Raw genomic sequence first — 54,848 nt, 5'->3', positions numbered from 1 at the left:
AACACGTAGTTGCCGGCGCCCACTTCCCGGTCGAGGAACTGGAAGAAGGCCTGCAGGTGGCGGTCCAGGTGCAGCAGGTGGTCGTGCGACAGCCGCGATTCCGGGCCGAAGGCGTGGTTGATGTAGTCGTGGCTGGACAGGCTGACCGACAGCAGATCCTGTACGCCGCGCTGGCCCAGCTTCTCGTTCTTCACGGCGGCGCGGGCGAAGGCCAGCGTCAGCTCGTCGCCGAACGGCGAGGCCAGCAGGCTGCCGTAGAAGCGGGGGCCGGGGGCGTCCATCTTGTCGCCGATGACGGCCGGCAGGCGGTTGCCGTTGCCGCTGGCGACCTGCCAGGACTGGCCGTCCGGCACCGAGCGGGCATAGGCGGCCTCGGGCAGCAGCGGCGCCCAGGCCTTCTGGAAGAAGGCGTCGGCCGGCTTGGCGGCGTTGAAATCCGTCACCCATTGCGGGTGCTGCTGCATGTAGTAGGTGCTGGACGCGAAGCGACCCGTCTCCGACATGTACATGTAGGCCTGCCCCAGGTGGCCGGCCGGCAGGATGGCGCCGCGGTCCTTGCCCGAGATGCCGATGACCTTGGATTGCGGCGAGCGCGTGCGCAGCACGTCACCCAGCGTCTCGGCCTTGAGGTTGCGCGGGCTGGTGCCGGCCAGAGGCGCCGTCGGGCTGTCGATGTAGCGATAGTCCGGGTCGCCGGTGTTGTAGACCTGCTCCCCCGTGACCGGGTCACGCCACTCGTTGCTGATGATGCCGGTGCGCTGCGGATAGGCGCCGGTCAGCATGACCGAGTGGCCTGCCGCCGTGACCGTGTGGCCGTGGCCATAGTGGGCGTCGGCGAACCAGCGGCCGTGCTCCAGGAAGCGGGCGAAGCCGTCGGGCGCGAGCTGCTCGCGGTAGCCGGTGACCTGGCGCATGGGCAGCCCGTCGATGACGACCAGGACCAGCAGCTTGGGGGGCTGGGGCGCAGCGATGGGCGACGGCGTCGTCGTGCAGGCGGTGAGGGCGCTGGCGATGGCCAGGCCCAGCAGGCGGCGGCGGGTGTGCAACATGACGTTCGTGTGACAGTGGGGGTGCGAGCTTACGTCGTCACAATGTCTGATTTGTAAAGCCATGGCCCAGTCCGACCACTTCCATCCCGGCCGAATCACCGGGCGGCGCCCGTGAGCGGCGGCCAGGCCCCGCTGCTGGAGACGGCCGGTGGCGTGGCGCGCATCACGCTGCGTCGGCCGCGCCAGGCCAACCGCCTCGCCGTGGACGACCTCGCCACGCTGCGCGACCTGCTCGACGCCGTCAATGCGGACGAGGCCGTGCGCGTCCTCGTGCTGGCCGGCGAAGGCCGGCATTTCTGCAGCGGCTTCGACCTCGGCGCCCTGGGCGCCGTCGACGCCGGCGCGCGCTTCGGCGAGCTGGCCGATGCATTGGAAGCCGCCCGACCCATCACCGTGGCGCGCCTGCATGGCGGCGTCTACGGCGGTGCGGCCGACCTCGCGCTGGCCTGCGACTTCCGTCTCGGCGCGCCCGCGGTCGAGATGTTCGTGCCGGCGGCGCGCATAGGCCTGCATTTCTACGCCGGGGGGCTCAGGCGCTTCGTCGACCGTCTCGGCCTCGCGATCGCCAAGCAGGTGCTGCTGGCCGGGCGCACGCTGGAAGCGCCGGCCCTGCTGGGCTGCGGCTATCTGGACCAGCTGCTGCCCGACGTCGAAACGCTGGACGCTGCGCTGCAGGCGCTGGTCGACGAGTTGCTGGGCATGGCGCCGCTGGCCCTGCTGCCGATGAAGCAGCACCTGAACGCGATCGCCGCCGGCCGGCTCGACGCGGCCCGGCTCGCGGCCGACGTCGTCCGAGCCCGCGATTCGGCCGATCTCGTCGAGGGCCAGGCCGCCTGGGCGGGCAAAAGACCGGCTCGTTTCCAGGGGGGTTGAAAGCCCTAGGCGGGGGTATTCGCTACATCGTGGAAAATATGGGGCCTGCGCCTTTGCCTGGCGCCCCTTTAAACACTCTTCGACAGGACCAGCGTGGCCAAAGAAACCACCAAGACCACCATCGAAGCGGATGGTCTGCGCTACCGCTCCAAAGCTCCCGGTTCGCCCTTCGCGGCGACCTCCTCCTTCGGCGCGGCGACGATGTCGTGCTTCCTCTGTGGCAAGCACCGCCCGCGGGCGATGCTCAAGTCCAAGAAGCTGCTGGGCAAGTCGCAGCCCGTCTGCTCGCCGTCCTGCAAGGAACTGGACGCGCAGATTGCCGCGAAGTGAGTGAGCCCCCGGCCCGCGGGTACGCGGGCTGACCCCCCGTGGGGGTCGATTCATTGAGGGGTGTTTGCCCCTCAATGAATCGAGCAATGCCGCCGTGGTAGCGGCCGACGTCATCGCTATCAGCGCGCCACGCCTGGCCAGCAGCACCCATGGGCGGCCGGTGGCCGCCTAGCCTTGGTGGAAGCACCTGCCGCAGACGGAGCGGTAGCGCGCGTTGCCGCCGATCTCCACCTGGGCGCCCTCGGTGACCTTGCGGTTGCTGGCGTCGACGCGCATGTTCATCGTCGCCTTGCGTCCGCAGTCGCAGATGGTCTTCATCTCGTCCATCTCGTCGGCCAGCGCGAGCAGCGCGGCCGAGCCGGGGAAGAGTTCGCCCTGGAAGTCGGTGCGCAGGCCATAGCAGATGGCCGGCAGATGGTGCAGATGCGCCATCTCGTGCAGGGTCTGGACCTGGTGCTTGCTCAGGAACTGCGCCTCGTCGACGAGGATGCAGGCGATGCCGGGATCCGCAGCAATCAGCGCCTGGAAGTCGGTGTCGGCGTCGAACTGCTCCACCTCGCGCTGCGGCCCCAGTCGCGATGTGACGAAGCCGTGGCCGTAGCGGTCGTCCAGCCGTGCCGTGAAGATGCGCACGCGGTGACCGCGCTCCTCGTAGTTGTGCGCCACCTGCAGCAGGGCGGTGGATTTGCCGGCATTCATCGCGGCGTAACGGAAAAAGAGCTTGGCCATGGGGTCGTTCGAAGCGGGCTGCATTGTCCCCGCAGGCCGACCCCGTGGATTGGGGCAGGGAAAGCCCGCGGTTTCGTCCTTTTTGGGCCAAGACTGCGGGCTTGCGAGATGGCGCTGTCATCTCGGCCGTGAGTCAATTTGCCTTTCCCTGACCTGTCTGAAGAATGAGCAAAGACACCGTCACCGCGGTCCGCCAGGATGGCTTGCGCTACCAGTCGAAAGTGGGTGGTTCGCCCTTCCTCGGCAGCGGCCACACCCGCTCCTGCTTCAAATGCGGCAAGCACCGCGCGCCGGCCAGCCTGCAGTCCATCCGGCTGCTGGGCCGCAACGAGGTGGTCTGCAAGCCCAACTGCAAGACGCTGCCCTAGACGTTCCCCGTCGGCGGGATGCAATGAGCGCGGCTCTCCAGACCCGCCATTTGACGCGGCCTGACCTATTGCATAGCATGATATGCATATCGGTAGGAAAGGAGTCGTCGTGGTCGAGGATGTTGTCAAGGAGCTGGGTCATCTGAGCCTGGGCACGCGGCTCAAGCGCATCGGCGAGACGCTGCAGGCGCAGACGCAGGCCGTGCTGGCCGCGCATGGTTTCGAGCAGCCGGCGGCCTGGTTCCCGCTGCTGGCGGCGCTGGACCGGCTGGGCGCCCTCAGCATCGGCGAGCTGAGCCAGGCGGTGGGCGTCAGCCAGCCCGTCGTCACGCGCTCGCTGCGTGGGCTGGAGGACGAAGGCCTGGTGGCGTCGGAGGCCGCACAGGAGGACCGCCGCGTGCGCCGCGTGGGGCTGAGCCGCAAGGGCCACGGCCTGGTGCAGCGCGCCCGGGGCGAGGCCTGGCCGGCCATCGAGGCCGCCGTGGCCGCGGCTTGCGCGGGCTTGAGAGGGGATCTGCTCGCGCAGCTGGCGGCGCTGGAAGACGCGCTCGCGGAAGTGCCGCTGCCGCAGCGGGTGAAGCCATGAGCGAGCTTGACCGACCCGTCTGGGCCAGCCTGCGGCACCAGCCCCACTGGGCGATCGGCGACGAGCGCGCGCGGCGCTTCAGGGCCGACATCAATCGCTTCGCCGCGACGCCCGACGAGAGCGCCGCGAGCCTGACCGCGCTGGCCGATCTCGTGCAAGCGGGTGACGACGCGGTCTTCCTGGCCCAGGTGCCGCCCATCGCCGTGCCGCCAGGCCTGATGGTCGCGAAGCAGGCACTGGGCGTGCAGATGGTGGCGGAGCGACGGCTGGCGCCCGACGACGAGGTGCAGCTGCTGGGCGATGCCGATGCGGCCGAGATGCTGGCGCTGGCGACGCTGACCGAGCCGGGACCCTTTCTGCCGCGTACGCACACCATGGGCCGCTTCATTGGCATCCGCATCGCCGGCCGCCTCGCCGCGATGGCCGGCGAGCGCATGCGCTTTCCCGGCCATGTCGAGGTCAGCGGCGTCTGCACCCACCCCGACTTCCGCGGCCTGGGCCTCGCGAGAAGGCTGTCGGCTGCCGTGACGGCCGACATCCAGCGCCGCGGCGAGCAGGCATTCCTGCACGCCTGGGCAACCAACACCGCCGCCATCGCGCTCTATGACAGCCTGGGCTTTGTGCAGCGCGCGACGGTGAACATCGCCGTGCTCAAACGCTCGGGCTAGGCCAGCCGCCACCCAGCGCGCGGATCAGGCCGACGGTGGCCTGGTATTGCGCCGAGCGCACTTGCAGGGCCGCACGCCGGTTCGCCAGCTCGCTGCGGCGTGCGTCCAGCAGCTCCAGCTGGCTGACCAGGCCGTTGCGGTAGCGCGTGTCGGACAGCTTCAGTGCCTGCCCCGCCGCGCTGACCGCGCGGGCGCTGGCGGCGTCCTGCGCCTGCAGCAGCGACAGCGCACCGAGCTGGTCCTCCACGTCCTTGAGCGCCAGCAGGAACTGCTCGCGGAAGGCGATCGCCTCGGCGTCCATCTGCGACTTCGCTGCGTTGACGCCGGCCTCGCGGCGGCCGCCGTCGAAGAGGGGCAGCGCGCCCAGCAGGCCCACGCCCCAGGTGCTGGCGCCGCTCTTCAGCAGGTTGGACAGCTCGCTGGAGACGCCACCGCCCTGTGCCGTCAGCGACAGGCTGGGCCACCAGGCCGCTTGCGCGGCGCCGACGCGGGCCTGCGCGGCCTGCAGCTGGCTGCGCGCGGCGGCCAGGTCGGGGCGCCGTTGCAGCAGCTCGCTCGGCAGGCCGGCCGGCACGGCGGGCAGGGCCGTCGTCCACGCCGTGGGCTTCAGGACGAAGCTGGAGGCCGGCTCGCCGACCAGCACGGCCAGCGCCGTCTCCAGCTCGACGCGGCGGCGATCCAGCGCCAGCGCCTCGGCCTCGTTGGCGGCCAGCTCGGCGCGCACGCGCGCCAGGTCCAGGTCGGCCACGTCGCCGGCGCGGGCGCGCTTCTCCGTCAGCGACAGCGTCTCGCCGTAGGCTGCCACCGTGTCGCGGACCAGGCCGCGCTCGGTGTCCAGCGCCCGCAGCGCCAGGTAGCCGCGCGCCACGTTGGCCTGCACCAGCAAGCGCGCGTCGGCGAGCAACTGCTCGCGGGCCTGCACGTCGAGCGCGGCCGCATTGCGCTCGTGCAGCAGGCGGCCGCCCAGGTCCAGCTCGTAGGCCAGGTTCAGGCCGGCGCTGTACTGCGTCGCGGGCTGGGGCACCAGCTGGCCCGGCGCGGACGAACGGCCGGCGCCGGCCGACACGCCGACCTGCGGCAGCCGGCCGGCCTGCGCCGAGCCCAGCGCCGCGCGGGCCTGTGCCAGCCGGTTGGCGGCGGACTGCACCGTGGTGTTGGCGTTCATCGCGCGGGCGACGAGGTCGTCCAGCACCGGGTCGGCGAAGGGCTGCCACCAGCTGGCGGTCAGCGCGGGCGCGCCGTCCGCGGCCTGCGTCCTGTAGGCGGCCGGCGCCTGCGGCAGTTGCGACGGGTCGACGGTGCCGACCGAGGCGCAGCCGGCCAGCAGCAGCGCGGCGAAGAGTGACGTCAGTTGAAGCTTCATGATTACTTTCCTCGTTGCTGCAGCGCGTCGATCACGGGAGACACGGGCTGCGCGTGGGATGCAGGTGTGGCGGGCGCGGCCACCTGGCCGCCGTGGTGGCGTAGCGGCGCGTTGCCGGCCAGGCGGCGCACGATGACGTAGAACAGCGGCGTCAGGAACAGGCCGAACAGCGTCACGCCTATCATTCCGGCGAACACGGCCACGCCCATGGCCTGGCGCATCTCGGCGCCGGCGCCGACGGACAGCACCAGCGGCAGCACCCCCATGACGAACGCCATCGACGTCATCAGGATGGGGCGCAGCCTCAGACGCGCCGCCTCCAGCGCCGCCTGCATGGGCGTGCGGCCGGCGAACTCCAGCTCGCGGGCGAACTCGACGATCAGGATGGCGTTCTTCGCGCTCAGGCCCACCAGCACGATGAGGCCGATCTGCGTGAACACGTTGTTGTCGCCGTGGCTCAGCCAGACGCCGGTCATCGCGGCGAGCAGGCCCATGGGCACGATGAGCAGGATGGCGATGGGCAGCGTCAGGCTCTCGTACTGCGCCGCCAGCACCAGGAACACCAGCAGGATGGCCAGCGGAAACACCCAGACGGCCGAGTTGCCGGCGATCTTCTCCTGGTAGGTCAGGTCGGTCCACTCGTAGCCGATGCCGGGCGGCAGCGTCTCGGCGGCGATGCGCTCCACGGCGGCCTGCGCCTGGCCCGACGAGAAGCCGGGCGCGGCACCACCGTTGATGTCGGCGGCCAGGAAGCCGTTGTAGCGCAGCGCGCGCTCGGGGCCGAAGCTGGGCGTGACCTTCATCAGCGCGGACAGCGGCACCATCTCGCCGGTGGACGAGCGCACCTTCAGCGCGCCGATGTCCTCGGCGCGGGCGCGGTAGGCGGCATCCGCCTGCACGCGGACCGAGTAGGTGCGGCCGAACTTGTTGAAGTCGTTCACGTACAGGCTGCCGAGGTAGATCTGCATGGTGTCGAACACGTCCGTCACGGCCACGCCGAGCTGGCGCGCCTTGGTGCGGTCGAGGTCGGCGAACAGCTGCGGCACGTTGACCTGGTAGCTGGAGAACAGGCCCGCGAGTTCCGGCGCCTGGCCGGCCTTGGCCATGAAGGCCTTGACCGCCTGGTCCATCGCCTCGTAGCCCACGCCGCCGCGGTCCTCCAGCTGCAGCTTGAAGCCGCCGGTGGTGCCAAGGCCCTGCACGGGAGGCGGCGGGAACATGACGATGAAGGCGTCCTCGATCTGGCCGTACTGCGCGTTCAGCGAGCCCGCGATGGCGCCGGCGGACAGGGCCTTCGTCTTGCGCTCCTCGAAGGGCTTCAGCGTCGCGAACACGATGCCGGAGCTGGCGCTGTTCGTGAAGCCGTTGATGGACAGGCCGGGGAAGGCCACTGCGTGCTCCACGCCCGGCGTCTTCAGCGTGATCTCCGTCATGCGGCGGATCACGTCCTCGGTGCGGTCCAGCGTGGCGCCGTCGGGCAGCTGCGCGAAGCCGATCAGGTACTGCTTGTCCTGCCCCGGCACGAAGCCGCCGGGCACGGCCTTGAACAGGCCGGCCGTGGCCGCGACCAGCGCGAGGTAGACGACCATCATCACGGCCTTGCGCGACATCAGCGTCTTCACGCCGCCGCCGTACTTCTCGGAGCTGCGCGAGAACAGCCGGTTGAAGCGCGCGAAGAAGCCGCCCAGCACGCGGTCCATGCCGCGCGTCAGCGCGTCCTTGGGTGCGTGGTGGTCCTTCAGCAGCATCGCGGCCAGCGCAGGCGACAGCGTCAGCGAATTGATCGCCGAGATCACCGTGGAGATCGCGATGGTCAGCGCGAACTGCTTGTAGAACTGGCCCGTCAGGCCGGTGATGAAGGCCAGCGGCACGAACACCGAGATCAGCGTCAGCGCGATGGCGATGATGGGGCCCGACACCTCGCGCATCGCTCGGTAGGTCGCGTCGCGTGGCGACAGGCCCGACGCGATGTTGCGCTCCACGTTCTCCACCACGACGATGGCGTCGTCCACGACGATGCCGATGGCCAGCACCAGGCCGAACAGGCTCAGTGCGTTGATGGAGAAGCCGAAGCCGTGCATCACCGCGAAGGTGCCGATGATGGACACCGGCACGGCCAGCAACGGGATGATGGATGCGCGCCAGGTCTGCAGGAACAGGATGACGACCAGCACGACCAGCGCGACCGCTTCCAGCAGCGTGTGGATGACGGACTCGATGGACGCGCGCACGAACTGCGTCGGGTCGTAGACGATGGTGTAGTCCACACCCTCGGGCATGCCGGCCTTCAACTCGGCCATCGTGGCGCGCACGTTGGACGAGATGTCCAGCGCATTGCCGCCGGGGGCCTGGAAGATGGGCACGGCCACGGCGGACTTGTTGTCCAGCAGCGAGCGCAGCGCGTACTCGCTGGCGCCCAGCTCGATACGGCCCAGGTCGCGCAGGCGCGTCACCGCACCGTTGGCGCCGCTCTTCACGATGATGTCGCCGAACTCCTCGGCCGACTGCAGGCGGCCCTGCGCGTTGACGGACAGCTGCAGGTCGATGCCCTGCAGGCCCGGCGATGCGCCGACCACGCCGGCCGCGGCCTGCACGTTCTGGCCGCGGATCGCGGTCACCACGTCGCTGGCGGACAGCCCGTGTTCGGCGACCTTCTGCGGGTCCAGCCAGATGCGCATGGAGTAGTCGCCCGATCCGAACAGCTGCACCTGGCCCACGCCGGGGATGCGCGCGAGGCGGTCCTTGACGTTGAGCAGCGCGTAGTTGCGCAGGTAGGTCATGTCGTAGCGGTCGTTGGGCGACGTCAGGTGCACGACCATGGTCAGGTCGGGGCTGCTCTTGACGGTCGTCACGCCCAGGCGCTTGACCTCCTCGGGCAGCCGGGCCTCGGCCTGCGCGACGCGGTTCTGCACCTGCTGCTGCGCCTTGTCGGGGTCGGTGCCGAGCTTGAAGCTGACGGTCAGCGTCATCAGGCCGTCGGTGGTGGCCTGGCTGCTCATGTAGAGCATGTCCTCGACGCCGTTGATGGCTTCTTCCAGCGGCGTGGCCACCGTCTCGGCAATGACCTTGGGGTTGGCGCCGGGGTACTGGGCGCGCACGACGACCGACGGCGGCACGACGTCGGGGTATTCCGAGATCGGCAGCGCGCGTATCGACAGCAGGCCGCCGATGAAGATCAGCAGCGACAGCACGCCCGCGAAGATCGGGCGGTCGATGAAGAATTTGGAGAGATTCATGTTGTTCTTTCTTTCCGGAGGCAAAGCCGCCCCCCGCGGGCCGGCTGAACCGGCCCGCTGACGGGGCGCTCTGGTGGGAAGGGCGGCCTAGATCAGGACGTCTTGGCGGCCGCCTGCTGCGCCGCCAGTTCGGGCTTGGCGTCCATCGCGACGTCCTTGGGTGCGAGGACCGCGCCCGGCCGCACGCGCTGCACGCCGCCGACGACGATGCGCTCGCCGCCCTTCAGGCCGCTGGTCACGACGCGCAGGCCGTTCACGCTGGCGCCCAGCGTCACGGGGCGCCATTCGGCCTGGTTGCCGGCGCCTACGACGATGACGTAGCGCTTGTCCTGGTCGGTGCCGACCGCGCGCTCGTTCACCAGCAGCGCGCTCTCGTTCTTCGCCTGGCCCATGCGCAGCTTGGCGAACTGGCCCGGGATCAGGCGGCCGTCCTTGTTGTCGAACACCGCGCGCACGCGCAGCGTGCCGCTCTTGGCGTCGACCTGGTTGTCGACAAGCTGCAGCCGGCCGGTCTGCGCGTCGGTGGCGCCGGTGGCCATCTCCACGGGGATGCGCTCCAGGCCGCGGCGGTTGGAGCCGCCGTCGGGCAGCGCGGCCAGCGCGCTGCTGACGATCTTCTCGTCGGCGTCGAAGCTGGCATAGATGGGGCTGACGGACACCAGCGTCGTCAGCACCGGCGCACCCGCGCCCGCGGCGACGAGGTTGCCCGTCGTCACCTCGATCTTGCCGACGCGGCCGGCCACCGGCGCACGCACCTGCGTGTAGCCGAGGTTGAGCTGGGCCGACTGCAGCGCGGCCTGCGCGGCGCGCAGGTTGGCCGCACCCTCACGGGCGGCGTTGTCCTTCTCGTCGAACTCGCGGCGGGCCACGGCGCGCTCCTCCAGCAGCGACTTGGCGCGCTGCGCCTCGCTCTGCGTGTAGGTCACGCGGGCCTGTGCGGCGGCCACCTGTGCTTCCAGGCGCGACACCTCGGCCTGGTAGGGGGCGGGGTCGATGCTGACCAGCAGGTCGCCGGCCTTCACGAGGCTGCCCTCGCGGAAGTGCACGGCCTGCACGGCACCGGACACGCGGGCGCGCACATCCACGCGGTCCACGGCCTCCAGACGACCGGAGAACTCGTTCCAGGCCGAGACCGGCTGGCTGAGGACTTCAGCGACGGACACCGGCGTGGCCGGCGGTGCGCCGGGGCCCGGGTTGGCGCGCGCCGGCTGGCCGAACTGGCCGAGGCCCACGGCGCCGAGCGCGGCGAGGGCGATGGCACCTGTGATGAGGCCGAGGCGGCGGTTGAAGCGAGGGGTGGATTGCATTTGTATTTCTCTCCGAAGGTCAAGCAGGATTCGAGGGCGCCCGGCCGGTGGCCTGGCTGAGGAAGTCGTGGACGGGCGTGTGCATGTGTTCCGCGGTCAGTGCCGGCAGCGTCAGGTCGCGTGCGCTGCCGCCGTGCTGGCGCAGCGCGCCGGCATAGCGCCGCGATTCGTCGGCCAGCGGATGGCCTGTCAGGCTGAGCACCAGGGCCGGCGCGAGACCGGCGAGGCGGCTGGCGTTCAGCGGCGTGGCATAGGGGTGGTCGGCGCGCACGCCGTCGCCGAGGTAGGCCTGCCAGCCCTTGGCGTAGATGCATTCGCAGCCGCCGCATTCGCCATCGCGCATGGAGGCGCTGCCCAGCAGCGGGTCCAGCATCGGCGAGATCAGCAGTTGGCCGGCGAGCTCCGGCGCGCGCTGGTCGCGGGCCATCAGCGCCAGCGCGGCGGCAATGTTGCCGCCGGCCTCTTCGCCGGCTACGAACAAGGCCGTCTGCGCGTTGCCGGTCAGCCGGGCCGACTTCCGGGCCAGTGCCTGCAATGCCTCGAAGGTGGCGCTCAGGCCGGCCGGGAAGGGATGCTCGGGCGCCAGCGGGTAGTCCAGTGCGACGACGTCGGCGCCGGCCTCGGCCAGCAGCTCGCAGCGCGCCGAGGCGGCCGCGCAGGACCCCTCGGTGAAGGTGCCGGCATGCAGGTAGAGCAGCAGCGCGCGGCGCCCGGCATCCAGCGGGCGGCGGGCGGCGAACACGCAGGCGTTCAGCCCCGGGGCGGGGCCGAGGCGCAAGGTCGATGGGGCCATCTTGTCCATGGGCCGAAAGATAGAGATGGGTCGCCTGCCGATAAACGGCCTTGAAAGCGACGCACTTTTCTCGCGCATGGAACAATCAAATTCCCGTGCCGCCCTCAGGGGCACGTTCCAACCCCACGCCGACGCCGATGGATCGACTCCAAGCCATGCAAGCCTATGTCCGGGTCGTCGAGGCCGGCACCTTCACGAAGGCCGCCGACTCGCTGGACCTGCCCAAGGCCACCGTCACGCGCCTCATCCAGACGCTGGAAACCCATCTGCGCACCAAGCTGCTGAACCGCACCACGCGCCGCGTGACGGTGACGCCTGACGGCGCCGCCTACTACGAACGCGCGATGCGCCTGCTGGGCGACCTGGAGGAGCTGGAAGGCAGCATGAACCAGGCGCGCATGACGCCGCGCGGCCGCATCCGCATCGACGTGCCGGGCGTCGTGGGCCGCGAGATGATCATTCCGCACCTGCCGGACTTCTACGCGAAGTACCCGGACATCCAGATCGAGATGGGCGTCAGCGACCGGCCGGTGGACCTGATCGGCGACAACGTGGACTGCGTGATCCGCGGCGGAGAGCTGACCGACCAGAGCCTGGTCGCGCGGCGCATCGGCGAGTTCCGCTTCATCACCTGCGCGACGCCCGAATACCTGCGCCGCCACGGCATGCCCGCGCATCCGCGCGAACTGGGCGAGGCGCCGCACCGCATGGTGGGCTATTTCTCGGCGCGCACCGGCAAGATCGTGGGCGACAGCTTCCGCCGCGGCGACGAGGTGGTGGAGGTGGCGGGCAACCATGTCCTGGCCGTCAACGACGCGGACGCCTACCTGAATGCCGGCCTGGCCCACCTGGGGCTGGTGCAGGTGACCTGCTTCATGGCCGGGCCGCTGCTGAAGAGCGGGGGGCTGGTGCGGGTGCTGGAGGACTGGGACACCGACCCGGTGCCCGTCTATGTGGTCTATCCGCCCAACCGCCACCTCAGCAGCAAGCTGCGCGTGTTCGTCGACTGGGTCGTGGAGCTGATCGGCCGCGAGGCGCTGGGTGGCGTGAAGATGCGCTGTACGGCGGCGACCTGAGCCTTCAGGCGCCGTCGCTGCCGGCGGTGGCGACCGCCGTCTGGCCGAGGTCGTCGACCGCGGGCGCGCTGATCGCCAGCAAGAGGCCCGCCGCCAGCGCCGTGACGGCCGTCGCGGCGGTGATCAGCGTGAAGAGGGGGCGGATGTTGTTGTTCATGGTGACTCTCCTGGCCGGCCCCGAGGGGTGATGGGGTGTACCGACAGGTTGTCACTTTAGGAATTGCGCCGCGCGAGAAAAAGCCGGCGCAGCAGAACGGCGAGTTGCTGCTGGCGGAACAATCCCGCGGCACGACCTGGGTTCAGGCCTTGCGCGGGGTGCCCCGCCCACGCTCCTCCAGCCAGGCCCTGGCCATCGAGAAATGGCCGCAGCCGATGAAGGGGCGCGGCGGCTTCAGCGCGGACAAAGGTGAGGGGTGGTTGGCCCTCAGCACCAGATGCCCCTGTCGGGCGGCCTCGATCAGCGGCGCCTTGGCCTGGGCATAGTTGCCCCACAGCATGAACACCTTGGGGGACGCGTCTTCGGCGGCCGCCTTCATGAGGGCATCGGTCAGCGCTTCCCAGCCCTGGTTGGCATGGCTGGCGGGCTGGCCATCCTCCACGGTCAGCACGGCGTTGAGCAGCAGCGTGCCGCCCTCGGCCCAGCGCACCAGGCTGCCGTTGGGCGGGAAGGGCTTGCCCAGGTCGCGCTGGATCTCCTTGAAGATGTTGCGCAGGCTGGGCGGCAGCGGCACGCCGGGCGGCACGCTGAAGCTCAGGCCCTCCGCCTGGCCGGGGCCGTGGTAGGGGTCCTGGCCGAGGATGACGACGCGGGTGCTGGCCAGCGGCGTGAGTGTGAGCGCGCGCAGCGGCTCGGGCGGGTAGATGGTGGCGCCGGCGGCCACGCGCTTCTCGAGGAAGCCCTGCAGCCGTTGGCCGGCCGGCGACGCGGCCCAGGCCTCGACGACGGGGCGCCAGTCGGTGTCGGGAATCTCCAGGGGCAGCTTCATCCGAACAAGTTTGCCAGGGCGGCACCCGGGTCCGGCGCGCGCATGAAGGCCTCGCCGACCAGGAAGGCGTGCACATTGGCGTCGCGCATGCGCTGCACGTCGGCGGCGCCCAGGATGCCGGACTCGGTGACCAGCAGGCGGTCCGCCGGCACGCGCGGCAGCAGCGCGAGCGTCGTGTCCAGCGTCACCTCGAAGCTGCGCAGGTTGCGGTTGTTGATGCCCAGCAGCGGCGTCTTCAGCCGCAGCGCGCGGTCCAGCTCCTCGCCATCGTGCACCTCGACGAGGACGTCCAGGCCGATGGCATGGGCCGCGGCCTCGAGGTCGGCCATCTGCGAGTCGGCCAGGCAGGCGGCGATCAGAAGGATGCAGTCCGCGCCCATCGCGCCGGCCTCCATGACCTGGTAATCGTCGACCATGAAGTCCTTGCGCAGCACCGGCAGCTCGCAGGCGGCGCGGGCGGCCTGCAGATAGGCCGCCGATCCCTGGAAGAAGCGTTCGTCTGTCAGCACGCTCAGGCATGCCGCGCCATGGCGGGCATAGCTCTCGGCGATGGCGGCGGGGCGGAAGTCCTCGCGCAGCACGCCCTTGCTGGGGCTGGCCTTCTTGACTTCGGCGATGACGCCGGCCTGGCCCGCCGCGATCTTGGTGCGCAGCGCGCGCCCAAAGCCGCGCTGCTGGCCCTTGCGGGCTTCAGCCTCCTCGCGCTGGGACGACAGCGAGCGCTTGTTCTTTGCCGCCGCGATCTCTTCCCACTTGACCTCGACGATGCGGTTCAGGATGTCGGCCATCAGTTGGCTCCCAGCCCCTGGGTGGTCTTGACGAAGGCATCCAGCTTGGCACGCGCGGCGCCGCTGTCCAGCGCGGCGCGAGCGCGGGCGATGCCATCGCTCAGGCTGGTGGCCACGTTGGCGGCGTACAACGTCGCGCCGGCGTTCAGCAGCACGATGTCGCGCGCCGGGCCGGGCTGGCCGTCGAGCACGCCAGTCAGCATCTGGCGCGACTGCTCGGGGCCTTCCACCTTCAGGCTGCGGTTGCTGGCCATCGCGAAGCCGAAGTCCTCCGGGTGCACCTCGTACTCGCGCACGGCGCCGTCCTTCAGCTCGCCCACCAGCGTCGTCGCGCCCAGCGAGATCTCGTCCATGCCGTCCTTGCCGTAGACGACCAGCGCGTGCTCGGCGCCCAGGCGTTGCAGCACGCGCACCTGGATGCCGACCAGGTCGGGGTGAAAGACGCCCATCAGGATGTTGGGCGCGCCGGCCGGGTTGGTCAGCGGGCCGAGGATGTTGAAGATGGTGCGCACGCCCAGCTCGCGCCGCACCGGCGCGATGTTCTTCATCGCCGGGTGGTGGTTGGGCGCGAACATGAAGCCGATGCCGCACTCCGCGACGGACGCGGCCACCTGGCGCGGTGTCAGCTGGATGTTGGCGCCCAGTGCCTCCAGCACGTCGGCGCTGCCGGTCTTGCTGCTGACGCTGCGGTTGCCATGCTTGGCGACCTGCGCGCCGGCCGCCGCGGCGACGAACATCGAGCAGGTCGAGATGTTGAAGCTGTGCGCGCCATCGCCGCCGGTGCCGACGACGTCGACGAGATGCGGCAGCGGGCCCAGCGGCACCTTGTTGCTCAGCTCGCGCATCACCTGCGCGGCGGCGGTGATCTCGCCTATGGTCTCCTTCTTCACGCGCAGGCCGGTGATGAGCGCTGCGGCGATGACGGGCGACATCTCGCCGGCCATGATGCGGCGCATCAGCGTCAGCATCTCGTCGTGGAAGATCTCGCGGTGCTCGATGACGCGAGTCAGGGCTTCGTTGTCGGTGATAGGCATGGTTCAGGCCTTCTCGAAGAATTCGCGCGCGGCGGCAATGGCGTGCTCGATGCCGGCGGCGTCGACATCCAGATGGGTCACGAAGCGCAGGCCGATGAGGCCGGTGGCCAGCACGCCGCGCGACTTCAGGTGCTCGAGCAGCGCCGGACCGCGGCCGTCGCTGACCTGCACGAAGACGATATTGGTCTGCGGTGGCGTGACGGTGACACCGGGCAGTGCCGCCAGGCCCTCGGCCAGACGCCTGGCCAGCGCGTGGTCGTCGGCCAGGCGTTCGACATGGTGGGTCAGCGCGTGGTCGGCCGCGGCGGCCAGCAGGCCCACCTGGCGCAGGCCGCCGCCCACCATCTTGCGGATGCGGTGGGCACGATGGATGAGCTCGCGCGAGCCGACCAGCATGGAGCCTATGGGCGCGCCCAGGCCCTTGCTGAAGCAGATGGACGCCGAGTCGAAGTGGCGTGCCAGCTCGGCGGCCGTGCGGCCCGAGGCGACGGCCGCATTGAAGAGCCGTGCGCCGTCCAGGTGGGCGAACAGGCCGCGCGAATGGGCCAGCTCGCAGGCCGCCGCCACATAGCTGCCCGGCAGCACGTTGCCGTTCCAGGTGTTCTCCAGAGCCAGCAACCGCGTGCGCGCGAAATGCGGGTCGTCGGGCTTGATGGCGGCGGCGATGTCCTCCAGCCGGATCGTGCCGTCGGGCTGGTTGGGCAGCGGCTGGGGCTGGATGCTGCCCAGCACCGCCGCGCCACCGCCCTCGTAGCGGTAGGTGTGGGCCATCTGGCCGACGATGTACTCGTCGCCGCGGGCGCAATGGGCCAGCAGGCCGCAGAGATTGCTCTGCGTGCCGCTGCTCATGAAGAGGGCGGCTTCCTTGCCGAGCAGTGCGGCGACGCGCTCCTGCAGCGCGTTGACGGTGGGGTCGTCGCCGAACACGTCGTCGCCCACTTTCGCGCGGGCGATGGCGTCCAGCATCGCGGGCGTCGGCTTGGTGACCGTGTCGCTGCGCAGGTCCACCACGGCATCGCCGCCATGCCCCGAGCCGGGTGCGTAATCGCTCATTGGTGCACCCTTCGCGCTTCGCGCTGTCCCGACAGGCGGGAATGAGCCCCTTCGGGCGGCCGTGCGTGACTCATGCCTTCAGCTCCAGGAAGTTGCGCAGCATTGCGTGGCCATGCTCGCTGAGGATGGACTCGGGATGGAACTGCACGCCCTCCAGCGGCGTCGCCGTGCCGGCCAGCTCGCGGTGGCGCACGCCCATGATCTCGCCGTCGTCGCTGCGCGACGTGATCTCCAGCACCGCGGGGCAGCTGGCCTCCTCGATGACCAGCGAGTGGTAGCGGATGACGGAGAAGTCCCTGGGCAGGCCGGTGTAGACGCCGCGCTGGTCGGTCGTGATCGTGCTGGCCTTGCCGTGCATCTGGCGCTTGGCGCGGACGATCTTGCCGCCCAGTGCCTGGCCCATGGACTGATGGCCCAGGCAGACGCCCAGCAGCGGCTTCTTGCCGAGGAAGTGCCGGATGGCTTCCACGCAGACGCCTGCCTCGTTGGGCGTGCAAGGCCCCGGCGAGAAGACGATGTGGTCGGGGTTCAGCTCGGCCATCTCGGCCACGGTGATCTCGTCGTTGCGCACCACCTTCACGTCCGCGCCCAGCTCGCCGAAGTACTGAACGAGGTTGAACGTGAAGCTGTCGTAGTTGTCGATCATCAGCAGCATTTAGAAGCCCTCCTCGACGAGTTCAGCCGCACGGAGCAAAGCGCGCGCCTTGGCCTCTGTCTCCTGCCATTCCAGCTCGGGCACCGAGTCGGCCACGACGCCGGCGGCCGCCTGCACATACAGCGTGCCGTTCTTGATGATGCCGGTGCGGATGGCGATGGCCAGGTCCATGTCGCCGGCGAAGCTCAGGTAGCCGCAGGCGCCGCCGTAGATCCCGCGCTGCACGGGCTCCAGCTCGTCGATCAGCTCCATCGCCCGCACCTTGGGCGCGCCGGTCAGCGTGCCGGCGGGGAAGGTGGCCTTCAGCACGTCGAGCTGGCCCACCTCCGGGCGCAGCACGCCTTCCACGTTGGAGACGATGTGCATGACGTGGGAATAGCGTTCGACGACGAAGGCCTGCGTCACGTTGACGCTGCCCACGCGGGCGATGCGGCCGATGTCGTTGCGCGCCAGGTCGATCAGCATCAGGTGCTCGGCGCGCTCCTTGGGATCGGCCTGCAGCTCGGCTTCCAGTTCCAGGTCGCGCTCGGTCGTCGCGCCGCGCGGGCGGGTGCCGGCCAGCGGACGGATCGTGACCTTGCGGCTGCCGTCGCTGGCATGCTCCTCGCGCACCAGGATCTCGGGGCTGGCGCCGACGATCTGGAACTCGCCCAGGTCGTAGAAGTACATGTAGGGGCTGGGGTTCAGCGCGCGCAGCGCGCGGTACAGCGCGATGGGCTCGGCCTTGTAGGGCTTGGAGATGCGCTGGCCCACCTGTACCTGCATCAGGTCGCCGGCGGCGATGTAGTCCTTGGCCTTGGCCACGGCCGCGAGGTAGTCGGCCTTGGCGAAGCCTCGCGTGACCGGGTGCGATTCGCCGCGCGGCACGCGCGGCACGCTGACCGAGTAGCTCAGCTTGTCGCGCAGCTGCGAGAGGCGCTTCTTGGCACGGAAATAGGCCTCGGGCTGGCGCGGGTCGGCCCAGACGATGAGGTAGAGCCGGCCCGACAGGTTGTCGATGACGGCGACTTCCTCGCTCAGCAGCAGCACGATGTCGGGGGTGCCGAGCGACTCGCCGCCGTGCTCGCGGTCCAGGCGCTTTTCAATGGCGCGCACGGCCTCGTAGCCGAAATAGCCGGCCAGGCCGCCGCAGAAGCGTGGCAAGCCGGCGGGGATCCTGGGCTTGATGCGCTCCTGGTAGGCGGCGATGAAGTCCAGCGGATTGCCGTCATGCGTCTCGACGGTGGCGCCGTCGGTGACGACCTCGCAGCGTGTGCCGGTGGCGCGGATCAGCGTGCGCGCCGGCAGGCCGATGAAGGAGTAGCGCCCGAAGCGCTCGCCGCCGACGACGGACTCCAGCAGGAAGCTGTTGCGGCCCTGGCCGGAGCCGGCGCAGAGCTTGAGATAGAGGGACAGCGGGGTTTCGAGATCCGCAAAGGCCTCGCTGATGAGCGGGATGCGGTTGTAGCCCTCGGAAGCGAGGCTCTGGAATTCGAGTTCGGTGATCACGGTCAAACCTTGAAACAGCGGTGTTCAGGGCTTGGCGTGCAGCCCGGTTCGTGAACGGGCAACGCGTGTGGGAGCGCGTCAGGGCGCGCCAAGCGGCATCAGGGCAGGGCTGACCAGCGACGCCAGGGCCAGGCTCCCCGGTCGCTCGACCCCGTGATGTGCTTGCGCGTGATGAACATGACCGGGTCAGTGTATCAGCCGGGTTTTCGCCGTCTCGGGCCATACTTCGCGTCGCAAAGAGGCCGCTATCGCGGCCCGACAACGGAGCGAGACATGCGCGTGTTCATCGTCGCGGCACTGCTGGCCGCAGCCAGCCTGGGTGGCCCAGGCGCCCAGGCCCAGGTGGTCGAGGTGGCCAATGTGAAGTACGAGCCGACGCTCGACCTGGCCGGCCAGAAGCTGCAGCTCAACGGTGCCGGCATCCGCTACAAGTTCGTCATCAAGGTCTACACGGCGGGGCTCTACCTGGCGCAGAAGGCCGGCACGACGCAGGAGGTGCTGGCGGCCCCCGGCCCCAAGCGCATCCACATCCAGATGCTGCGCGACATCGACGGCAACGAGCTGGGCAAGCTCTTCACCAAGGGCATGGAGGCCAACGTCACCCGCGACGAGTTCGCCAAGTCCATCAACGGCGTGCTCAAGCTGAGCGAGATATTCGCCAGCCGCAAGCAGCTCAGTAGCGGCGAGAACTTCTCGGTGGACTACGTGCCCGGCGTCGGCTCCACCGTGCTGCTCAACGGCAAGCCCATCGGCGAAACCATCAAGGAGCCCGAGTTCTACTCGGCCCTGCTGCGCATCTGGCTGGGAGAGAAGCCCGCCGACGACGGGCTGAAGGATTCGCTGCTGGGCGTCAAGCGCGAGCGTCGGCGCTGAGGTCGACCGCCGGCGTCCTCACTGGGGGGCCGGTGAGGGCCCCGGGCGGTGCACGCCGGTCAACAGCCCGAGCAGCTCCATCAGCGTGGCCGCCTGGGCGGGGCTGAGGACGGCCAGCAATTCCTCGCTGGCCCGCCAGCTCGCCTTCTCGGCCCGGGACAGCAGCAGGCGCCCCGACCTCGTGAGGGCCAGCAGGCTGCGTCGCTTGTCCGTGGGATCGTCGCTGGCACTCACCAGATCGCGCTCGCGCAGCAGGCGGATGACCAGCGACATCGTGGCGCGGTCCAGGGCGATCACGCGGCCCAGTTCGTTCTGGCCGATCGGTGCGCGGTGGCGCAGGGCGAACAGCGCGGCGTACTGGGCGGGGGTCAGGTCCAGGTCCGCACAGGCCTCGGCAAACGCGGCGCTGGCGACCTGATGTGCGCGCCGGATCAGGAAATCCGGGCTGTCGTAGAGCCTGTCCAAGGCGTCGTTCGTGGGCATGTGACGGTTCGGAACACGGGCGGGTGGGCGGCGCTTTAGCGGGAAATGATAGCGAGAGGCCGCCGGGAGGCGGCCTGGTGACACCCAGGTCGGGGATGCCGGATGCTTAAACCATACGGACAATGTGGTTATGTGGAAGGCTGCGCTGATTGTCGAGGCCGATGAGTTGCGCACGCGGACTCTCGCCAGCTTGTTGAATGGGGCCGGCTATCGCGCTGATTCCTGTGTCGATGCCGAGGCGGCCATGGCCCGCCTGGAGGCGGGCGAGGCCGTGGCGCTGCTGGCCGTCGACCTGGACACGGCGGCGGACACGCTCGGCCTGCTGCGCTCCTTCCATTGCACGCATGGCCTGCCGCCGCTGCTGGGGATGACGCATGGCGCCGATGCGCGGCGCACGGCCGAGGCCTTGGCCGATGGCGTGGCGCTGGTGGTCGACTTGGCTGCGCCGGCGGCAGTGCTGCGCCAGGCCTTGCAGGTCTTGTCGCGGCCGCCCGTCGCCGCGCCCGGGCCGGAGCTGTTCGGCCCGCATCTCGGCGCCGCCGGGATGGAGGCGCGCATAGGCCTGGCCCTGGCGATCGAACAGCAGGGGCGCAGGCTGCTGCAGGAGGCCGTGCATGGCTGGCTTGCCGGGCGGGCCCAGGAGGCCGCCGCGGCCGCGACGCGGCTCGAGCAGGTGGCGCGCCGCCTGGGAGCCCAGGGCCTGGTCGGCGCCTGCAGGCAGCTCGCGGGCGAGGCCGGCACGGGCCTGCTGCTGCAGCAACGCGCGGCGCGGGTCAGGCAGGAGCTCGACGGCGTGGTGTGCGGCCTGGGCCGGGCGGCCCTCGATGCGCCTCGCTGGGTGCGCGAGGGCGAAGTCGACGGCCTGCCAAGCCATACGTCCTAGTTTTTTGGTACGACTTGTTTGTTTGATATCAAACGTATTTGAAATATCGTTTGATATCGATCATGATCCGGGGCTGCCACGTCAACGTGGATGAAAGCCTTTCCGAGGGAGTCGTGCCAGATGCGAGACAACCAACCCGTGACGCGGCAGGAGCACCAGGTGCCCGATGGCGCGACGCTCATGTCGACGACCGACCTGGACAGCCGGATCGTCTATGCCAATGGCGTCTTCGCCGAGGTCAGCGGCTTCTCGCATGAGGAGCTGGTGGGGCAGCCCCACAACCTGGTGCGCCACCCCGACATGCCGCGTGCCGCGTTTGCCGACATGTGGGCCACGCTGAAGCGGGGGCAGTCGTGGTCGGCGCTGGTCAAGAACCGCCGCAAGGACGGTGCCTTCTATTGGGTGCGCGCCAACGCCACGATGGTGCGGCGTGGCGGGCGGCCCTGGGGCTACATGTCGGTGCGCACGCCGGTGGGCGCCGACGAGGTCGCGCGGGCGGAGAGGCTCTACCAGCGCTTTCGCGACGGCCTGATGCGCGGCTGGACCTTCCGCCAGGGCCTGCTCGTCCGCTCCGACTGGCTCAGGCCGTTGAGCGCCTGGCGCCTGCTGTCGCTGCAGGCGCGGCTGCTGCTGGCGGGCGTGCTCGCCGTGCCGCTGGCGCTGCTGCCGGTGCAGTTCGCCGGCCCCACGCCGCTGGCCGTCGCGCTGGGCATGACCCTCGCCGTGGCGGCGCAGACGCTGTACCTGCGCCGGCAGGTGCTGGGCCCGGTGCGCCACATCGCGGCCCAGGCAGCGCGCGTGGCGAGCGGCGAACCCATTGCCGTCAGCGAACTGGGGCGGCTCGACGAGCTGGGCCTGCTGATGCGCTCGGTCAACCAGGCGGGCCTCAACCTGAGGTCGCTGGTGTCCGACGTGGCGGGCCAGATGGAGCGGCTGGCGCAGGCCAGCGACGAGGTGAAGGCCGGCAGCGCCGACGTCAGCGCGCGCAGCCGTTCGGCGGCGGAGCAGCTGAGCCGGGCCGGCGAGGCGGTGGGCGCGCTGGGCCGCAGCAGCGACGCGAATGCGCGCGCGGCGGGGCAGGTACGCGCGCTGGCCGAGCAGGCCGCCGCGGTGGCCCATCGCGGCGGCGATGCGATGCGCGACGCCGTGCGGCGCATGAACGAGCTCAGCCAGGCCAGCCGTCGCATTGCGGACATCGTCGCCACCATGGACGGCCTGGCCTTCCAGACCAACGTGCTGGCCTTGAACGCCTCGGTCGAGGCGGCCAGGGCCGGCCCGGCGGGGCGCGGCTTCGCCGTCGTGGCGCAGGAGGTGCGTGCACTGTCCCAGAGCTCGGCGCAGGCGGCCCGCGAGATCCGCGCGCTGGTCGACGACTCGCTGCGGCATATCGGCGAGAGCGCCGAGGGCGTGGCCACGGCCGACCGCACGGGGGAGGAGATCCTGGCGCAGGTGAACGAGGTCAGCCGCCTGGTGGGCGAGATCGCGTCGGAGTCGGCCCAGCAGGCCGGCGGCGTTCGGGAGGTGCACGCGGACCTGGATCGCCTGCAGGACCTGACGCGGCAGAACATGGCCATGGTGGCGCAGAGCGCAGCGGCCGCCGCCGAGCTGAACCAGCGCGCGCAGCAGCTGATCCAGGCGGTCGCCGTCTACCGGGAGGCCTGAAATGCTGCCGTCGCGCCCCTTGCTGCATGGTGGCCGCGTACTGGTGGTCGATGACGACCCCACGACGCTGGCCCTGCTCGACGAGCTGCTGCGGTCGGCCGGCTTCGCGCCGCCGACGCTGGTGGCCGACCCGCGCGAGCTGCGCGCCTGGTCCGACGCGCGTGGCTTCGACGCGGTGCTGCTGGACCTGGACCTGCCGCACATGGATGGCTGGGAGGTGCTGGCCGTGTTGCGCGAGCGCTATGGCGACAACATGCCGCCGCTCGTCGTCGTCAGCGGCGATTCGCGTCGCGGCAACCAGGTGCGGGCGTTGTCGGCCGGCGCCTGCGACTACGTGGCCAAGCCCTTCGATACCAACGAGCTGCTGCTGCGCATCCAGATGCACGCCACCGGCCACATGAACCGTCACCTGCTGCGGGAGCAGAAGAGCGAGCTGGAGGCGACGGTACAGCAGCGCACGTCGGCGCTGCGCCAGTCGCGACTGCAGATCCTGCGCATGCTGGGGCGCGCCGCGGAGTTCCGCGACAACGAGACCGGCGCGCACATCCTGCGCATGAGCCATGTCTCGGCGCTTTTGGCCCGCGAGCTGGGCTGGGACGACGAGCGCTGCGAGCTGATGCTCAATGCCAGCCCGCTGCACGACATCGGCAAGATCGCGATCCCCGACGCCATCCTGCTCAAGGCCGGTCCGCTGACTCCGCAGGAGCGCGAGATCATGCAGGAGCACACCGTCAAGGGCGCAGCCATCCTGCGCGCGCCCGAGGGCGAGGGCAACGAGCTGCTGGCGATGGCGACCGAGATCGCGCTCCACCATCACGAACGCTGGGACGGGGGCGGCTACCCCTGCGGCCTGGCGGCCACCGACATCCCGGAGAGCGCACGCATCGTGGCCGTGGCCGACGTGCTGGATGCGCTCACCTCAACGCGGCCTTACAAGAGCGCCTGGAGCTTCGCCGAGGCGCTGGCGTACATCCAGGCGCATGACGGCCGGCATTTCGATCCCGACGTGGTTGCCGCGCTGAGCCGCAACCGGCATCGGGTACAGGAGATCAGACATCACTTCCAGGATGCCGACATTGGCTGAAGCCATGCACGACCCGGCGCTGTCGCCGCCCAAGGCGCAGGGCGCCGCGCGCACGGCGCTGCGTCTGCTCCTCGTGTCGCCGGACGAGGAGGTGCTGCAGCAGCTGCGGCCGCTGCGCGCCGGCCAGGGGTTGGAGCTGCTGCACGCGGCCGGCGCCGGCGCGGCCGAGTCGCTGGTCCGGCAGTCGCGCGTGGAGCTCGTGCTGATCGACGAGGCCATCGGGCGCCAGGCGCTGGTGGGCCTGGTCGAACGCCTGCGCGACCAGCTCTTCAAGGACTGGCTGCCCATCATGGTGCTGGGCGGCAGCCCCGAGTTGCTGCACCTGCTGGAGCGGCGTGCGCGCGGCATGGTGGACTACTTCCTGGCCAAGCCGCTTTCCACCCGGGCCTTCCGCGAGCGGCTGGTCGCCGCGCGCCGCATGGTGTCGCTGCGCCGTGTCTGCGGCAGCGCGCTGGACCGGGTCTCCGAAGGCGTGCTCATCATCGACGAGCATGGCACGTTGCGTTCGTTCAACCGCGCCGCGGAGCGCCTGTTCGGCTGGAGCGCCGAGGACGTCATCGGCCAGAACGTCAGCCTTCTCATGCCCAGCCGCCATGCCCACAAGCATGCCCGCTACGTCGAGGACTACCTGCACAGCGGGCTGCCGCGCATGATCGGCACCGGCCGCATGGAGACGGCGCTGCGACGCGACGGCAGCAAGTTCCCCATGCACCTGACCGTGGCCGACATCAGCGACGAGACCGCGATCCGCTTCGTGGGCGTGATCCGCGACCTGTCAGCCGAGCTGGAGCGCGCCGAGCTGCAGCAGATGGCGCTGCACGACTCGCTGACCGGCCTGCCCAATCGAAGTCATGCCGAGCAGCGCGTGCGTCGCGAGATCGAGACGGCCGCCGCAGGCGCGCCGGGCTTCGCGCTGCTGTTCGTCGATCTGGACCGCTTCAAGCGCATCAATGACAGCTTCGGCCACGCGACTGGCGACGAGGTGCTGCGCGCCGCGGCGCAGCGGCTGCGCCATGCGCTCAGCGAGGCCGACTTCGTCGCACGGCTGGCCGGTGACGAGTTCCTGCTACTGCTCCCGGGCGTGCAGAACCCGGGCGACGCGCGACGCGTCGGCGACCGCATCGCGCGCCGCCTCGCCCAGCCGCTGCTGCTCCAGGGGCAGCGGCTGTCCATCAGCGCCAGCATAGGCGTGGCCTTGTACGGGCCCGACGGCCGCACGGCCGAGGAGCTGCTGGCGCGGGCCGACGCGGCCATGTACGCCCACAAGCGTCAGCTGCCGCCCTGAGCACGGCGGCACGGCCGTGCCTCAGCCGGCGGGCAGCGCCAGCGCGTCCAGCCGCTCCAGGTGCTGCAGCGCCGGCACGGCGCGGATGTCCTCGCCGTGGTTGTAGCCGTAGGTCACGAGGACCAGCGGGCAGCCGGCCGCGCGCGCGGCCTCGGCGTCGTTGCGCGAGTCGCCCACCATCCATGTCGTCGCGGGTGGCGTTCCCAGGGTCTCGCAGGTCTTGACGAGTGGCAGCGGGTCCGGCTTCTTGCGCGCGAAGTCGTCGCCGCCGAAGACCTGCTGGAAATAGCCGTCCAGACCCTTGCGCCTCAGCAGTTCGCGCGCCGGCGCCGCGGGCTTGTTGGTCAGCACGGCCAGCGGCAGGCCGCGTGCCCGCAGCGCCTGCAGCCCCGCGACGACGCCCGGATAGACCGCGGCGTGCTCGCCGTTCACTTCGGCGTAGTGCCGCTGGTAGAGCACCCAGGCGTGCTCGAACAGCGCCGCGTCGGCGCCCACCCGGGCCAGCGTCGTGCGCACCAGGTGTTCGCTGCCACGGCCTATGGTGTGCTCGACGAAGCCGCGCGTCACCGGCGGCAGACCGAGGTCGGACAGCACGAGGCCCAGCACGGCGACGAAGTCGCCCAGCGTGTCGACCAGGGTGCCGTCGAGATCGAGGATGCAGGCCCGGGGCGCGATCATGGTGGCAGGACTCCGTCGGCCTTGAACATGGCCTTGATGCCCCGCACCGCCTGGCGGATGCGCGACTCGTTCTCGATCAGCGCGAAGCGCACATGGCCGTCGCCGTGGTCGCCGAAGCCTATGCCGGGCGACACGCAGACCTTGGCCTTCTCCAGCAGCTGGCGCGCGAACTCCAACGAGCCCAGCGCACGGTAGGGCTCGGGGATGGGCGCCCAGATGTACATGCTGGCCTTGGGGCAGTCGACGGCCCAGCCGGCCTCGGTGAGCCCCTTGTGGAGCACGTCGCGGCGGCGCTGGTAGCTGGCGGCGATGTCGTGCACGCACTGCTGGTCGCCCTCCAGCGCGGCGATGGCGGCCACCTGCACCGGCGTGAAGCTGCCGTAGTCGTGATAGCTCTTGATGCGCGCCAGCGCCGCGACGAGGTCGGCATTGCCGACCATGAAGCCGATGCGCCAGCCGGCCATGTTGTAGCTCTTGCTGAGCGTGAAGAACTCCACCGCCACGTCCTTGGCGCCGGGCACCTGCATGATGGACGGCGCCTGGTAGCCGTCGAACACGATGTCGGCATAGGCCAGGTCGTGCACGACGAGGATGTCGTGCTTCTTGGCCAGCGCGACGACGCGCTCGAAAAATCCCAGATCCACGCATTGCGCCGTCGGGTTGGACGGGAAGCCGAACACCATCATCTTGGGCTTCGGGTAGCTGCCGCGTATGGTCTTCTCCAACTCGGCGAAGAAGTCCACCTCGCTGCTGACGGGGATGGCGCGGATGTCGGCGCCGGCGATGACGGCGCCGTAGATGTGGATGGGGTAGCTTGGGTCTGGCACCAGCACCGTGTCGCCGCGGTCCAGCGTGGCCAGCATCAGGTGGGCCAGACCCTCCTTGGAGCCTATGGTGACGATGGCCTCGCTGTCGGGGTCCATGGCCACGCCGTAGCGGCGCTCGTACCAATGCGAGATCGCGCGGCGCAGCCGCGGGATGCCCTTGCTGGCCGAGTAGCCGTGGGTGTCGGGCCGCTGGGCCACCTCGGCGAGCTTGGCGACGATGTGCGCCGGCGTGGCCCCGTCGGGGTTGCCCATGCTCATGTCGATGATGTCCTCCCCACGCCGGCGGGCCGCGAGCTTGAGCTCGGCCGTGATGTTGAAGACGTAGGGTGGGAGGCGGTCGATGCGCGCGAAACGGCGCTTGCCGCCGGAGGCGGAAGGGGAAGAGGTCATGGCAATGTCACGTGAGCGCCCGGAACCGTCCGAGCGACGTGGCCCGACGACGAGCGGTCGGGCCGGCGCCATGGTAAATGACCGGATCCGTGGCATCCCAACAATGAAGGATGGCGGCGTGGCCAGCCCGCCTGCGGCGGACGGATCTCCCTCCAGAATGCCCCGGCCCCTCAACCTCGCCGACCGCGCCTGCACGGCAGGCGACGCCTGCCGCCACTCGCCTTCGCGTTCACCGGAAAGCCATCACGACATGAGGCAAAGCTTCCTGCGCCGCTGGGTGCGCCCCCTGGTCCTGCTGGCCGCAGGCCTCGGCCTTGCGGCCCTGGCCCGGGCTCAGCCGTATTCCAACCTGTTCGTGTTCGGCGACAGCCTGTCGGACGTCGGCAACGACCTTGTCGTCACCGGTGGCGCGGTGCCCAGCACGAGCTACTACAGCAACGGCAGCATCGTCGGCCGCTTCACCAACGGCCTGAGCTACGCCGATCATCTGGCGGCCGGCCTGGGCCTGAGTCTGAGCCCCTCCGTGCTGGGCGGCACGGACTACGCCTACGGCGGCGCGCGCACCGGCTACATGGCCGCCGGGCTGCCGGCCAGCGCGCTGAGCTTCAACCAGCAGATCGGCGCCTTCACGGCCGGCCATGCGCAGGCCGACGCCGGTGCGCTGTTCGTGCTGTGGATAGGTGCCAACGACATGTCCGACGCCATTGGCGCCGCCGCCCAGGGCAACCCCGGGGCGGTCGGCGCTGCGATCAGCCAGTCGATGCAGTCGATTGGTGGTGCGATCCAGGGGCTGTCGAGCCTGGGCGCGACGCATTTCCTGGTCGCCAATCTTCCTGACCTGTCGCTGATCCCGGCCGTGAACTCGCGCGGGTCGGCCGGCCTGTCCGCGCTGGCCCAGGGGGCGAGCCAGGCGTTCAACGCCGCGCTCGCCGGCACGCTGGCGCAGCCAGCCTTCTCGGCGCTGGACATCCGCCAGTTCGACGTCTACGCCGCGCATACCGCGATCACCGCCAACCCTTCGGCCTATGGCTTCTCCAACGTGACCGGCGCCTGCTACACGGGCGACGTCGGTGGCCAGGCACTGCCGGGCGGCCCGGCGCCAAGCGTCTGCGGCAACCCCGATGCCTACCTGTACTGGGACTACGAGCATCCCACCGCGGCGCTGCACGCGGTGCTGGGCGCGCAGGCGCTGGCCGTGGCGGTGCCCGAGCCGGCGCAGGCGCTTTTGCTGGCGCTCGGGCTGGCGGTCCTGGCGGGCGTGCGGCGCGCCCGCCGCCGCCGCTGAGCGCCGGCCCGGGCGGGTCGTAAGCTGGCGGGATTGCTGCCCCCGCCATCCGGCATGAACCCGCCCGAGCCTCTTTCGCTGACGGTCAACGACCGCACCACCGTCTCCGCCCTGTGGCTGCTGCCGTCGCGGCCGCGGGCTGCCTACGCGTTCGCCCATGGCGCGGGCGCTGGCATGCAGCATGACTTCATGGCTGCGCTGTCGCAGGCCTTGCTCGAGCAGGCTGTCGCGACCTTGCGCTACCAGTTTCCCTACATGGAGCGCGGCTCAAAGCGGCCCGACACGCCCGCGCTGGCCCATGCCACCGTGCGTGCGGCGGTGGCGGCGGCGCGTGGTCGCCTGCCCGACGTGCCGCTGTTTGCCGGCGGCAAGTCCTTCGGCGGGCGCATGAGCTCGCAGGCTCAGGCCCTGGCGCCCATGCCGGGCCTGCGCGGGCTGGCCTTCGTCGGCTTTCCGCTGCATCCGGCGGGCAAGCCGGGCGTCGAGCGGGCCGCCCACCTGGCCGACGTGAGGGTGCCCCTGCTGTTCCTGCAGGGCACGCGCGACGAGCTGGCCGAGCTGGGCCTGCTGCGGGGCGTCGTGCAGGGCCTGGGCGATGGGGCGACGCTGCACATCGAGGAAGACGCCGACCATGCCTTCCATGTGCGGGCGCGCAGCGGGCGCACGGACGCGCAGGTGGTGCAGGCGCTTGCCGCGACGATGGCGGCCTGGTTCGGCGAGCGGGCTTCCTAGAATGACGCCAATGACTACCACCGCCGCCCCCATCGTCTGCATCGGCGGCCTCAATGTCGACCGCAAGCTCAGACTGCTGGCGCAGGCGCTGCCCGGCTCGTCCAACCCCTGCGAATCGCACGAGACCCCCGGAGGTGTCGTGCGCAACGTGGCCGAGAACCTGGCACGCCTGGGTCTGCCGGTGGCCCTGGTGGCCGCCGTGGGCGACGACGCGGGTGGCCGCATGCTGCTTGAGCAGGCCGCCGCCGTCGGCATCGACACGCAGGCCGTCCTACAGCTGCGCCGCCATGCCAGCGACAGCTACACGGCCGTGCTGGCACCCGACGGTGGCCTGGCGCTGGGCCTGGCGGCCATGCCGTTGGTGGAGAGCCTCAACCCCTGGGCGCTGGAGGCCAGCAAGACGCTGCGTGCCGGCGCTGCGCTGGTCGTCGCCGACGGCAACCTGCCCACCGATGCCTGGCCGCTGCTGCTGGACGAGGCACGTGCCACTGGTGTTCCGCTGGTCTGCGTGGCCGTGTCCGAGGCCAAGATGGCACGCCTGCCCGAGCGGCTCGCCGGCTTGCACCTGCTGATGCTGAACGCCGGCGAGCTGGCTTGCGTGGCGCCCGAGCCGCAGGCTGCCTTCGCGGCCCTGCATGCGCGCGGCGTGGCCCGTGTGCTCGTTTCCCAAGGCGCCGAGGGCCTGTTGCTCAGCGAACCCGGCCGGGCGCCGCGCCATTGGCCGGCGCCCGACGTGCCCGTCGTCGACGTGACCGGCGCCGGCGACGCGTTGTCGGCCGGCGTCTGCGCGGCGCTGTTGCGCGACGCGGCCGACTTCGACGCCGCGGCCCGCCTGGGCCTGGACCTCGCCGCGCTGACGCTGCAGACCGAGGACAGCGTCCACCCCAAACTGAACCCCAGGTTTCTGGAACACCGATGAACGAACTGATCCAACTCTCGCCCGAGGTGGCCGCCGCCCGTGAGCAGGGCCGTCCCGTCGTGGCCCTCGAGTCGACCATCATTGCCCATGGCATGCCCTGGCCACAGAACCTGGATACGGCCCGCCAGGTCGAGGACGTCATCCGCCGCGAGGGCGCCGTGCCGGCCACCATCGCCGTCATCGACGGGCGCATCCGCGTGGGCCTGGACGACGCCGAGCTGCAGCGGCTGGCCCAGGCGCCGGACGCGATGAAGCTCAGCCGCCGCGATCTGCCCTATGCCGTTGCCACCGGCCGCCTGGGCGCCACCACCGTGGCTGCGACGATGATCTGCGCCCAGCTGGCCGGCATCGAGGTCTTCGTCACCGGCGGTATCGGTGGCGTGCACCGCGGCGGCGCCGAGAGCTTCGACATCTCGGCCGACCTGCAGGAACTGGCGCGCACGCCGGTGGCGGTGGTCTGCGCCGGTGCCAAGTCCATCCTTGACCTGGGCCTGACGCTGGAATACCTGGAGACCCACGGCGTGCCGGTGCTGAGCATCGGCCAGGACAACTTCGCCGCCTTCTTTACGCCCGACAGCGGTCTCAAGGCTGACTTCCGCATGGACGGTGCGCAAGAGCAGGCGCGCTTCATCCGCGCCAAATGGGCGCTGGGCCTGGTGGGCGGTGTGGTCATCAGCAATCCGGTGCCGGCCGCCGAGGCCATGCCGCGCGAGGAGATCGACGCGATCACGGCCCGGGCCCTGGCCGAGGCGCAAGCCCAGGGCATCGCCGGCAAGGCCATCACGCCGTTCCTGCTGGGCCGCATCAAGGCGCTGACGGGCGGGCGCAGCCTGGCTACCAACATCGCGCTGGTGAAGAACAACGCCATCGCGGGGGCGCGACTGGCACGCGCGCTGCAGGGCTGAGGGCAAAAAAAGTACGGGTCGACCGCGGCCAGCAACCTACCGGTAAAACGGGCCGGTTAAGCTGATCTGTTTTTTCGGTCAATCCCTATTACTTTTGGCACGCCCAGCCTCATGCGCTCGACCCCTCAACTGATGATCTTCTGTGGCCTGGCCATCTTGGCCCTGAGCGGCTGCGGACGCAAGGCAGATGCAGAAGGCATGGCGCCGCCGCGCGGCGCCTCGGCCACGGCTGCCGCAGCGAGCGCGCCGCCCCAGAACGTCGGTGTCGTCAAGGTCAGGCAGGCCGACGTGCCCATCATCGTGGAGGCCAGTGGCACCGTGACGGCGCTGCAGAGCGTGGACCTGCGCGCGCAGACGACCAGCACCGTGGCCCAGGTGCTCGTCAAGGACGGCCAGCATGTGCGCAAGGGCGAGCTGCTGTTCCGCTTCGACGACCGCGCCGACCGTGCCGCGCTGGAGAAAGCGCGCGCCCAGCTCGCCCGCGACCGCGCGGCCCAGGCCGACCTGGAGCGCCAGCTCAACCGCGCCAAGGAGCTGAAGGCGCAGAACTTCATCGCCCAGAACGCCGTCGATACGGCGCAGGCCAACTTCGACGCCGGCCAGGCGCTGATGCGCAGCGACGAGGCTGCCGTGCAGGCTGCCCAGGTCACCGTCGGCTACAACGAGTTGCGCGCGCCCATCAGCGGCCGCGCCGGCATCGTCAGCGTCTACCCGGGCAGCCTGGTGCAGGCCAACGCGACGGCGCTGCCGCTGGTCAACATCGCGCAGCTGGATCCCATCGCCATCAGCTTCACGGTGCCCGAGACGCAACTGGGCTCGCTGCTGAGCGCCACGCGCGCCGGCGAGCTGGACGTGGAGGCCTTGCCGCCGCCCGGTGCGCCGCGCGGTACGGCGTCCATCAAGGGCCGCGTCTCGGCGGTGGACAACCTCGTCGACGCCACCACCGGCACCATCAAGGTCAAGGCCGAGTTCGACAACAAGGCCCATGCGCTGTGGCCGGGCCAGTACCTGCGCGTGCGCGTCACGCTGCGCACGCTCAAGGGCGTGACGGTGGTGCCGCAGGCCGCCATCATCATGCGCGGCAATGAACGCTCGGTCTACGTCGTCGGCCCGGACGACACGGCCAAGCTCGTGCCCGTGCAGCTGCGCCAGGCCATGGGCGAGCAGGCCGTCGTCGAGGGCCTGGACGCGACGGCCCAGGTCGTCATGGAGGGCAAGCAGAACCTGCGCCCGGGAACACCGCTGCGCATCCAGCCCAGCGGCGGCGCGGCGCCGGCAGCTTCCGCAGCAGCTTCGGGCGCAGGCAAATGAGGCTCACGGAGGTCTTCATCCGGCGGCCGGTCATGACCGTGCTGCTGAACCTGTCGCTGGTCATCGCCGGCCTGGCGGCCTGGAGCAAGATCCCGGTCGCGGCGCTGCCGTCCTACAACACGCCCATCATCAACGTCGGTGCCTCGCTGCCCGGCGCGTCGCCCGAGACCATGGCGTCTTCGGTGGCGCTGCCGCTGGAGAAGCAGTTCGCGACCATCGCGGGCCTGCAGACCATCTCGTCGGTCAACACGCTGGGCAGCACCTCGCTGACGCTGGAGTTCGACCCCTCGCGCAACATCGATGCCGCGGCGGTGGACGTGCAAGCGGCGCTGTTCCGCTCCCTGCGCGCGCTGCCGGCGGAGATGACCTCGCCGCCCAGCTACCGCAAGGTCAACCCGGCCGACGCGCCGGTGCTGCTGGTGGCGCTGACCTCGCCGTCCATCGACCTGACCGAGCTGAACGACTATGCGGAGAACCTGCTGTCGCCGGGCCTGTCCACCATCGACGGCGTGGCCCAGGTGTCCATATACGGCCAGAAGCGCTATGCGGTGCGCATCAAGGTCAGCACCGACCTGCTGAACCAGCGCAACATCACGCTGGACGAGCTGCAGGGGGCGGTGAGGGCGGCCAACGCCAACACGCCGGTGGGCGTGCTGGACGGCGCGCGCCAGACGCTGACCATCCAGGCCAACCGCCAGCTGCGCGATGCCACCGAGTTCGGCCGCATCGTCGTCGCCTCGCGCAACGGCGCTCCGGTGCTGCTGCGCGACGTGGCCGAGGTGCAGGACAGCGTCGAGACCAGCAAGACCTACTCCACCTACCAGGGCGAGCGCTCCATCGTGCTGGCCATCCAGCGCCAGCCTGACGCCAACACCGTGCAGGTGGTAGACAAGGTCAAGGCCTTGCTGCCGCGCTTCGCGGCGCAGATGCCGGCGTCCATCAAGATGGACACGTTGAGCGACCGCTCGGTATCCATCCGCGAGTCGCTGCACGACGTCTACCTGACTCTGGCGCTGACGGTGGGCCTGGTGGTGCTGGTCATCTTCATCTTCCTGCGCCGTGCGGTGGCGACGCTGATCCCGACGGCCTCGCTGCCGATCTCGCTGATCGGCGCGCTGACGCTTCTGTTCGCGCTGGGCTACTCGCTGGACAACATCTCGCTGCTGGGCATCACGCTGGCCGTGGGCCTGGTGGTGGACGACGCCATCGTCATGCTGGAGAACATCGTCCGCCATGTCGAGGACGGCATGAAGCCCTTCGACGCGGCGGTGCGCGGCGCGCGCGAGATGGCGTTCACCATCCTGTCGATCTCGGTGTCGTTGGTGGCGGTGCTCATCCCCATCTTCTTCATGCCGGGCGTCATCGGCCTGTTGTTCCACGAGTTCGCCGTCGTCGTGGGCCTGTCCATCCTGGTGTCGGCCGTCGTGTCGCTGACGCTGGTCCCCATGCTGTGCAGCCGCCTGCTGAAGGCGGGCGAGCACCATGAGGACGGGCCGCTGGGCCGGCTCTTCGAGCGCGGCTTCTCGGCCACGTTGAATGCCTACACGCGCACGCTGGACCTGGCGCTGCGCCATCGCGCCTGGGTGCTGGGCGTGGCCCTGCTGAGCTTCGTCGCGACGGTGTGGTTCTACGCCACCATCCCCAAGGGCTTCTTCCCTGAGGAGGACATCGGCCAGATCCAGGCCGGCACCGAGTCTGCCGAGGACACCTCCTTCGCCGCCATGACGCTGCTGCAGGAGCGCGTCGCGTCCATCGTGCGCAACGACCCCAACGTAGCGGCGCTGAGCTCGGCCGTCGGCGGCGGGCCCTCCGGGACCGCCACCAACACCGGCCGCATGTTCATCAACCTGAAGGCCCGCGGCGAGCGTGAGCCCATGCCCAAGGTGCTCGAGGGCCTGCGCAAGAAGCTGCGCGCCGTGCCCGGCATCCAGGTCTATCTGCGCCCGGTGCAGAACCTGCAGCTGGGCGGTCGCCAGAGCAAGAGCCGCTACCAGTACACGCTGCAGTCGGTGTCGGCCGGCGAGCTCAACAGCTGGGCCACCAAGCTGCAGGAGAAGCTGCGCGGCGACAACCGTTTCCGCGACGTCACCAGCGACTCGCAAATGCGCGGCCTGCAGGCCAGCCTCGTCATCGACCGCGAGCGCGCGGCCATCCTGGGCGTGCAGATGCAGGACCTGCGCAACGCGCTCTACGGCGCCTTCGGCGAGCGCCAGGTGTCCAGCATCTATGCGGAGAGCAACACCTACCAGGTCATCATGGAGGCGGGCGACGACGACCGCAGCAGCGAGACGGCCTTCGACAAGATCTACCTGCGCGGCAAGAACGGCGCCCAGGTGCCGCTGGCAGCCTTCGCCACCGTGCAGCGCACGCTGGGCCCGACGGCCGTCAACCACCAGGGCCAGCTGCAGGCCATCACGATCAGCTTCAACCTCGCGCCGAACGTGCCGCTGGGTGACGCGACCCAGCAGATCGCGGCCTTCACGCAGGAGATCAAGCTGCCGCCCAGCGTCATCACCAGCTATGGCGGCGACGCGGCGGTGTTCCAGGATTCGCAGGGCGGCCAGCTGCTGTTGATCGGCCTTGCGGTCGCCGTCATCTACGTGCTGCTGGGCCTGCTCTACGAGAGCTACATCCACCCCATCACCATCCTGGCCGGCCTGCCGTCGGCGGCCGTGGGCGCGCTGATCACGCTGCAGCTCTTCGGCATGGAGCTGACCATCATCGCCACCATCGGCATCGTCATGCTGATCGGCATCGTGAAGAAGAACGCGATCATGATGATCGACTTCGCGCTGGATGTGCAGCGCAGCCAGGGCCTGGCGCCGGCCGAGGCCATACGCCAGGCCTGCATCCTGCGCTTCAGGCCCATCATGATGACGACCCTGGCCGCGCTGATGGGCGCGCTGCCCATCGCGCTGGGCCTGGGTGCCGGGGCCGAGCTGCGCCAGCCCCTGGGCCTGGCCGTGGTGGGCGGGCTGATCCTGTCGCAGGCCGTGACGCTCTACATCACGCCGGTCATCTACCTGGCGCTGGACCGCTTCAGTGGCGAGGGGCCCGATACCCGCGCGGTGGCCGAGTTCGCCAGCAAGGCCGCCTGATCAGCTGAACCTCAGGCGGCCTTCGCGGGCCGCCATCTGCAGGCCGCCGGCGGCGCGCTCGATCATGCCGATCACGGCGTCGAAGCCCGCGACGGGGCCGAAGTAGGGGTCGGGGATGTCCTGGCCGGCCATCTCCGGCACGAAGTCGGTCAGCAACTGCAGGCGGGCCTGAAGCTCGGGCGCGGCCTTGCTGCGCAGCCAGGCGAGGTGCTCGGCCTCCATCGCCAGCACGAGGTCGTACCTGTCCAGCTGCTCCGGCTCGACGCGGTGCGAGCGCCAGCGGCGCGCCAGGCCGTAGTCATGCCGGGCCAGCGCGGCCGCGGCGCGGGCGTCCACCGGGCCGCCGTGCGGGTCGGCATGCACGCCGGCCGACGCGATGGTCTTGAACACCTCACCCAGACGCGCCTTGAAGATGGCCTCGGCCATCGGCGAGCGGCAGATGTTGGCCGTGCAGACGAGCAGGACGGCCGCCATCTGGTTCAGGCTTTGGCCAGCTCGGCGCGCATCGCGTCGATGACGGCCTTGTAGTCGGGCCTGCCGAAGATGGCCGAGCCGGCGACGAAGGTATCGGCGCCTGCGGCGGCGATCTCGCGGATGTTGTCCACCTTCACGCCGCCGTCGATCTCCAGGCGGATGTCGCGACCGCTCCTGGCGATGATCTCGCGCGCCTGCTTGAGCTTCCTCAGCGCGCTGGGGATGAAGCTCTGGCCGCCGAAGCCGGGGTTGACGCTCATCAGGAGCACCATGTCCACCTTGTCGATGACCCACTCCAGCACGTCCAGCGAAGTGGCCGGGTTGAAGACCAGGCCAGCCTGCTTGCCCTCTGCCTTGATGAGCTGCAGCGTGCGGTCCACGTGGGCGCTGGCCTCGGGGTGGAAGGTCACCATGTCGGCGCCTGCGCGGCAGAAGGCCTGTGCCAGGCTGTCGACGGGCTGCACCATCAGGTGCACGTCGATGACGGCCGGCGTGCCGTCAGGCTTGACCGCGTGCTGGCGCAGCGCCTCGCAGACCATGGGCCCGAAGGTCAGGTTGGGCACGTAATGGTTGTCCATCACGTCGAAGTGGATCCAGTCGGCGCCGGCGGCCAGCACGTTGCGGACCTCCTCGCCCAGGCGGGCGAAATCGGCGGACAACAGGCTGGGGGCGATGCGGTATTGAGGGGCGGCCATGGCCGGATTCTAGGTTCCAGGCCGCTTGAAGCCGTCGCGCGCCTGCTCGGCCAGGGCCCAGTGGTGGCAGCCGGGCTGGTGGTCGTTGATGAGGCCCATGGCCTGGATCAGCGCGTGCATGGTCGTCGGGCCGACGAACTTCCAGCCGCGTTTCTTCAGGTCCTTGGACAGGGCCTCGGAGGCCGGCGACTGCGACAGGTTGTGGGCCACCGAGTTCTGCGCCGGCTCGAAGCGCCACAGGTAGGCGGCCAGCGAGCCCTCCGTGGCCGCCAGCTCCACGCAGCGCCCGGCGTTGTGGATGGCCGCCGTTATCTTGCCGCGGTGACGCACGATGCCCGTGTCGGCCAGCAGCCGGTTCACGTCCTTCTCGTCGAACTTCGCCACCCGGTGGTAGTCGAAGCCGGCGAAGGCCGCGCGGAAGGCCTCGCGCTTGTTCAGGATGGTGCGCCACGACAGCCCGCTCTGGAAGCCCTCCAGGCACAGCTTCTCGAACAACCGGAAGTCGTCGGCCACGGGCCGGCCCCATTCCTCGTCGTGGTAGCGCAGGTAGGCGTCGTCGCCGGGCGCGGCGGCGCACCAGGCGCAGCGCGGCCGGCCATCAGGCGGCAGGTAGAGCGGCTTCATCGGTATTTCTCGGCCAGTTGGCGCAGCGCGCCATCGCGCTCCAGCCGGCGCAGCGCCTGTGCGAGACGCTCCTCCTGGCCGGCCGGCAGGTCGGCGCGAACGGTGAGGTACTGGGCTTCCTCCTGGAACACGGTGCGGCCTATCTTCAGCTTGTCGCCCATCTTGCTCTCGGCGATGTGGCGCTGCAGGTTGATGTCCTGGCCGTAGACGGCGTCGGCGCGGCCCAGCGCCAGCATCTGCAGCGCCTCGCGCTCGGAGCCGACTTCGGTGAAGACCACGTCGGCCGCCGCGAGCCGGCGCGTCAGCGCGGAGCCGCGCGAGATCAGCACCGGCTTGCGCTGGCTCAGGGCCGCCAGCTCGGCCAGGCTGGCCAGCGGGCGTGGATCGTCCGCGCGCTGCGTGACGACGTGGCGTATCGTGTAGAGCGGCACCGGCACGTAGTGCCACTGCTTCTCGCGCTCCGGCGTCCTCAGCAGGCAGAAGAAGGCGTCCACGAGGCCATCGGCCAGCAGCCGCTCGACGCGCCGCAGCGGCACCTGCTGCTCCAGCCCCGTGAAATGCAGCCCCGGGTCGGTGCGCTCGACGGCGCGCAGGACCTCCAGGCACAGCCCCGGCCTGGCACTGCCGCCGTCCGGGTCGTACTTGACCGTGGCGCCGCTCTGCTGGACTGTGCGCAGGGACAGCTCCTGCGCCGGCGCCGGAAGGCAAAGCAGCGCGCTCAGCAGAAACGGCCAGCGCAGCACTTAGGATCACGCATCCTGACGAACATGCGGCGAGCATAGCGTTCGGCACCGACAATCACCTGATGGCGAACCCCCGTTTCAGTTGCAGCGTCGCCGTCCAGGCACTGCCCGAGCAGACCCATCTCGAGCAAGGCCTGTACGCCTTCAGCTACACGATCACCATAGAGAACAGCGGCGACGTGCTGTCCCAGCTCATCGGCCGGCATTGGGAGATCACCGATGCGCGCGGCCAGGTGCAGGTCGTCGAGGGCCTGGCCGTCGTCGGCCACCAGCCGGTGCTGGCGCCGGGCCAGAGCTTCCAGTACAGCTCCTGGGCCCAGATCGGCACGCCCCAGGGCACGATGCGGGGGCGCTTCCTGTGCGTGACCGAGGGCTGCGAGGTCTTCTACGCCGACGTTGCCGAGTTCCTGCTCGCCGACAGCGCCTCGCTGCATTAATCCCGATCCGCCTTTGACCTGGGACCTCACCGCCCTCCTGAACGCGGCCGACCCGCAGGCGGAGCTTGCCGAGCGCAATCTCTGGCTGGTGCGCCTGCTGGAATGGCTGCGGCATGCGCCGCGCGAGGACGCCTCCGGCACGCCGCTGCCGCTGGTGCGCCTCAAGCACCTGCTCAACGTGCTGGAGCGCCACCCAGAGCATGCCTGGGCGTTTGCCAACGTCATCGGAGGGGTCTGGAACGACGTCGACGCGGTCTCGCTGTTCGCCGAGGTGGGCTTCGCGCCGCGCATGGCGCTGTGGCACGAGTTCCTGGGCCGCCTGCGCCGCCGCCTGCTGCCCGCCACGACCGATACGCGAGACCTCGCGGCGCTGTTCGAGCTGCTCTTCGGCAGCGAGGACGACGAGGACTGGATCGCCGCCATCGACGACGAGCTGCTGGCCCGGCTGAGCCTGCTGTTCGCCGCGACGCCCGACGACGGCTGGCGCGTCGAGGCGCGTGCGGCCATCACGGTCCTCGTCAGCAGCGTGCACGCGGCCGGCCTGTCCGGGCCGCTGCGCGTGCGCATGGACGAGGCACTGGTGCAGGACAAGCCATTCCACCAGCTGCCCACGGCCTGGGAGGCGGTGGAGCGCGTGTTGTCAGGCCACGATGCGACGGCGCTCGCGCAGGCCACGCAGTACCTGCACGCGCTGCTGGACCGCTGCCGCGCCGCCGCGCTGACGGTGCCCGAGCACCTCGAAGTCCATGGCGTGTCGGTGGACCTGATGTTCTCGGTCGAGCAGCTCACCGCGCGGCTGGACCGCATCGAGGCGCTGCTGGCCTGCCTGCTGTCCCACGAACCGCAGCGCGAGCTGCTGCGCCTGGTGGCCGGCCTGGTGCGCGTGGTGCACGAGCGGCGCAGCCTGCGCACGCTGTTCGCGCGCCACTACTCGCTGCTGGCGCGCAAGGTGGCCGAGCGCAGCGCCGAGACCGGCGAGCACTACATCACCCGCAGCCGCGACGAGTACCGTGACATGCTCGGGCGCGCGGCAGGCGGCGGCGCCGTGCTGGCGGGCACCACCTTCCTGAAGTTCGGCATCGGGCTGCTGGGCTTCACGGCCTTCTGGGGCGGCTTCTGGGCCGGCGTGAACTACGCCGCCTGCTTTGTCCTCATTCACCTGCTGCACTGGACGGTGGCGACCAAGCAGCCGGCGATGACGGCCCCGGCCATGGCCGACAAGCTGCTGCACATCGAGCGCGACGAGGTGCTGGAGGGCTTCGTCGACGAGGTCAGTCACCTGGTGCGCTCGCAGGTGGCCGGCATCATCGGCAACCTCAGCGTCGTCGCGCCGCTGGTGCTGGCCGTGCAGGGGCTGTGCTGGGCGGCCTTCGGCGCGCCGCTGGTGGGCGTGCAGGACGCGCAGTACGTGCTGCATTCGCTGAGCCTGTTCGGCCCTTCGCTGCTGTTCGCCGCCTTCACCGGCACGCTGCTGTTCGCCTCCAGCCTCATCGCCGGCTGGGTGGAGAACTGGTTCGTCTTCCACCGCCTGGACAGCGCCATCGCCTGGAACCCCCGCATCGTCGCCGCCCTGGGCCACACCCGCGCCAAGGCCTGGTCGCGCTGGCTGCGGGCCAACATCTCGGGCCTGACGGCCAACATCAGCCTGGGGCTGATGCTCGGCCTGGTGCCGGCGCTCGGCGGCTTCTTCGGCCTGCCCGTCGAGGTGCGCCACGTGACGCTCTCCACCGGCCAGCTCGCCGCCGCGGTGGGAGCTCTGGGCGCCGGTGTCATGGGCACCTGGGCTTTCTGGTCATGTGTGCTGTGCATCGCCGGCATCGGCATGCTCAACGTCGGCGTCAGTTTCCTGTGCGCCTTCAGGGTGGCCATGCGCTCGCGCGGCATCCGCCTGGCCGACCGCATGCGCGTCTACGCGGCCATCCGCGGGAGGCTGCGGCGCGAACCGTTGAGCTTCCTGGTCCCGCCGAAATGAGGCCCCACGTCCAAGGAGTCCGTTGGCCGGTCCCCCGGGGGAACGGCGATGCTTGCGGCATCGAGCCGCAGGCCCATCGCCTGCGCGGGCCGGCCAGGGAGCGGCCCGGAGCTCGGCCCGCGTGAAGATCAGTGATCGTCGCGGCGCTCGCCCTTCTTGCGGCCGGCGAACATGGTCCACCAGATGATGAAGACGAAGATCAGCAGCGCGCCGAAGGCTTCGAGGGCGAGTAGCAGCATGGGATGGTGGGCGCGTGGGGTGTTGGCCGCGATTCTAGGAAGCCTGGCCGCCTGCTCGTCGCCGCCGCGTCAGCCGCCCGCGCCGCGGGATGCGCCGGCGGCCGCGCCGGCACCGCCGCGGGCCGCCGCGCCGCGGTGGGTCGCCGCCGACTGGAAGGACCTGCCTGGCTGGGGCGACGACGACCTGCTCGCCGCCTGGCCGGCTCTGCTCGCCGGCTGCCAACGTCCGGCGCCGGGCTGGGCCGAGTTCTGCGCCCGCGCCGCGCTGCAGGCGCCCGCCGACGCGCTGGAGGCCAGCCTGCTGCTGATGAAGCACCTGCGTCCCTGGCGACTGCAGATGGATGGCGGCGAGGCCAGCGGCCTGCTGACCGGCTACTTCGAGCCGCAGCTCGCTGCCAGCCGCCTGCGCCAGGGTGCTTTCCAGTGGCCGCTGCACACGCTGCCCGCCGACCCCGCGCTGCGCCGCACGCCGCGCCGCGACATCGACACCAACCCGCGCTTCACCGCGCTGGAGCTGGCCTATGTGGACGACCCTTTCGCGCTGCTGCAGCTGCAGATCCAGGGTTCGGGCCGCCTCGTCACGCGCGATGCAGGCGGCGCCGAGCGCGTCAGCCGCGTCGCCTACGCGGGCCACAACGACCAGCCCTTCCAGTCCGTCGCGCGCTGGCTGCTGGACCGTGGCGAGGTGGCCGACGCGACACCGCGCACCCTGAGCGACTGGGCGCGCCGCAACCCGGCCAAGGTGCGCGAGGCGCTGGCCGTGAATCCGCGCGTCGTCTACTTCCGCGAGGAGGCGCTGGCCGATACGGCCCAGGGCCCGCGCGGTGCGCAGGGCGTGCCGCTGACGCCGGGGCGCTCGGTCGCCATAGACCGTGCCTACATCGCGCTGGGCTCGCCGCTGTGGCTGGACAGCACCGAGCCCTGGTCCACCACGCCGCTGCGCCGCCTCGTGCTCGCGCAGGACACCGGCAGCGCCATCCAGGGCGCCGTGCGCGCCGACCTGTTCTGGGGCTGGGGCGACGACGCGGCGCTACGGGCCAGCCGCACCAAGCAGCCGCTGCGGCTGTGGGTGCTGTGGCCCGAAGGACTCAGTCCGAAACCTTGACGCCCTTCCAGAACGCGTAGCGGCCCTTTATGTTCTCGGCCGCCGGCAGCGGGTCGGGGTAGTACCAGACGGCGTCGGTGTTCAGCTCGCCGTTGACCAGCAGGCTCAGGTACTTGGCCTCACCCTTCCACGCGCAGCGGCTGACGTGGTTGCTGAAGGTCGTGTACTGGGTGTTCAGCGACTCGGCGGGGAAGTAATGGTTGCCCTCGACGAGCACCGTGTCGTCGCTTTCGGCCAGGGTCACGCCGTTCCAGACTGCCTTCATTGCTCTCTCCTTGAAAATGGACCGGATGAAACGCTACCACTCTCACCTCGGCCGCGACATCGTCGTCACCGGCGGCAGCGCGCGCGAGCTGGCGCCGGGCCAGTTCGGCGTGCTCGCCGTCGACGGCGGTGCGGGCGGCTGGTCGGTCGTGCACAAGGGTCCGGACGGCGAGGTCGTCGAGCTGAACAACGAGATGCACTTCGAGCTGCCGGAGGACGCGCTGGCGTTCGCCAAGGAGCTGATTGCGATGCTGGCGCCGGGGGACGCCGACGCATGAGGCCGCGGGCGCTGCTGCCGTTGGTGCTGGCCGGCCTTGCAGGCGGCGTGCAGGGCCAGCCGGGGGGCGGCAACGCCGCGGCGGGCCGCAGCGTCTACGCGGCCTGCATCCACTGCCACCAGATCGGCCCCGTCGCACGCAACGCCTTCGGCCCACCGCTCAACGGCATCGTCGGCCGCCGCGCCGGCCGCATGCCCGGCTACGCCTACTCCAGCGCGCTGAAGGCCGCCGACATCGTCTGGACCGAGGAGCGCCTGGCCGCCTTCATCCGCGACCCCAGCGGCGTGGTGCCCGGCACCAAGATGCGCTTTTGGGGCGTGGGCCTGAACGAGCGCAAGTTGGCGGACCTGATGGCCTATCTGCGCACCGTGCCCGCTGATGGGAGCGCGCAAACCCACGTCCCATGAGGCGAGTGCTGCTGTGGTCCGCTGTCCTGCTGAAGGTGCGGTGCCCACGGTGGACAAGGCGTGTCGCGCGGCCCTGGCTCAAGCGTGGCGACATCGGACGGTGCCTGCGAAGATGCGGTCCGTTATGCCGACGGCGTGACCATGGTCGCCGTGAAAGCCACGGCCGCGCTCGATGGCCGGCTCACCATGCCGCACGGTGACAGGAAGGGGCGGCACTCTTGTTGAATTGCCGAAGGGACGTCAATGCCTTTGATTGCAGACCGTGTGCTGCTGGCGCGGGCCGGTGCGAATCCTTGGGTGATCGCGCGGCTGTCGTCCGGCTGGGCGGTCATGGGTGACGTGCAGTTCCTGCCGGGCTACTGCTTGCTGCTGGCAGATCCGGTCGTGCCCAGCCTCAACGACCTCGATGCAGACGCACGTGCCCGCTACCTGCAGGACATGGCGCACGTTGGCGACGCGCTGCTTCAGGCGACGGATTGCTATCGCGTGAACTATGAAATCCTTGGCAACTCCGAGCCCGAGCTGCATGCGCACGTCTTTCCGCGCTACCTTTCTGAAGCTCAGGAAGCCCGACGCCGGCCGGCATGGTTCTACGACTGGGCATCGGCGCCCCGGTATGCAGAGGCGGAGCATGGCGAGCTGCGCCTGGCCATGCGTCAGCTGTTGCAGCCGTGGACGGTTGATGATCGCCCGCGACAGGGGTGAGGCGATGACGAGCGGAACATGAGCCCCGATCTCGTCCCCCTCACGCTCTATGGGGCCGGGGCTTCCGGCTCCGTGGCCGTCGAGGCCGCGCTGACGCTGCTGGGCCTGCCCTACCACCTCGTCGAGGGCGCCACCTGGGCCGAGGCCGCCGCGCGTGAGCGCGTCGCGCCCAGCAATCCCATGCGCCAGATCCCGACGCTGGTGCTGCCCGACGGCGAGGTCATGACCGAGAGCGCGGCCATCCTGATCTACATGGCCGACCTGCATCCCGAGTCACGCCTGGCGCCCGCGGTCGACGACCCGCTGCGCCGCCCCTTCCTGCGCTGGATGCTCTACGTGTCGTCGGCGATCTATGCGCTGCACTGGATCAAGCCGGACGTGAAGCGCATCGGGGCACCCGACAGCGCGCGTGATGCGGTGGTGGACGCCGTGCACGAACGCATCGCGTTCTGCTGGGCGCAGATGGATGCACAGCTGACGCCAGGGCGATGGCTGCTGGGCGACGAGCTGACGGTGCTGGACCTCTACGTCGCCGTCATCTCGCGCTTCGGGCCGTGGCGGGAGCGGTTCTACGCAGCCGCGCCGCGCATGGCTGAGGTGATGCGACGCATCGATGCGGAGCCACGGCTTGTCGCGCTGTGGCGCGAACGCTTCCCCGAAGACTGAGCGCTCGTCACCCCCATGACTGCCCAACGCTTCAACGTCTTCGGACGCCTCTTCGACATCGAGCGCCGCGGCGAGCAGTGGGCGGTGCTGGCGGTGGGCATCGACGGCAAGCGGGCGCCGGCCGGGTTCGTCATCCCGGCGTTCGTGGCGGACGAGGAACTGGAGCAGTTCCTGTTCGACCTTTTCCACGAGCAGGCGGCCTACAAGAAGGGCGGGATCCTCAGGGTGCGGCGATAGACCCGCGCGGGTCAGACTCGCCCGAGGACGCATGAGCTGCGCCGGGGCGCGGCCATTCAGACCTGCCCACCCGCCTTCGCTCCCTTGCCCTGCAGCACCGGCGCCTCCGACAGGCCCAGCAGGTCCGCTGCCAGCGCCTCGGCCACCTCGATGCCGTCCACGCCTGCGCTCATGATGCCGCCGGCATAGCCCGCGCCTTCCCCGGCCGGGAACAGCCCGCGCACGTTGAGGCTCTGGTAGTCCCGGCCGCGGTTGATGCGCAGCGGCGAGGACGTGCGCGTCTCCACGCCGGTCAGCACCGCGTCCGGGCGGTCGAAGCCGCGGATCTGGCGGGCGAAGGCGGGCAGGGCCTCGCGGATGGCCTCCAGGCAGTAGGTCGGCAGCGAGCCGCTGCCCTTGGCCTGCAGATTGGTCAGCGTGACGCCCGGCTTGTAGCTGGGCTCGATGTCGCCGAACTGCTTGCTCACCTGGCGCTTGATGAAGTCGCCCACCAGCGAGCCAGGCGCCAGGTAGCCGCCGCCGCCCAGTTCGTAGGCGCGGCTTTCCCAGATGCGCTGGAAGGCCATGCCGTCCAGCGGGTTCACGGGGCTGCCGTCGCGCTTGCCATCCTGGCGGTAGTCCTCGGGCGTCAGGCCCACGACGATGCCGGCGTTGGCGTTGCGTTCGTTGCGCGAGTACTGGCTCATGCCGTTGGTGACGACGCGCTCGGGCTCGCTGGTTGCAGCGACCACCGTGCCGCCGGGGCACATGCAGAAGCTGTAGACCGAGCGGCCATTCTTCGCGTGGTGCACCAGCTTGTAGTCGGCCGCGCCGAGGATCTCGTTGCCGGCATTCGGGCCGAAGCGGGCCGCGTCGATGAGGCTCTGCGGATGCTCGATCCGGTAGCCGATGGAGAAGGGTTTGGCCTCCATCTGCACGCCGCGGGCGTGCAGCATCTGGAAGGTGTCGCGGGCGCTGTGGCCCAGCGCGATGACGACGTGGGTCGTGCCGATCTGCTCGCCCGATTCGAGCTGTACGCCGCGCACGGCACCGTCCTCGATGACCAGGTCGGTCATCTTCTGCTGGAAGCGGATCTCGCCGCCCAGCGCCTCGATGTCGGCCCGCATCTTGATGATCATGCTGACCAGGCGGAAGGTGCCGATGTGGGGCTTGCTCACAAAGAGGATCTCTTCCGGCGCACCGGCCTTGACGAACTCCTGGAGAACCTTGCGCGTCAGGTGGCGCGGGTCGGAGATCTGGCTGTAGAGCTTGCCGTCGGAGAAGGTGCCGGCGCCGCCTTCGCCGAACTGCACGTTGCTCTCGGGGTGCAGCCTCTGCTCGCGCCACAGGCCCCAGGTGTCCTGTGTCCGTTCGCGCACGGCCTTGCCGCGTTCCAGCACGATGGGGCGCAGGCCCATCTGCGCCAGGATCAGCGCGGCGAACAGGCCGCAGGGGCCGAAGCCGACGACGACGGGGCGCGGGCCGGCGTACTCGCCCACCTGCGCGAGGAAGTGGTAGCCGGTGTCGGGCGTGGGACGGATCTGGTGGTCGCCGGCGAAGCGCGCCAGCACGGCGGCTTCGTCGACGCCAGCGGCCAGCGTGCAGTCCAGCGTGTAGACGAGCTGGATGTCCGAGCGCTTGCGCGCGTCGTAGCCGCGGCGGAAGACGTGGATGCTGGCCAGCTCGGCGTCGGCCAGCTTGAGCCGCGCCAGCGCGGCGGGACGCAGCGCGTCCTCGGCGTGATTGAGCGGCAGGCGGAGTTCGTTGATGCGGATCATGGGGTCTGGTCAGTTTCTAGCCGACAAAAACAAACAGGCCCCGCGGGGCCTGTGTGCGTTGAACCTTCAGGCGTTCAGCCCGAAAGATCAGCCCGAGTGCGGACGCTTGCCCGGGTTCTTCTTGGAACGGGTGTGCGAACCGCGCTCCAGGCTGCGCAGCTGGCCCTTGCCGGCCGTGAAGGTCACGCCCTTGGGAGCGTCGGGACGGGGGGTGGCGCGGCGGTCCGCTTCGGTGACGATCTTGTTGCCCATGTTGGCTCCAGTGAAACTTAGCCCACAGCAGGGGCAAAACGACGAAAGGCGTGGATTTTAGCGTGCCTGAGCCGTCCATTGCTCGAACTCCGGCAGCGCCATGGGCCGGGCCAGCAGAAAGCCCTGGAGCAGGTCGCAGCCGCAGGCGGTGACGCAGGCCAGCTCGGCGTCGTTCTCCACGCCCTCCACCGTCACCGTCAGGCCCAGGCCATGGCCCACGCCGACGATGGATTTCAGCAGGGCCTGGCGGCGCGGGTCGCGGTCGACATCCTGCACGAAGCTGCGGTCGATCTTGAGCTCGTCCACCGGCAGATGCTGCAGATAGGCCAGCGACGACTGGCCGGTGCCGAAGTCGTCGATGGCCAGCTTCACGCCCCAGCTCTTGAGCGCGTGCAGCACGGCGATGGAGTCGGTGCCGCTGGCCATCAGGCCGGTCTCGGTGACCTCCAGCTGCAGCTGGCTGGGTTCGACGCGGTATTCGGCCAGCAGCGCGGCCACGCGGGCGGGCAGGGTCTGGTCCTGGATGTCCAGCGTCGAGATGTTGACGGCGATGGACAGCGGCTCGCGGCCCTCGGCCGCCCAGGCGGCCAATGTGCGCACGGCGCGGGTCAGCATCCAGTCTGTGATCTGGCGGATGCGGCCGCTGCGCTCGGCGAAGGGGATGAAGTCGGCCGGCGGCAGCCAGCCGCGCTGCGGGTGCTGCCAACGCACCAGCGCCTCGGCGCCGGTGACGCGGCCGGTGCGCAGGTCGCGCTTGGGCTGCAGGAACTGGCGCAGCTGGTCCTGCTGGATGGCGGTGGCCAGGTCGGACAGCAGGCTCAGGTGCAGCGCGCGCGCGGCCTCGGCGCCGGGGTTGAAGACGGCCACCGCCTGGCGCAGCCGCTTGGCCTCGAACATCGCCTGCTCGGCGCGGCGCAACAAGGCCTCGGTGTCGGCGGCATGCTCGGGCCAATGGGCCAGGCCCAGCGACACCGACAGGTCCAGCGACTGGCCCTGCCAGGAGAGCTTGTGCTCGACCTCCTCTCGCAGCTGGGTGGCGAGCGCGATGCCGTGATCCAGGCGCAGCACCGGTGCCAGCGCCGCGAAGGTGCCGCCGGCCAGGCGGCCATAGGCGGCGGCGCCCTCGAACAGCACGCGCAGCTTGGCCGCCGCGCCGCGCAGCAGCGCATCGCCGGCGTCGAAGCCCAGCACGCCGTTGACGGCCTTGAGCCGGTCCACGTCAATGCAGATCAGCACGGCCAGGCGTTCGTCCGGGGGCAGGCCGGCCAGCAGGCGGTCGCCGTCGGCGATGAAGCGGGCGCGCTGGGGCAGGCCGGTCAGCAGGTCCACGTCGGCCAGGCGACGCAGTTCGGCCTCGCGCTCGCCGACGGCTGCGGCCATGGTGTTCATCGCGCCGGCCATGCGGCCCAGCTCGTCGGCCGAGTCCACCTTGATGCGGTGGCCGTACTGGCCCTGGGCGATGCGCTCGGCGCCGTCCTCGGCGCGCTTGAGCGGCTTGACGATGGAGCGCGTGACGCCCACGGCCAGCCCGGCGCCGGCCGCCAGCGCGGCGATGCACAGCCCCAGCACCCCGGTGCGGTCGGCGTCGATGCGGTCGCGCAGCGCGCGGGCCTGGGCCGTGCCGGCGCGCTCCTCGCTGGACGCCAGTTGGTGGATGGCGCCGACGAAGAGCGACAGCGCCGCTTCGACGTCGGCGCCCAGCCGGGAACGCGCGGTGTGGAAGTCGTCGTGCTCGATGTGCCGGCGCACGTCGGCGTAGCTGGTGCGGTAGTCGGCCAGGCGCTGGCGCAGCTCGGCCAGGCGCTCGCTGCGCGGTCCAGGCGGCAGCACCAGGGCCAGGCGCTGCATGGCGTCGTCGAGCCGGTCGTTGGCCGAGGAGATCTCGGGGGAGGCGGCCAGGCGCAGCTCGGCGTCGGGACTCATCAGCACCAGCAGCTTGCGCGCGACCGCCTCGGCGTTGCGGCTGATCTCGTTGACCGAGTCGCGGATGACGGCCTGGTCGTCGACGACGTGGTTCAGCGCGTCCGACAGCGCGCCGAGCCGGTGCGCCGACAGGGCCGCCAGCGCCAGCAGCAGCAACAGCAGCAGGCCGAAGGCCAGGCCCAGGCGGGTGCGGATGCGCAGCCGCCGCGACAGGCCGCGCACGGGTGCCTTCAGCGCGTTCATCGGCCGCAGGGCTCCCGGCGCGGTGCCAGGTTCACCCTGCGCTCCACTGCGTCAGGAGCAGCCGCGCCGTGGCCACGTTGGTGGCGCATGGCACGTCATGCACGTCGCAGGCGCGCACCAGCGCGTTGATGTCGGGTTCGTGCGGCTGGGGGGTCATGGGGTCGCGCAGGAAGATGACGCCATCCAGGTCGCCTGCGGCCAGCCGCGCGCCGATCTGCAGGTCACCCCCCATCGGGCCGCTGAGCATGCGTTCTATGCTCAGGCCATGGGTCGCACTCAGCCGGGTGCCCGTCGTGCCGGTGGCCATCAGCTGGCAGCGACTCAGCAGCGGCAGGAAGTCGGCGGCCAGGGCGATGATGGCGTCCTTCTTGCCATCATGGGCGATCAAAGCGAGTTTCATGGGCGGCGGGGCGGTCGGGTGCACGAGGGATTGACGTTACACGCAAGCCGCCACCGCGAACGGGCAAGACTTGGCACATTGACACTCTGCTCACAGTTGTTGCCCGGATGTCGCCATCTTGCCGCTGCTGCCAGGGTTTGGCAGTGGCCACGGGCAGCATCACGGACCCGCTTGCCAACTTCCGAGAAACCATGAACTTTCGCCAGCTCCACCAGGGCCCCGCGCTCCTGAAGGTCGCCAACGTCTGGGACGCCGGCAGCGCCGTGCTGGTGCAGGCGCTGGGCGTGCCGGCGCTGGCGACGACCAGCGCCGGCCTCGCCTGGGCGCTGGGCCATGCCGACGGCAACCATCTGCCCATCGCCGAGCATGCGGCGGCGATCCGGCGCATCGTCCGCGTCGCCCGTGTACCCCTGAGCGTCGACAGCGAGGCCGGCTACAGCGACGACCCGGCCACGGTGGCCGACAACGTCATGCGCCTGGCCGAGGCCGGCGCCGTGGGCATCAACCTGGAGGACGGCGCGGGCGCGCCGGCCCTGCTGTGCCGCAAGATCGAAGCGATCAGGGCCGCGACGGCCCGCGCGGGCATCGACCTCTTCGTCAATGCGCGCTGCGACGTCTACCTGAAGAACCTCGCGCCGGGCCGTTCGGCCGACGAGGTGCTGCGGCGGGCGCGCGCCTACGCGGCGGCCGGCGCCGACGGGTTGTTCGCGGCCGGCGCGACGGCCGTGGCCGACATCCAGGCGCTGGTGGCAGGCCAGCCGCTGCCGCTGAACCTGCTGGCGCGGCCGGCGTTGCCGGGCCCGGACGAGCTGCAGCGACTGGGCGTGCGCCGCCTCAGCGCGGGCAGCGCCATCGCCGAGGCGGCCTGGGGCCGGGCGCAGCGGGCTGCGGCGGGCTTCCTGGCCCAGGGCGGCGGTGCCGATCTGTACGACGACGCGACGCCGTATCCGCAGGTCAACGGCGCATTCGCCGCAGCGAACACCGCTCAGGGCTGAAGCGAGACCCGCAGCTGCAGCTCGCGCTCCGGCTGGCCGGCCGCGTCGCGGCTGCTGACGGTGCCGCGGGCAGCCGGTGACGCGCCGCCGCCGCTGCGCGCGACGGGCTGCCAGCGCTGCAGCGGCAAGTCCAGCGTGGACTGGAAGGCCTCGTCGCCGGTGTCCACGTCGAACGCCACGCGCACCGGCGCGCGGCCGCCGGGCCAGCTTGGCGTGACGGTGAAGGACTGCGCCGTGCGGCGCTCCCCCTGGCGCGGGCTGGCGTAGAGGCGGCGCGGCGCGCTGGCCGGGCCGGCCGAGGGGTCGAGCTCGACGACGGCGTCCACCCATTGCAGCGGCTCGCGCGCCGCCAGCCTCAGGCTGGCGCGCTGGCCGTTCAGCACCAGCAGGCGCTGGACCACCGCGGGCGCGGCCGTGGCGGTGGACGTGACCACAGCGGGCCCGCGCGGCGACACCGCGCCGGCCGTGCCGACGACGACGGCGCCGTCGCGCACGCCGGCCAGGGCGGCGCCCGCGACGTTGCTGTCCACCCAGCGCAGCTCGACAACCAGGGTCACGGCCGGTGGCGCCGCGGCGGCGGACAGCGGCAGCAGCGTGAGCAATGTGTGCAGGAGGGCGCGGCGCTTCATGCGTTGCAGCTTAGTGGCGGGCGGCCCCGGGCCGCAGCTGCAAAAGCCGGGGTCCGAACAGGTTGATCGCCAGACCAGCCAGCACCAGCGCAGCGGCGACAAGCTTCCAGGCTGGCAGCGGCTCGCCCAGCAGCAGGCTGGCCGAGCCCATGCCGAACACCGGCACCAGCAGAGCCATGGGCACGATGCGCCCGGCCGCGTGGCGGGCCAGCAGCCAGCTCCAGACGCCATAGCCGAACAGCGTGTTGCCCACCGACTGCCACAGCACGGCGGCCCAGGTGCCGAAGTCGGCCGCGGCCACGCCGGCGGCCATCTGCTGCGGCCCGTCGATCAGCAGCGCCAGCACGAGCAGCGGCGGCACCGCGAAGGCGCTGCTCCAGACGACGTAGGCCAGCATGTCGATGCGGCCGGCACGCTGCGTCAGCAGGTTGGCGCAGGCCCAGGCGAAGGCGGCGGCCAGCACCATGGCCACGCCCAGGGCGGTGGTCGCGCCGTCGGTGTGCGCGGCGATGACGGCCACGCCGGCGGCCGCCAGCACCAGGCCCAGCCACTGCGCGCCCAGCACCCTCTCCCGACGGATGCGCACAGCCAGCAGCAGCGTGAAGAAGACCTGGGTCTGCACGACCAGCGAGGCCAGGCCAGGCGAGATCTGGCTGCGCATCGCCAGGTACAGCAGGCCGAACTGGCCCACGCCGATGAGCACGCCGTAGCCGGCCAGGTTGCGCCAGTCCACGGCCGGCCGCCGCAGCAGGAAGCAGGCCGGCACCAGCGCGAAGCCGAAGCGCAGCACGGCCAGCGTCATGGGCGGCAGCGTGTGCAGCGCGTACTTGATGACGACGAAGTTGCTGCCCCAGATGGCCACGACGGCGAGGGCGAGCAGAAGGTGGCGCAGGGGCAGGGGGGCCATGCGGCCGACTATGCCAGCCGGGGGCGGGCCACGCCGTGGTGGGGTCAGCCCACGTAACCGGTCAGCAAGGCATGTGCCCAGTCGGGCCGGCCGTTGCGCTGCGCCAGCGCGGCCATCGCGCGGTGGTCGTAGGGCACGGCAAGCAGGCTGGCCTGCCAGTCGCCGGCGATGCGCTCGACGATGGCGTAGTGCGCGTCTGGCGTGCCGCACTCGAGGACGTAGCGCTCCGGCGCGTCGTCGACATAGGCCTGCAGGCCCACGCTGCCGGGGTTGAGCAGGAGCTGTCCGGCCGCCGTGCGCAGGCAGCGCGGCAGATGGCTGTGGCCGCAGGCGATCAAGGCGCTTGCCTGGCCGGACCGGCGCTCGGCGATCTCGGCGGCCGTGGCCAGGCCCAGAACGCCGGCGCGCGGGGTTTCGAGGAAATGCTCGCAATCGCTGCGCGGCGTGCCGTGGCACAGGAAGATGTCGGGCGCCCATTGCCACATGGGCCGCAGCCTGCGCAGCCAGTCCAGCTCGGCGCTGCCCAGCTGCGACAGCGCGTAGCCGTCTGAAGCGCCGCCCGTGCCGGGCTGCCATTCGAGGATCTGGCGTTCGTGGTTGCCGGCCAGCACGGGCCAGCCCGAGGCCATCAGGCATTGCGCCGTCTCGCGCGGCAGCAGCGGGCCGGACAGGTTGTCGCCCAGACACAGCACCTGGTCGACGCCGCGGCAGGCGATGTCGGCGACGACCGCCTCGAGTGCGGGCAGGTTGCCGTGGATGTCGGAGACCAGGGCGAGGCGCATGGGGGGGCTCCTTGTCAGCCGACGAGGTGGCCCAGCGGCAGCATGCCGCTGGCCTTGACCTCGCCGAGCGAGAAGCTGGTGTGGATGTCCTTGACGTTGGGCAGGTTGAGCAGCGTGTCGATGGAGAAGCGCGAGAAGGCGTCCAGGTCGGTCACCATGACCTGCAGCTCGAAGGTGCCGGTGCCCGAGATGTAGTGGCAGGCGATGACCTCGGGCAGGCGGCGGATGGCGTCCTCCAGTGGCTTGGTGGCGGCGCCGGCGCTGCGCTCGGCGTCCAGGCGCACGAAGGCCAGCACGCCCAGGCCCAGCTTGCGGCGGTCGATCTCGGCCCGGTAGCCGGTGATGTAGCCCCGGTCCTCCAGCCATTTGACGCGCCGCCATGTGGGCGCCGCCGACAGGCCGATGCGCTGTGCCAGCTCGGCGTTGGACAGGCGGGCGTCGGCCTGCAGCGCGGCGAGGATGGCGATGTGGTGGCGGTCCAGCGCGTCGGAGGAGGGGTCTTCGGAGCTCATGGTTTGCCCTGATTGGCGAAATGGCGATGCAAATTGAAATGAATTTCTCAAAATTAAGCAAGATGATTGCTGCAGGTTGTCATTCCGGGCGCAATTGAGAAAGCACTCCCCGCCCTCATTTCCCTACACTGCGCGGTCCGGCCATACTGGCCCATGGCCCGCGTGCCGGCTTCACAAGAGTCGTCCTCTCGGGCCACCATTCCCAGGAGCACCCATCCGATGAACGCCCCGCTGCCCGAGCATGTGCTGCGCGCCCTGCAGACCGTCACGCTGGACGACAAATACGCGCTGGACCATGGCCGCGCCTTCATGAGCGGCGTGCAGGCGCTGGTGCGGCTGCCCATGCTGCAGCGCACGCGCGACGCGCTGGCGGGGCTGAACACCGCCGGCTTCATCAGTGGCTACCGCGGCTCGCCGCTGGGCGGCTACGACCAGGCGCTGTGGGCGGCCAAGAAGCACCTGGCCAAGCAGAACATCGTGTTTCAGCCGGGCGTCAACGAGGAGCTGGGCGCGACGGCCGTCTGGGGCACGCAGCAACTGGACCTGTTCCCCGAGAAGGCCAAGTTCGACGGCGTGTTCGGCCTCTGGTACGGCAAGGGCCCGGGCGTGGACCGCTGCATCGACGTGTTCAAGCATGCCAACATGGCCGGCACGTCCAGGCATGGCGGCGTCATCGCCATCGCCGGCGACGACCACATCGCCAAGAGCTCCACGGCGGCGCACCAGAGCGACCATGTGTTCAAGGCGGTCGGCTTCCCGACCTTCTTCCCGAGCAGCGTGCAGGACATCCTCGACATGGGCCTGCATGCCTTCGCGATGAGCCGCTTCTCCGGCCTGTGGGCCGGCATGAAGACCATCCAGGAGATCGTCGAGTCGTCCGCCTCCGTCAGCGTGGACCCCGACCGCGTCAACATCATCCTGCCCGAGGACTTCGTCGTGCCCGACGGCGGCCTGCACATCCGCTGGCCCGATCCGCCGCTCGAGCAGGAAGCGCGGATGATGAACTTCAAGTGGTATGCCGCGCTGGCCTACATCCGCGCCAACCGCCTGAACTACAACGTGCTGGAAGGCCCCAACGACCGCTTCGGCATCATCACCAGCGGCAAGGCCTTCAACGATACGCGCCAGGCGCTGCACGACCTGGGCCTGGACGACGACACCTGCCGCCGCATCGGTATCCGGCTGCACAAGGTCAACGTCGTGTGGCCGCTGGAGGCGCAGGTGGCACGCGAGTTCGCCAAGGGCCTGCAGGAGATCCTGGTCGTCGAGGAGAAGCGCCAGATCATCGAGTACCAGGTCAAGGAAGAGCTCTACAACTGGCGTGCCGACGTGCGCCCCAACGTGCTCGGCAAGTTCGATGCCGGCGACGGCGAGGGCGGCGAGTGGAGCGTGCCCAACCCCAGCGACCACTGGCTGCTGCGCCCGCAGGCCGACCTGACGCCGGCCATCATTGCTCGCGCCATCGCCAAGCGGCTGAAGAAGCTGGGCGTGGACAGCGACATCGTCGCGCGCCTGGATGCCCGCCTGGCGGTCATCGACGCCAAGGAGGCGTCCCTCAAGGCCGAGGAGAAGACCGCCGGCGGCGCCGACCGCACGCCGTGGTTCTGTTCCGGCTGCCCGCACAACACCAGCACCCGCGTGCCCGAGGGCTCGCGCGCCGTCGGCGGCATCGGCTGCCACTACATGGTCACGTGGATGCCGGGCCGCAGCACGGCCACCTTCACGCAGATGGGCGGCGAGGGCGTGCCCTGGGTGGGCCAGGCACCGTTCACGGACGAGAAGCACATCTTCTCCAACCTGGGCGACGGCACCTACTTCCACAGCGGCAGCCTGGCCATCCGCCAGAGCATCGCCGCGGGCGTCAACATCACCTACAAGATCCTGTACAACGACGCCGTCGCGATGACCGGCGGCCAGCAGGTCGGCGAGCGCCCCGAGGGCCACACCGTCATCCAGATCATGAACAGCGTGATCTCGGAGGGCGTGAAGAAGCTGGTCATCGTCACCGACGAGCCGGACAAGTACGAGGGCGTGGCGCTGGCCCCCGGCGTCACCGTGCACCACCGCGACGAGCTGGACCGCATCCAGCGCGAGTTCCGCGAGATCCCCGGCACGACGGCCATCATCTACGACCAGACCTGCGCGACCGAGAAGCGCCGCCGCCGCAAGCGCGGCACAGCGGTCGATCCGGCCCGGCGCGTGGTCATCAACGAACTGGTCTGCGAAGGCTGCGGCGATTGCAGCGTGCAGAGCAACTGCCTGTCGGTCGAGCCGCTGGAGACCGAGTTCGGCCGCAAGCGCCAGATCAACCAGTCGTCCTGCAACAAGGACTTCTCCTGCGTCGAGGGTTTCTGCCCCAGCTTCGTGACCGTCAATGGCGGCAACACGCGGACGCGGTCGAAGAACGGCGCGGCCGCTGCGAAGTTCGACATCCCGCAGCCGGAGGTGCCCTCGGTTTCGCGCGAGCCGTTCAACATCGTGATCGGCGGCATCGGCGGCACGGGAGTGACCTCCATCGGCGCGATCCTCGGCACCGCCGCGCATATGGAAAAGAAGTCGGCGATGACGCTCGACATGATGGGCCTCGCGCAGAAGGGCGGCTCGGTCATGTCGTTCGTGCGCGTGGCGGCGGAGAAGGCGCGCATCAATGGACCGCGCGTGCCGCCCTCGCAGGCCGACCTGATGATGGGCTGCGACATGGTCGTGGCGGCAAAGCCCGATGCCATCGGCTACGTCGCCGAGGACCGCACGGTCTCGATCATCAACGACGGCCTCATTCCGACCGCGGCCTTCGTCACCGACAAC

56 protein-coding genes (1 of these 56 running past the window's edge) are annotated in these 54,848 nt (G+C 70.4%); 27 read left to right on the top strand and 29 right to left on the bottom strand.

Annotated elements, in window-relative coordinates; translation table 11 throughout:
• Positions 1–1,049 carry the 5' portion of an alkaline phosphatase family protein gene (locus JOY88_RS14735; RefSeq protein ID WP_293503384.1) on the bottom strand. It extends 601 nt beyond the left edge of the window, so 1,049 of the gene's 1,650 nt are visible here — the first part of the coding sequence; its start codon is at positions 1,047–1,049; its stop codon lies beyond the left edge, outside the window.
• 111 nt (positions 1,050–1,160) lie between these two features.
• Here JOY88_RS14735 and JOY88_RS14730 point away from each other — a divergent pair, with 111 nt between their 5' ends.
• Positions 1,161–1,922: an enoyl-CoA hydratase/isomerase family protein gene (locus JOY88_RS14730; RefSeq protein ID WP_293503383.1), complete on the top strand. Its 762-nt coding sequence runs from the start codon at positions 1,161–1,163 to the stop codon at positions 1,920–1,922.
• Between the two features lie 93 nt (positions 1,923–2,015).
• On the top strand, positions 2,016–2,252 hold the full coding sequence (locus tag JOY88_RS14725; RefSeq protein ID WP_056266878.1) for a hypothetical protein: 237 nt from the start codon (positions 2,016–2,018) through the stop codon (positions 2,250–2,252).
• 168 nt (positions 2,253–2,420) lie between these two features.
• On the opposite strand, the gene JOY88_RS14720 is transcribed toward JOY88_RS14725, so the two are convergent.
• A complete protein-coding gene (locus JOY88_RS14720) occupies positions 2,421–2,981 on the bottom strand; it encodes a thymidine kinase (RefSeq protein ID WP_293503382.1) in 561 nt (186 codons plus the stop codon).
• A gap of 164 nt (positions 2,982–3,145) precedes the next feature.
• Between JOY88_RS14720 and JOY88_RS14715 the strand changes: the two genes are divergently transcribed.
• The 3 genes from JOY88_RS14715 to JOY88_RS14705 all read left to right on the top strand — a co-directional run bounded on the left by JOY88_RS14715 (position 3,146) and on the right by JOY88_RS14705 (position 4,603).
• Positions 3,146–3,349, top strand: a complete 204-nt coding sequence (locus JOY88_RS14715; protein WP_056875494.1) for a hypothetical protein — start codon at positions 3,146–3,148, stop codon at positions 3,347–3,349.
• Positions 3,350–3,458: 109 nt separating this feature from the next.
• Positions 3,459–3,935 (top strand): MarR family winged helix-turn-helix transcriptional regulator, encoded by a 477-nt coding sequence (locus tag JOY88_RS14710; protein ID WP_293503381.1) that lies wholly within the window; start codon positions 3,459–3,461, stop codon positions 3,933–3,935.
• Positions 3,932–4,603 (top strand): GNAT family N-acetyltransferase, encoded by a 672-nt coding sequence (locus JOY88_RS14705; protein ID WP_293503380.1) that lies wholly within the window; start codon positions 3,932–3,934, stop codon positions 4,601–4,603. The genes JOY88_RS14710 and JOY88_RS14705 overlap by 4 nt, the downstream gene beginning before the upstream one ends.
• Here the strand turns inward: JOY88_RS14705 and JOY88_RS14700 are convergent.
• The 4 genes from JOY88_RS14700 to JOY88_RS14685 form a co-directional block, all read right to left on the bottom strand.
• Positions 4,587–5,966 carry an efflux transporter outer membrane subunit gene (locus tag JOY88_RS14700; protein WP_293503379.1) on the bottom strand — a complete coding sequence of 460 codons (1,380 nt, stop codon included), beginning with the start codon at positions 5,964–5,966 and terminating at the stop codon, positions 4,587–4,589. The genes JOY88_RS14705 and JOY88_RS14700 overlap by 17 nt on opposite strands.
• A gap of 2 nt (positions 5,967–5,968) precedes the next feature.
• On the bottom strand, positions 5,969–9,202 hold the full coding sequence (locus JOY88_RS14695; protein ID WP_293503378.1) for an efflux RND transporter permease subunit: 3,234 nt from the start codon (positions 9,200–9,202) through the stop codon (positions 5,969–5,971).
• Between the two features lie 92 nt (positions 9,203–9,294).
• Entirely contained in the window at positions 9,295–10,509 is a 1,215-nt protein-coding gene (locus tag JOY88_RS14690; RefSeq protein ID WP_293503377.1) for an efflux RND transporter periplasmic adaptor subunit, read from the bottom strand.
• Between the two features lie 19 nt (positions 10,510–10,528).
• Positions 10,529–11,311 carry an alpha/beta hydrolase gene (locus JOY88_RS14685; RefSeq protein ID WP_293503376.1) on the bottom strand — a complete coding sequence of 261 codons (783 nt, stop codon included), beginning with the start codon at positions 11,309–11,311 and terminating at the stop codon, positions 10,529–10,531.
• 146 nt (positions 11,312–11,457) lie between these two features.
• Between JOY88_RS14685 and JOY88_RS14680 the strand changes: the two genes are divergently transcribed.
• Positions 11,458–12,378, top strand: coding sequence for a LysR family transcriptional regulator (locus JOY88_RS14680; protein WP_524539224.1), 921 nt, complete (start codon positions 11,458–11,460; stop codon positions 12,376–12,378).
• A gap of 4 nt (positions 12,379–12,382) precedes the next feature.
• Here JOY88_RS14680 and JOY88_RS14675 read toward each other — a convergent pair whose 3' ends face one another.
• From JOY88_RS14675 to trpE, 7 genes are all read right to left on the bottom strand, one after another.
• Positions 12,383–12,535 (bottom strand): hypothetical protein, encoded by a 153-nt coding sequence (locus JOY88_RS14675; protein ID WP_293503374.1) that lies wholly within the window; start codon positions 12,533–12,535, stop codon positions 12,383–12,385.
• Between the two features lie 142 nt (positions 12,536–12,677).
• Complete coding sequence (locus tag JOY88_RS14670; RefSeq protein WP_293503373.1) at positions 12,678–13,364, bottom strand: uracil-DNA glycosylase; 687 nt, start codon at positions 13,362–13,364, stop codon at positions 12,678–12,680.
• Complete coding sequence (trpC, locus tag JOY88_RS14665) at positions 13,361–14,152, bottom strand: indole-3-glycerol phosphate synthase TrpC (protein ID WP_293503372.1); 792 nt, start codon at positions 14,150–14,152, stop codon at positions 13,361–13,363. Before trpC ends, JOY88_RS14670 begins: the two co-directional genes overlap by 4 nt.
• The gene (trpD, locus tag JOY88_RS14660) at positions 14,152–15,186 is read right to left on the bottom strand and encodes an anthranilate phosphoribosyltransferase (protein ID WP_293503371.1); all 1,035 of its coding nucleotides are present in this window, start codon (positions 15,184–15,186) and stop codon (positions 14,152–14,154) included. Before trpD ends, trpC begins: the two co-directional genes overlap by 1 nt.
• 3 nt (positions 15,187–15,189) lie before the next feature.
• Positions 15,190–16,239: a low-specificity L-threonine aldolase gene (gene ltaE, locus JOY88_RS14655; protein WP_293503370.1), complete on the bottom strand. Its 1,050-nt coding sequence runs from the start codon at positions 16,237–16,239 to the stop codon at positions 15,190–15,192.
• A 70-nt stretch (positions 16,240–16,309) separates the two neighbouring features.
• Positions 16,310–16,894 carry an anthranilate synthase component II gene (locus JOY88_RS14650; RefSeq protein ID WP_293503369.1) on the bottom strand — a complete coding sequence of 195 codons (585 nt, stop codon included), beginning with the start codon at positions 16,892–16,894 and terminating at the stop codon, positions 16,310–16,312.
• Positions 16,895–18,382: an anthranilate synthase component I gene (gene trpE, locus JOY88_RS14645; protein WP_293503368.1), complete on the bottom strand. Its 1,488-nt coding sequence runs from the start codon at positions 18,380–18,382 to the stop codon at positions 16,895–16,897.
• 273 nt (positions 18,383–18,655) lie between these two features.
• Here trpE and JOY88_RS14640 point away from each other — a divergent pair, with 273 nt between their 5' ends.
• Entirely contained in the window at positions 18,656–19,255 is a 600-nt protein-coding gene (locus JOY88_RS14640; protein WP_293503367.1) for a chalcone isomerase family protein, read from the top strand.
• Positions 19,256–19,273: 18 nt separating this feature from the next.
• Here the strand turns inward: JOY88_RS14640 and JOY88_RS14635 are convergent, their stop codons facing one another.
• Positions 19,274–19,738 (bottom strand): MarR family winged helix-turn-helix transcriptional regulator, encoded by a 465-nt coding sequence (locus JOY88_RS14635; protein ID WP_293503366.1) that lies wholly within the window; start codon positions 19,736–19,738, stop codon positions 19,274–19,276.
• Positions 19,739–19,868: 130 nt separating this feature from the next.
• Here JOY88_RS14635 and JOY88_RS14630 point away from each other — a divergent pair, with 130 nt between their 5' ends.
• From JOY88_RS14630 to JOY88_RS14615, 4 genes are all read left to right on the top strand, one after another.
• Complete coding sequence (locus tag JOY88_RS14630) at positions 19,869–20,621, top strand: DNA-binding transcriptional response regulator (protein ID WP_293503365.1); 753 nt, start codon at positions 19,869–19,871, stop codon at positions 20,619–20,621.
• Positions 20,622–20,741: 120 nt separating this feature from the next.
• Positions 20,742–22,283 (top strand): methyl-accepting chemotaxis protein, encoded by a 1,542-nt coding sequence (locus tag JOY88_RS14625; RefSeq protein ID WP_293503364.1) that lies wholly within the window; start codon positions 20,742–20,744, stop codon positions 22,281–22,283.
• Between the two features lies 1 nt (position 22,284).
• The gene (locus JOY88_RS14620; RefSeq protein ID WP_293503363.1) at positions 22,285–23,367 is read left to right on the top strand and encodes an HD domain-containing phosphohydrolase; all 1,083 of its coding nucleotides are present in this window, start codon (positions 22,285–22,287) and stop codon (positions 23,365–23,367) included.
• Positions 23,360–24,652 carry a sensor domain-containing diguanylate cyclase gene (locus JOY88_RS14615; protein ID WP_293503362.1) on the top strand — a complete coding sequence of 431 codons (1,293 nt, stop codon included), beginning with the start codon at positions 23,360–23,362 and terminating at the stop codon, positions 24,650–24,652. The genes JOY88_RS14620 and JOY88_RS14615 overlap by 8 nt, the downstream gene beginning before the upstream one ends.
• A 21-nt stretch (positions 24,653–24,673) precedes the next feature.
• On the opposite strand, the gene gph is transcribed toward JOY88_RS14615, so the two are convergent.
• Together gph and alaC are read right to left on the bottom strand one after the other, a co-directional pair.
• A complete protein-coding gene (gph, locus tag JOY88_RS14610; protein WP_293503361.1) occupies positions 24,674–25,330 on the bottom strand; it encodes a phosphoglycolate phosphatase in 657 nt (218 codons plus the stop codon).
• Positions 25,327–26,547, bottom strand: a complete 1,221-nt coding sequence (gene alaC / locus JOY88_RS14605) for an alanine transaminase (protein ID WP_293503360.1) — start codon at positions 26,545–26,547, stop codon at positions 25,327–25,329. The genes gph and alaC overlap by 4 nt, the downstream gene beginning before the upstream one ends.
• A gap of 250 nt (positions 26,548–26,797) precedes the next feature.
• Between alaC and JOY88_RS14600 the strand changes: the two genes are divergently transcribed.
• From JOY88_RS14600 to JOY88_RS14575, 6 genes are all read left to right on the top strand, one after another.
• Entirely contained in the window at positions 26,798–27,832 is a 1,035-nt protein-coding gene (locus JOY88_RS14600; protein WP_293503359.1) for an SGNH/GDSL hydrolase family protein, read from the top strand.
• A gap of 54 nt (positions 27,833–27,886) precedes the next feature.
• On the top strand, positions 27,887–28,564 hold the full coding sequence (locus JOY88_RS14595) for an alpha/beta hydrolase family protein (RefSeq protein ID WP_293503358.1): 678 nt from the start codon (positions 27,887–27,889) through the stop codon (positions 28,562–28,564).
• 10 nt (positions 28,565–28,574) lie between these two features.
• A complete protein-coding gene (locus tag JOY88_RS14590; protein ID WP_293503357.1) occupies positions 28,575–29,483 on the top strand; it encodes a carbohydrate kinase family protein in 909 nt (302 codons plus the stop codon).
• Positions 29,480–30,388 (top strand): pseudouridine-5'-phosphate glycosidase, encoded by a 909-nt coding sequence (locus JOY88_RS14585; protein WP_293503356.1) that lies wholly within the window; start codon positions 29,480–29,482, stop codon positions 30,386–30,388. The genes JOY88_RS14590 and JOY88_RS14585 overlap by 4 nt, the downstream gene beginning before the upstream one ends.
• 111 nt (positions 30,389–30,499) lie before the next feature.
• A complete protein-coding gene (locus JOY88_RS14580) occupies positions 30,500–31,699 on the top strand; it encodes an efflux RND transporter periplasmic adaptor subunit (RefSeq protein ID WP_293503355.1) in 1,200 nt (399 codons plus the stop codon).
• Positions 31,696–34,797 (top strand): efflux RND transporter permease subunit, encoded by a 3,102-nt coding sequence (locus tag JOY88_RS14575; protein WP_293503354.1) that lies wholly within the window; start codon positions 31,696–31,698, stop codon positions 34,795–34,797. The genes JOY88_RS14580 and JOY88_RS14575 overlap by 4 nt, the downstream gene beginning before the upstream one ends.
• Here JOY88_RS14575 and JOY88_RS14570 read toward each other — a convergent pair whose 3' ends face one another.
• Genes JOY88_RS14570 through JOY88_RS14555 form a run of 4 tightly spaced genes read right to left on the bottom strand, consistent with a single transcriptional unit; the run spans position 34,798 to position 37,333 of the window.
• Entirely contained in the window at positions 34,798–35,271 is a 474-nt protein-coding gene (locus JOY88_RS14570; RefSeq protein ID WP_293503353.1) for a low molecular weight protein-tyrosine-phosphatase, read from the bottom strand. It abuts the gene before it with no gap.
• A 5-nt stretch (positions 35,272–35,276) separates the two neighbouring features.
• Positions 35,277–35,966, bottom strand: coding sequence for a ribulose-phosphate 3-epimerase (gene rpe, locus JOY88_RS14565; protein WP_293503352.1), 690 nt, complete (start codon positions 35,964–35,966; stop codon positions 35,277–35,279).
• Between the two features lie 9 nt (positions 35,967–35,975).
• Positions 35,976–36,590: a DNA-3-methyladenine glycosylase I gene (locus JOY88_RS14560; RefSeq protein WP_293503351.1), complete on the bottom strand. Its 615-nt coding sequence runs from the start codon at positions 36,588–36,590 to the stop codon at positions 35,976–35,978.
• On the bottom strand, positions 36,587–37,333 hold the full coding sequence (locus tag JOY88_RS14555; RefSeq protein WP_293503350.1) for a substrate-binding periplasmic protein: 747 nt from the start codon (positions 37,331–37,333) through the stop codon (positions 36,587–36,589). The genes JOY88_RS14560 and JOY88_RS14555 overlap by 4 nt, the downstream gene beginning before the upstream one ends.
• Before the next feature lie 62 nt (positions 37,334–37,395).
• On the opposite strand from JOY88_RS14555, the gene apaG reads away from it, so the two are divergent.
• The 3 genes from apaG to mltA all read left to right on the top strand — a co-directional run bounded on the left by apaG (position 37,396) and on the right by mltA (position 41,086).
• Entirely contained in the window at positions 37,396–37,770 is a 375-nt protein-coding gene (apaG, locus tag JOY88_RS14550; protein ID WP_293503349.1) for a Co2+/Mg2+ efflux facilitator ApaG/CorD, read from the top strand.
• A gap of 13 nt (positions 37,771–37,783) precedes the next feature.
• A complete protein-coding gene (tlpB, locus tag JOY88_RS14545) occupies positions 37,784–39,742 on the top strand; it encodes a transporter-like protein TlpB (protein WP_293503348.1) in 1,959 nt (652 codons plus the stop codon).
• A gap of 258 nt (positions 39,743–40,000) precedes the next feature.
• Positions 40,001–41,086, top strand: a complete 1,086-nt coding sequence (mltA, locus tag JOY88_RS14540) for a murein transglycosylase A (protein WP_293503347.1) — start codon at positions 40,001–40,003, stop codon at positions 41,084–41,086.
• On the opposite strand, the gene JOY88_RS14535 is transcribed toward mltA, so the two are convergent.
• Complete coding sequence (locus tag JOY88_RS14535) at positions 41,070–41,351, bottom strand: DUF427 domain-containing protein (RefSeq protein ID WP_293503346.1); 282 nt, start codon at positions 41,349–41,351, stop codon at positions 41,070–41,072. The genes mltA and JOY88_RS14535 overlap by 17 nt on opposite strands.
• A gap of 25 nt (positions 41,352–41,376) precedes the next feature.
• Here JOY88_RS14535 and JOY88_RS14530 point away from each other — a divergent pair, with 25 nt between their 5' ends.
• The 5 genes from JOY88_RS14530 to JOY88_RS14510 all read left to right on the top strand — a co-directional run bounded on the left by JOY88_RS14530 (position 41,377) and on the right by JOY88_RS14510 (position 43,643).
• Positions 41,377–41,628, top strand: a complete 252-nt coding sequence (locus tag JOY88_RS14530; RefSeq protein WP_293503345.1) for a hypothetical protein — start codon at positions 41,377–41,379, stop codon at positions 41,626–41,628.
• Positions 41,625–42,035, top strand: coding sequence for a c-type cytochrome (locus tag JOY88_RS14525; protein WP_293503344.1), 411 nt, complete (start codon positions 41,625–41,627; stop codon positions 42,033–42,035). Before JOY88_RS14530 ends, JOY88_RS14525 begins: the two co-directional genes overlap by 4 nt.
• A 243-nt stretch (positions 42,036–42,278) precedes the next feature.
• Positions 42,279–42,740, top strand: coding sequence for an HIT family protein (locus JOY88_RS14520; RefSeq protein ID WP_293503343.1), 462 nt, complete (start codon positions 42,279–42,281; stop codon positions 42,738–42,740).
• Positions 42,741–42,758: 18 nt separating this feature from the next.
• Complete coding sequence (locus JOY88_RS14515) at positions 42,759–43,406, top strand: glutathione S-transferase family protein (RefSeq protein ID WP_293503342.1); 648 nt, start codon at positions 42,759–42,761, stop codon at positions 43,404–43,406.
• Positions 43,407–43,421: 15 nt separating this feature from the next.
• The gene (locus JOY88_RS14510; protein ID WP_293503341.1) at positions 43,422–43,643 is read left to right on the top strand and encodes a DUF7661 family protein; all 222 of its coding nucleotides are present in this window, start codon (positions 43,422–43,424) and stop codon (positions 43,641–43,643) included.
• 56 nt (positions 43,644–43,699) lie between these two features.
• On the opposite strand, the gene JOY88_RS14505 is transcribed toward JOY88_RS14510, so the two are convergent.
• The 4 genes from JOY88_RS14505 to JOY88_RS14490 all read right to left on the bottom strand — a co-directional run bounded on the left by JOY88_RS14505 (position 43,700) and on the right by JOY88_RS14490 (position 48,218).
• Positions 43,700–45,400 (bottom strand): NAD(P)/FAD-dependent oxidoreductase, encoded by a 1,701-nt coding sequence (locus JOY88_RS14505; protein WP_293503340.1) that lies wholly within the window; start codon positions 45,398–45,400, stop codon positions 43,700–43,702.
• 87 nt (positions 45,401–45,487) lie between these two features.
• A complete protein-coding gene (locus tag JOY88_RS14500) occupies positions 45,488–45,652 on the bottom strand; it encodes a hypothetical protein (protein WP_293503339.1) in 165 nt (54 codons plus the stop codon).
• 57 nt (positions 45,653–45,709) lie between these two features.
• Complete coding sequence (locus JOY88_RS14495) at positions 45,710–47,818, bottom strand: putative bifunctional diguanylate cyclase/phosphodiesterase (protein WP_293503338.1); 2,109 nt, start codon at positions 47,816–47,818, stop codon at positions 45,710–45,712.
• Between the two features lie 31 nt (positions 47,819–47,849).
• Positions 47,850–48,218, bottom strand: a complete 369-nt coding sequence (locus JOY88_RS14490; protein WP_293503337.1) for a methylglyoxal synthase — start codon at positions 48,216–48,218, stop codon at positions 47,850–47,852.
• Positions 48,219–48,409: 191 nt separating this feature from the next.
• Here JOY88_RS14490 and JOY88_RS14485 point away from each other — a divergent pair, with 191 nt between their 5' ends.
• Positions 48,410–49,213, top strand: a complete 804-nt coding sequence (locus JOY88_RS14485) for an isocitrate lyase/PEP mutase family protein (protein WP_293503336.1) — start codon at positions 48,410–48,412, stop codon at positions 49,211–49,213.
• Here the strand turns inward: JOY88_RS14485 and JOY88_RS14480 are convergent.
• From JOY88_RS14480 to JOY88_RS14465, 4 genes are read right to left on the bottom strand one after another with little or no spacing between them, the layout of a single operon-like run.
• A complete protein-coding gene (locus tag JOY88_RS14480) occupies positions 49,204–49,842 on the bottom strand; it encodes a hypothetical protein (protein ID WP_293503335.1) in 639 nt (212 codons plus the stop codon). The two genes, JOY88_RS14485 and JOY88_RS14480, sit on opposite strands and share 10 nt — an antisense overlap.
• A 10-nt stretch (positions 49,843–49,852) precedes the next feature.
• The gene (locus tag JOY88_RS14475; protein WP_293503403.1) at positions 49,853–50,740 is read right to left on the bottom strand and encodes an EamA family transporter; all 888 of its coding nucleotides are present in this window, start codon (positions 50,738–50,740) and stop codon (positions 49,853–49,855) included.
• Between the two features lie 53 nt (positions 50,741–50,793).
• Positions 50,794–51,531 carry a metallophosphoesterase family protein gene (locus JOY88_RS14470; protein ID WP_293503334.1) on the bottom strand — a complete coding sequence of 246 codons (738 nt, stop codon included), beginning with the start codon at positions 51,529–51,531 and terminating at the stop codon, positions 50,794–50,796.
• Positions 51,532–51,545: 14 nt separating this feature from the next.
• Positions 51,546–52,043 carry an Lrp/AsnC family transcriptional regulator gene (locus tag JOY88_RS14465; RefSeq protein ID WP_293503333.1) on the bottom strand — a complete coding sequence of 166 codons (498 nt, stop codon included), beginning with the start codon at positions 52,041–52,043 and terminating at the stop codon, positions 51,546–51,548.
• A 219-nt stretch (positions 52,044–52,262) separates the two neighbouring features.
• Between JOY88_RS14465 and JOY88_RS14460 the strand changes: the two genes are divergently transcribed.
• On the top strand, positions 52,263–54,848 hold a 2,586-nt coding region (locus JOY88_RS14460), incomplete at its 3' end, for an indolepyruvate ferredoxin oxidoreductase family protein (RefSeq protein WP_293503332.1).

Origin of the sequence: Roseateles sp. (assembly GCF_019237615.1) — a bacterium.
In the GTDB taxonomy this organism is placed as follows: domain Bacteria; phylum Pseudomonadota; class Gammaproteobacteria; order Burkholderiales; family Burkholderiaceae_C; genus Pelomonas.
The sequence above is the reverse complement of the archived record's forward strand: the minus strand, read 5'-3'. Positions and strand labels throughout refer to the sequence as shown.

Excerpts from the sequence above, each read along its gene's own strand:
- JOY88_RS14720 (WP_293503382.1), bottom strand. The coding sequence starts at position 2,981 with ATGGCCAAGCTCTTTTTCCGTTACGCCGCGATGAATGCCGGCAAATCC.
- JOY88_RS14715 (WP_056875494.1), top strand. The coding sequence starts at position 3,146 with ATGAGCAAAGACACCGTCACCGCGGTCCGCCAGGATGGCTTGCGCTAC.
- JOY88_RS14705 (WP_293503380.1), top strand. The coding sequence starts at position 3,932 with ATGAGCGAGCTTGACCGACCCGTCTGGGCCAGCCTGCGGCACCAGCCC.
- JOY88_RS14700 (WP_293503379.1), bottom strand. The coding sequence starts at position 5,966 with ATGAAGCTTCAACTGACGTCACTCTTCGCCGCGCTGCTGCTGGCCGGC.
- JOY88_RS14695 (WP_293503378.1), bottom strand. The coding sequence starts at position 9,202 with ATGAATCTCTCCAAATTCTTCATCGACCGCCCGATCTTCGCGGGCGTG.
- JOY88_RS14690 (WP_293503377.1), bottom strand. The coding sequence starts at position 10,509 with ATGCAATCCACCCCTCGCTTCAACCGCCGCCTCGGCCTCATCACAGGT.
- JOY88_RS14685 (WP_293503376.1), bottom strand. The coding sequence starts at position 11,311 with ATGGACAAGATGGCCCCATCGACCTTGCGCCTCGGCCCCGCCCCGGGG.
- JOY88_RS14680 (WP_524539224.1), top strand. The coding sequence starts at position 11,458 with ATGCAAGCCTATGTCCGGGTCGTCGAGGCCGGCACCTTCACGAAGGCC.
- JOY88_RS14675 (WP_293503374.1), bottom strand. The coding sequence starts at position 12,535 with ATGAACAACAACATCCGCCCCCTCTTCACGCTGATCACCGCCGCGACG.
- JOY88_RS14670 (WP_293503373.1), bottom strand. The coding sequence starts at position 13,364 with ATGAAGCTGCCCCTGGAGATTCCCGACACCGACTGGCGCCCCGTCGTC.
- trpC (WP_293503372.1), bottom strand. The coding sequence starts at position 14,152 with ATGGCCGACATCCTGAACCGCATCGTCGAGGTCAAGTGGGAAGAGATC.
- trpD (WP_293503371.1), bottom strand. The coding sequence starts at position 15,186 with ATGCCTATCACCGACAACGAAGCCCTGACTCGCGTCATCGAGCACCGC.
- ltaE (WP_293503370.1), bottom strand. The coding sequence starts at position 16,239 with ATGAGCGATTACGCACCCGGCTCGGGGCATGGCGGCGATGCCGTGGTG.
- JOY88_RS14650 (WP_293503369.1), bottom strand. The coding sequence starts at position 16,894 with ATGCTGCTGATGATCGACAACTACGACAGCTTCACGTTCAACCTCGTT.
- JOY88_RS14640 (WP_293503367.1), top strand. The coding sequence starts at position 18,656 with ATGCGCGTGTTCATCGTCGCGGCACTGCTGGCCGCAGCCAGCCTGGGT.
- JOY88_RS14635 (WP_293503366.1), bottom strand. The coding sequence starts at position 19,738 with ATGCCCACGAACGACGCCTTGGACAGGCTCTACGACAGCCCGGATTTC.
- JOY88_RS14630 (WP_293503365.1), top strand. The coding sequence starts at position 19,869 with ATGTGGAAGGCTGCGCTGATTGTCGAGGCCGATGAGTTGCGCACGCGG.
- JOY88_RS14625 (WP_293503364.1), top strand. The coding sequence starts at position 20,742 with ATGCGAGACAACCAACCCGTGACGCGGCAGGAGCACCAGGTGCCCGAT.
- JOY88_RS14620 (WP_293503363.1), top strand. The coding sequence starts at position 22,285 with ATGCTGCCGTCGCGCCCCTTGCTGCATGGTGGCCGCGTACTGGTGGTC.
- gph (WP_293503361.1), bottom strand. The coding sequence starts at position 25,330 with ATGATCGCGCCCCGGGCCTGCATCCTCGATCTCGACGGCACCCTGGTC.
- alaC (WP_293503360.1), bottom strand. The coding sequence starts at position 26,547 with ATGACCTCTTCCCCTTCCGCCTCCGGCGGCAAGCGCCGTTTCGCGCGC.
- JOY88_RS14600 (WP_293503359.1), top strand. The coding sequence starts at position 26,798 with ATGAGGCAAAGCTTCCTGCGCCGCTGGGTGCGCCCCCTGGTCCTGCTG.
- JOY88_RS14595 (WP_293503358.1), top strand. The coding sequence starts at position 27,887 with ATGAACCCGCCCGAGCCTCTTTCGCTGACGGTCAACGACCGCACCACC.
- JOY88_RS14590 (WP_293503357.1), top strand. The coding sequence starts at position 28,575 with ATGACTACCACCGCCGCCCCCATCGTCTGCATCGGCGGCCTCAATGTC.
- JOY88_RS14585 (WP_293503356.1), top strand. The coding sequence starts at position 29,480 with ATGAACGAACTGATCCAACTCTCGCCCGAGGTGGCCGCCGCCCGTGAG.
- JOY88_RS14580 (WP_293503355.1), top strand. The coding sequence starts at position 30,500 with ATGCGCTCGACCCCTCAACTGATGATCTTCTGTGGCCTGGCCATCTTG.
- JOY88_RS14575 (WP_293503354.1), top strand. The coding sequence starts at position 31,696 with ATGAGGCTCACGGAGGTCTTCATCCGGCGGCCGGTCATGACCGTGCTG.
- JOY88_RS14570 (WP_293503353.1), bottom strand. The coding sequence starts at position 35,271 with ATGGCGGCCGTCCTGCTCGTCTGCACGGCCAACATCTGCCGCTCGCCG.
- rpe (WP_293503352.1), bottom strand. The coding sequence starts at position 35,966 with ATGGCCGCCCCTCAATACCGCATCGCCCCCAGCCTGTTGTCCGCCGAT.
- JOY88_RS14560 (WP_293503351.1), bottom strand. The coding sequence starts at position 36,590 with ATGAAGCCGCTCTACCTGCCGCCTGATGGCCGGCCGCGCTGCGCCTGG.
- apaG (WP_293503349.1), top strand. The coding sequence starts at position 37,396 with ATGGCGAACCCCCGTTTCAGTTGCAGCGTCGCCGTCCAGGCACTGCCC.
- JOY88_RS14535 (WP_293503346.1), bottom strand. The coding sequence starts at position 41,351 with ATGAAGGCAGTCTGGAACGGCGTGACCCTGGCCGAAAGCGACGACACG.
- JOY88_RS14530 (WP_293503345.1), top strand. The coding sequence starts at position 41,377 with ATGAAACGCTACCACTCTCACCTCGGCCGCGACATCGTCGTCACCGGC.
- JOY88_RS14525 (WP_293503344.1), top strand. The coding sequence starts at position 41,625 with ATGAGGCCGCGGGCGCTGCTGCCGTTGGTGCTGGCCGGCCTTGCAGGC.
- JOY88_RS14520 (WP_293503343.1), top strand. The coding sequence starts at position 42,279 with ATGCCTTTGATTGCAGACCGTGTGCTGCTGGCGCGGGCCGGTGCGAAT.
- JOY88_RS14515 (WP_293503342.1), top strand. The coding sequence starts at position 42,759 with ATGAGCCCCGATCTCGTCCCCCTCACGCTCTATGGGGCCGGGGCTTCC.
- JOY88_RS14510 (WP_293503341.1), top strand. The coding sequence starts at position 43,422 with ATGACTGCCCAACGCTTCAACGTCTTCGGACGCCTCTTCGACATCGAG.
- JOY88_RS14505 (WP_293503340.1), bottom strand. The coding sequence starts at position 45,400 with ATGATCCGCATCAACGAACTCCGCCTGCCGCTCAATCACGCCGAGGAC.
- JOY88_RS14500 (WP_293503339.1), bottom strand. The coding sequence starts at position 45,652 with ATGGGCAACAAGATCGTCACCGAAGCGGACCGCCGCGCCACCCCCCGT.
- JOY88_RS14495 (WP_293503338.1), bottom strand. The coding sequence starts at position 47,818 with ATGAACGCGCTGAAGGCACCCGTGCGCGGCCTGTCGCGGCGGCTGCGC.
- JOY88_RS14490 (WP_293503337.1), bottom strand. The coding sequence starts at position 48,218 with ATGAAACTCGCTTTGATCGCCCATGATGGCAAGAAGGACGCCATCATC.
- JOY88_RS14485 (WP_293503336.1), top strand. The coding sequence starts at position 48,410 with ATGAACTTTCGCCAGCTCCACCAGGGCCCCGCGCTCCTGAAGGTCGCC.
- JOY88_RS14480 (WP_293503335.1), bottom strand. The coding sequence starts at position 49,842 with ATGAAGCGCCGCGCCCTCCTGCACACATTGCTCACGCTGCTGCCGCTG.
- JOY88_RS14470 (WP_293503334.1), bottom strand. The coding sequence starts at position 51,531 with ATGCGCCTCGCCCTGGTCTCCGACATCCACGGCAACCTGCCCGCACTC.
- JOY88_RS14465 (WP_293503333.1), bottom strand. The coding sequence starts at position 52,043 with ATGAGCTCCGAAGACCCCTCCTCCGACGCGCTGGACCGCCACCACATC.